This window comes from Lepagella muris, assembly GCF_004793975.1.
Lineage (GTDB): Bacteria > Bacteroidota > Bacteroidia > Bacteroidales > Muribaculaceae > Lepagella > Lepagella muris.
This window is the reverse complement of sequence record NZ_SRYB01000014.1, coordinates 57672-111621: the sequence shown is the minus strand read 5'-3', so window position 1 is coordinate 111621 and position 53950 is coordinate 57672. Positions and strand designations below refer to the sequence as shown.

The following is a 53950-nucleotide window of genomic DNA, read 5'->3' as shown; positions in this document are numbered from 1 at the left end:
ACCATACTGCAAAAACCGTGCCAACATATGTACATTAATTTTTAGAAACTACTTATTATATAAAAAAACAGGATTCCTGTTAATTTTGATATATGTGTCAACATAAATTATATTTATAAAAATAAAAGCTTGTTAATTTTGCGGCAGAAACATTAACCAAAACTAACATAACATGAAAAAAGGAATCCTTACAGCGATCATGTTCTTCCTTACGGCGGTCATGATTCACGCACAGGAAATCAATGTGCAAGGGACAGTAATTTCACGTGTTGATGATGAGCCGCTGATTGGGGCTACCGTCATTTGTGAAGTCAACAAAAAAGGTGTTGCCACAGATATAGAGGGCAAGTTCAGTATGAGCGTTCCGAAAGGATCGGTATTGAAAGTCTCATACGTGGGTTATCAGACAGTAGAGGTCAAGGCAGAGCCGGAACTGACAATCTATCTTGATGAAGATTCCGGGCTTCTTGATGAATTGGTGGTGGTAGGCTACCAGACGGTGCGCAAGGCAGATCTTACCGGAGCCGTATCGGTGATGGATATGAAAGATCCATTAAGTGAAAATTCCGGCAATATCATGAGCTCCATGGCAGGCAAGTTGCCCGGTGTAAATGTAGTTCCGGATGCGGCTCCGGGTGGCACAGGCTCAATCCGCGTGCGCGGTATGTCTACTGCCAACTCAAGCAACGATCCTCTCTACGTGATAGACGGAGTACCGACCGACAATCTCAACTGCATTAACCCTAACGATATTGAGACAATGCAGGTGCTTAAAGATGCCGCCTCTGCCTCTATATATGGTTCGCGTGCGGCGAATGGCGTAGTCATCATCACAACGAAACATGGCAAAGGTGATCGTCTGTCGGTTAACGTCAGCTATGCACTGAGTGCGCAGACAATAGCCAAACGATATGATATGATGAATGCCGACCAGTGGGGACAGGCTTACTGGATTGCTTCACGCAATGCAGGGATGACACCCTCGATACCTCTTTATGGTAGTGGTGAGACTCCTAAACTGGTGGAATTTATCAACGGAGATAAAAACTATCCGACCACCAACACCGACTGGCAGGATCAGGTCTATCAGACGGCATGGACAAACAATCTGACGGCATCAGTATCCAACAATACGGAGAAATCGTCAGTGCTCTTCTCAATGAACTACATCAACCAGACAGGTAACATCGTCTCTTCATTCTATCGTCGTTACTCCGCACGTCTCAACACACGGTTCGATTTCGGCAAATACGTGTCTGTAGGAGAGAATGTGGTTATAGCCAACTGGAAAAACCGTGGTGTAGATGTGGCAGGCGACCGCGGCATACCCTTCACCGCAATGAGCCAGCATCCCGCACTCCCGGTAAGAGGACTTAACGGAGATTGGGCACGTCCGATGGAGTTGATAGGGTCAGACCTTGCCAACCCGGTGCAGCTGATCAATAATGCAGAAGACAATGACCTTCAGAGCTGGCGAATACTCGGCAACGCATTTATCGAGGTGAAACCGATTGAAGGACTCGTATTGAAATCAAATATCGGTATCGAGCATAGCCAATATTTCAACAATACTCTCGGACGTCGTGTGAATCCGGGTGATGTCAACAGTATGAGTTCTGTATATGGTCAGGGCGACACTTGGACATGGACCAACACTGCAAACTATAACAAGACTTTTGGAGAGAATCATCATCTGACAGCTCTCATCGGTAGCGAGGCTATCGGCTACACATTTAAGGATCTCTCCGCTTCACGTGAGGATTACATGTTTGAGGATTCTGATTTCATGCAGATAGGTTCCGGCTCCGGCACACGTAACAATGGCGGCGGTAAGACCCAGTGGAGTGTATTCTCATTATTCGGAAAGATTGACTACAATTATGCTGACCGTTATCTGGCATCGTTCACAATCCGTCGTGACGAGAACTCCCGATTTGCAAAGGGTCATCGTTCAGGCGTGTTCCCCGCAGCGTCACTTGCATGGCGTCCGACGGCAGAATCATTCTGGCCTGCCAACACAGTATTGACCGATCTTAAGATCCGTTATTCTTGGGGTCAGAACGGTAATGCCAATATCCCGCCGCTCTATCCGACATATTCCACATATATCTATAATACCGGCAACGGTGCGTATGATATAACCGGCACCAACTCACAGACCCGTCCCGGCATCACCCTTGCCGCCTCCGGCAATCCGGATCTGAAATGGGAAACTACAACGCAGAACAACATCGGTGTGGACCTTCAATTTCTCAGCGGAGCAATCAATCTTACGGCTGATTACTATATAAAGAAGACCACCGACATGCTTACCATTCCGCCGGCACTTGACGTGGCAGGAGAGAATGCGGCTATATGGCTCAATACAGGCGACATGAAGAATACCGGTTGGGAAGTTTCTCTCGGATATACCAGTCCATCTTACGGCGATTTCTCATGGAATGGATCTCTCAATATCTCGCAATACAAGAATAAGCTTGTCAATCTGAACTCGGTTCAGAAATTTATAGGTGGTGACGTTCGTCTTATCCCCGGTCAGGCAATGGGTGTCTACTATGGTTATGTGTGCGACGGAATCTTCCAGAATACAGCAGAAGTGGCAAACCATGCGACACAGAACGGTGCTGCTCCAGGTCGTTTGATCTACCGAGACCTTGACGGCAACGGAGTGATAGACGACAACGACCGTTGCATCATAGGCAACCCGAACCCGGAGATCTCACTCGGTCTTAATCTCGGATTCCGCTACAAGTCATTGTCATTGGATATGTTCTTTGCAGGCGACTTCGGACAGGATATCATCAACCACATGAAACGCCAGCTCTACTTCATGAACTATGGCAACCTCACTACTAACCGCAGCGTTGACGTTCTCAATGCATGGACTCCCCAGAACACCGGCAGCGACATCCCGGCACTCTCTCTTACGGATGACAACAATGAGTCACGTTTCTCAACGTATTTCATCGAGAATGGCTCTTATATGAAGATGAAATATCTGAAACTGTCATACTCTTTGCCGGAGTCAGTCTACAAGGTTATCGGTAGCCAAGGCATCGACATCTACGGACAGGTAGAGAATGTGTTCACACTTACCAAATACAAAGGACTGGATCCGGAGATTCTCCCCGGCACTTATGGCTCACTGACCGACAACGGTAGCTATCCACGTCCACGCACATACACAATCGGTGTAAACGTACAGTTCTAACTTTAAATTGACATCAACATGAAAACAATAAAGAAAATACTCAAAACGACAGCATATAGCGTGGCTGCCATCACAATGGGTATCGGTGCGACATCATGCGACAGCATGCTTGACACAAAGCCACAGGGTTCGTTCACATCCTCACAGATAGGGGAGGATGAGGCTATCGACATGATGACTTCGGCGTATGCCACATTATTGTGCCACTATTTCGGAAACAATGAGTCGTTTGCCGGTCCGATCAACAACTGGGTCATCGACCTCCGTTCGGATGATGCGCTAAAAGGTGGCGACGGTGTTACAATGGAAGGCTACATGCATCAGCTTGAAATCGGCAATGTGCAGAGCGACAACGATGTCATCAATTTCAAATGGCGCAACAATTATTTCTCCATTTCCCGTTGCAACACTGCGATCAAGGCTATATTGTCAGCCGGGAATCTTGCAGATGATGTGAAGACAGCTTACGTGGCAGAAATGAAGACTTTACGTGCTTATTACTATTTCGACATGTATCGTCTCTTTGCGAAATTCCCGTATTTTGATGAGACAGTGGCTAATCCGTCGGAATGTCGTGCCGATGAGTACACACGAGAGGAGATTGTAGGCTTTATAAAGGAAGACTTGCGACAGGCTTACCATAATCTCCCGGAAAAGCAGGAAGAGGTGGGACGTTTCAACAGGAATGTAGCGGCTGCCATACTTGCGAGAGTGGATCTCTTCACATCCGATTGGGCAGAGGCAGAGGAATATTCAAACTATGTGATTACTTCGGGTCAATATCAGTTGTATACCAACTTCCTCGATATGTCGAAACCTGAGTTCAACAACAGTTTTGAATCAGTTATGGCGGTGCAGTTCTCGTCGGCAAATTCTCCTGACCAGTTCAACTTCAATAACTGTCTTAACTGCACATGGTCGGAAGGAAATCTCTATGGAAATGGCGACGACTTCTATCTTGCATCACAGGATCTTGTCAACGCATTCCGCACAGATGAGAACGGTCTCCCTTATCTTGACGGCACACAGAACTCAGAGAGCGTGACTACCGCCGACTATGCCGGCAATGTTGACCCTCGCCTTGATTTCACACTCGGACGTATAGGTATGCCATGGCGTTCTTACCAATATAATGAGAAATGGTGCCGCAATCTTGACCTCTACGGTCAGTATTCAGGCAAGAAGCCTTATCCCTCTCCTGATTCACCCTACGTGAAACCGGGTATCGTGCCTTGGGGTGCGTCATCACTCAACTACATCATCATACGCTATGCCGATGTGCTTCTGATGAAGGCAGAGTCTTTGATTGAGCAGAATAAGAATCTTGATGAAGCCCGCGATCTCATCAATCAGGTGCGTGCTAAGGCAGCCCGTTCGGTTGATGCTTCCTACACTCCGATTGACTGCAACCCGATGATAGCGAATTATGCTGTCGGTCAATATTCCGCTACTGCATGGAATCAGGATTATGCACGCAAGGCGGTTCGCCACGAACGCCGTGTGGAGCTTGCGATGGAAGGCTTACGTTGGTTTGACCTTTTGCGTTGGGGTAATGTCGTGGATGTCGTCAACAAATATTATCAGTTTGAGACTGCGTTCCAGCCGTATTATTCAACTGCAAACTTATCGGAGGATGAACTTTATTTCCCGATACCGTTGAATCAGAAGGACAATGCAGGCGATCTCTATAATTGATAACCGTAATCTAAACTAAGGAAACAGAAATGGCAACAAAAATAATATATGGTCTCAGTGTGATGACCTTAGCAATGGGAATGACATTTACCTCTTGTGGTGATTTTGAGCCGACAGGGTATGAGGCAACTCCCGATCTTCCCACTGTTAGGGATATGAAGGCAACCGTCAGCGGACACACGGTGAACGTGAGCTGGCAACTCCCTTCCGATAAGAATATCACAGGCGTGCAGTTCATCAAGAATGCCGACACCCGAAACCCGATAATGCTTGAGGCAAACGCCACATCATACGATGTAAAGGGTCAGCCTCTCGGAGTGGAGGGCTACTTTACAGTAAAGCTATGCTACGGAGATAAATACGTATCCGAGGGTGTGACAGTGACTGCAACATTGCCGGAAGAGCAGCTTGCAGGCGTGACTTCGCTCACTAATACAATTTCAGGCAGAACGGTCACACTTTCATGGGCACTTCCCTCAGCTTCTGGAATTACCGGAGTGCGTATATATCGCGATGGCGACGTTAGTGCCGCTGTGGTTCTCCCGGCGAATGCCACCTCTTATGAGATGAAGGCACAGCCGATGGACGTGGAGATGACTTATACGGTAGAACTGATATATGATGAATATTATCCTTCGGTGCCCTCTACCGTGAAGGCGACAGTTCCGTATATCGCGCCTAAGATGGCATACCTTCTTACCACGAATACATGGCAAGATCTTCCCGATGATGACGAGCGTGCTGCTGCATCATGGTTCGCTTCACAGGATAATGCAGAGTTTATCCAACCGTCGCAGATCGCAACCCTTGAACCGGACCTTTATCCGGTAATCTGGATTGAGATCGACCGCGTGGGTCTTCCTTTGGGATGGCAGAATCTTCCGGAAAATATAGTGTCGGATGAGGTTATCGCAGCATTGCGTGAATATTCTGCAAACGGCGGTAGTCTGTATCTTTCCAATATGGCGACTCAGTTGACAGTGCCGTTGGGAATCGTGCCCGATAATATGGCTCCGACAGTTTATGGCAATGGCGACGGCGGTTCCGGCGACGATGTGTGGGTCATCAACCCTTATCTCGGATGGGATTTCCGCAACGGTTCAGACCAAGGCTTCTATGATCGTACTGCACACGCTATCTATGATGGCTTGACCCTTGAGGATCCTAACGGCTACGGCTATGAGAATCTGCCACTTATCGGTCCCGGTCAACGCGAAGACCACAACTGCCTGTGGGATTGCAATATCTATGGACGCGGAAGCTATCCTGACGTAATCGCCAATTTTGAGGCAACTACCGGTTCGCTTGTGCTTGCAACTTGGGGTCATGTACGCGACCACTGTGTCGCCGGTCTGGTGGAATTCTATTCAAATGCCAACCACGGCAGATGTATCGCCAATGGTTTTGCGGCTTATGAATGGAATCAGAATTCCGGAACCAATCCTTATCAGCATAATGTGGAGAAACTCACTTCAAATATCTTGAACTACCTGAAATAATCAGGAATAAAACATCGTTATAGACATAAATTTGCAACCTCGGAAGCAAATCATCCGTATCGGATGGATGGCGTGGCTTCCGGGGTTATTTAAAATAAAGGAATCATATTATGAAAATAAGACAGATCATATTGCCGTCGTTGCTATTGTCAGGGGTTACTGTATCTGCTGATATAGTGGCACATTTCCCTATGGACGTGAAAGACGGCGAGATTACTGATGTCGTCAGCGGACAGAAATCTACAGTTGAAGGGAATTTCGTGCCGGAGAATCTTCCTGGTGCGGTAGGGGAGGCATTACGTTTCGATGGCTACACTTCAAAGGTGACAGCGGTTCTTGGAGAATTATTCCCTGCGGGAAGCACACAACTCACCATGTCGGCGTGGGTGGCACTCCCATGTTATCCGATAATCCAGATTGACACCGACACAAAAGAACAGACGGCAATAGTCAGCTGTCTTGATGAGGAGAATAAGACCGGCTTCGGATTCTATGTGGGGTTTGATGGGAAATACTCCTTCCGTTCCTACATAGGTGGATGGCCTGTGGATATACAGGTGGATAGTCCGTTGCCGGTGTATCAGTGGAATCATCTTGTAGCAGTCGTGGACTGTGCTGCAAAGAAAGCTGTGTTGTATAATAACGGTGAGGAGGTCGGTTCCTCAAAATGTACAGGTTCGTTCGGCTTCGCTGGTGGCAATCTCTATATGGGGCAATCAAAAGCCAGCCGGAAGAGTGGTCCGTTTGAACTGATGTCGTTCAATGGCTTGATAGATGATGTCAAGATATGGAACGAGGCATTGCCTGTGGAGTCATTTGCTTCCGAACGTCCGGAGAATCTTGCCAATCTTGATATCCCTGCATCCCGCTTTTCAGAAGACTTGTTGCGTCCTCATTTCCATGGGATGCCGGCAGCGGGATGGACCAACGAGTGTCATGGCATGTGGTATTCCGATGGCAAGTATCATCTTTTCTTCCAGAAGAATGCGGATGGTCCGTATATGGCACGTCTGCATTGGGGGCATATCACAAGCGAAAATCTATGTGAATGGCAGGAAGAACCTATTGCTATCGCGCCGGGAGAGAGCTACGATATAAAGGGATGTTGGAGCGGATGTGTGTTTGCAGATGATGAGATTACCGGAGGAGAACCTAACATACTCTATACGGCAGTGGATTATGCCAAGGCTACTATTGCTCAGGCTGCTCCCAAGTCGGAAGATTTAATAGAATGGACGAAGTCACCGCGCAATCCGATAATAAGCGGGCGTCCGCAAGGATTGTCGGATGATTTCCGCGATCCGTATTTCTTCAGAAACGGTGATAACGCATATATTATCGTAGGATCATCAAAGAATGGGGTCGGAACCACGACTCTTCATAAATATCAGGGAGGTAATTGGTCGAATACAGGAGACCTATTCTTCACCGGTACATCCGTAGGTCAGGATGGCAAATTCTGGGAGATGCCGAATATTACGGAGATGTCTGATGGCAATTGGCTGTTTACAGCAACACCGCTTGAAACCTTGACCGGAGTACATACCCTATATTGGACAGGCTCGATAGACGGGGAGGGTCATTTTGTGCCGTCATCAAATTCTGCCACTCCGAAGAATGTTGAGTTGATTTCCAAGGATGGTTTCGGATTGCTTTCACCCACCATATATAAGCATGACGAAAAGGTGATAGCTCTGGGAATTGTGCCGGATAAATTGCCGTCGTCTACTAATTGGAAACTTGGATGGGCACACTGCTATTCGTTGCCACGCGAGTGGAGCCTTAATTCGGAAGGAGTGCTTGTGCAGAAACCATACGAAGGCTTGAAAGATATGCGTTCGGATGCAAATGTTTCATTTAAGGATTGTAAGATTTCGGATGTCATGCCACTTGATGGTGTATCAGGCAGACGGGTGGAGATGCTCGGACAGTTTCAGGTAGGAGCTTCTGCTTTTGGATTTAAATTCTTCAAGGGGGCTACCGGAGAAGCAACAATAAAATATGTGCCGTCAAGCAATGAACTTGTGATTGACTTCACTCAATTGCGTCGCCTTGTCAATGACAATGGGGTGTATGACGGAATCTACAGGGCAGTGCTTCCGGAGCGACTTGCGGAAGGGTCAGAGATGAAGATGAATGTATTTATTGATGGATCCATTGTTGACGTCTTCATTAATGACCGTTGGGCAACATCCGTCAGGGTATTCCCGACTGAAGCTGATGCTGATGGTGTTGAGGTTTTCTCTGAGGGTGGAGAGGTGCATGCCTCCTCCATCGATGCGTGGGTATTGAAATCCGGCAGTATTCATGGAGGCGTGTCGCTACCAGATGCAGACTCCTATAATCCGTCAAAAATTGTGGATGTGTATTCAATATCCGGACAATTAATAAGGAAAGGTGTGTTGCACTCAAATGCGATTGATGGTCTGGAGAATGGGATATATTTGGTAGATAATAGAAAAGTGTTGGTTCGTTGAGCATTTAATCTTATGCTCGACCCTATAAGTGTGTGACAAAAGGACAATAAAACTTTTGTCATACACTTATTTTTTTTTATGAGAGAAAGCCAAATTTTTTCATAGTTGAAAAAATAATGTTTAAATTTGCATTTCAAATGTGAAAAGATAATAACAAACCATCATGAAACTCTTTTATAACGTAAAGAAAGCAATTGCTGCGGCAGGGGTTATTTTGCTGACAGCCTCGGCAAGCTATGCGGCGGATTTGAAGTATATATTCTATTTCATTGGAGATGGAATGGGTGTAGCTGAGGTCACTAACGCACAGTGGTTTAATAAGGATGTGCTTAAGAGCGAGACACCGCTTCTGATGACCACTTTCCCTGTGGTGTCGATGATCACCACCCACTCGGCAAGCTCCGGCGTGACAGACTCTGCAGCGGCAGGCACAGCGTTGTCTACCGGTCATAAGACAAAGAACGGCATGCTCGGCATGAACGCCGATACAGTAGCCGTCACTTCCATAGCCAAGACACTCTTTGACAACGGCTATGGTGTCGGTCTCGTGACAACAGTGGCTATTGACGACGCCACTCCGGCAGCATTCTATACCCACGTGCCCAATCGCGGCATGTTTTATGAGATCGGAAAGGATCTTGCAGCCTCCGGCTACCAGTTTGCAGCCGGTGCATCCTTGCGTGGCAGACGTGATAAGAATGGTAAGGAGAACGACCTTATGGATCATTTCAAGAAGAATAACGTGGCAGTGAGCTACGGTATGGATGGCATTGACAAGAACGCTAAACGTCAGCTTGTGTTGAGTCCGTTCCATGAGAAGATGAATAATGAGATAGGCATGGCGATAGACTCCCTTGAAAATGCCTTGACCCTTCCTGAATTGACTCAGGCATGTCTTAACCATCTGATGCGCACGAATCCCAACCGTTTCTTCATGATGGTTGAGGGTGGAAGCATCGACCACAACGGTCATAGCAACGATGGCGGCTCTTCAGTTAGAGAGGTGAAGAACTTTGACAATGCATTAAAGATTGCATACGATTTCTATAAGAAGCATCCCAAGGAGACTCTTATAATTGTCACAGCAGACCATGAGACGGGTGGCATGTCGGTTGGATGTCAGTCCACAGGCTACAGTGTACGTCCGGAGATGGCACGCGGTCAGAAGATCTCGAAGGAGAAATTCGTGGAATACTGCGAGGAGATCATCGCATCCGGCAACATACCGGCATGGGATAACATGTATGAATATCTGAAAGATAAATTCGGATTCGACACAGTTATCAAATTGAGCGACAAGGAGATTCAGGCGTTGAAGGAGGAATATGCCATATCAATGATGAACAAGGATGCTTGGAGGTTTGGCGCGGCAGTGTGCGGGGTGATCAACACGAAGAGCGGTTTCGGTTGGACCACAGGCAGCCACACAGGTCATCCCGTGCCTCTCTACGTTATCGGCTACGGTGCGAACAACTTCTCCAACTTCAACGACAACACCGATCTGCCGAAGAAGATATTGAAACTGACAGGTAAAAAAGCAAAATAATTCTAAGTCCTTATTTACGAAATGTATATTATCCGACGTGTCCACAATCTGTGGGCACGTTTTTTTGACTGTTTTTGTCAAAAAGTAAATAACTAATTACTTTAAATAATATAAAATCATTATCTTTGTGGCATTGGAGATCAACAATAAATCGTATCATGTATAACTTATTGAAAGAAATCTTAATTCAGCGAAAATTGTATCTTGTATTTTTGATTCTATTCTTATTCCTCACAGGTTGTGGAAAGAAGAGTGAGGCAGAGTATAAGATAGGCGTGTCGCAATGCAGCAACGATGACTGGCGTATGAAGATGAACGGCGAACTACGTCGGGAGGCATTGATGTATGATGATGTGGAGATGGAGATTCTTTCGGCAGATGACAGTCCGCAAAAACAGGTGGCGGATTTGAGATACTTCATTGATAATGATTTTGATATAATACTGGTTTCTCCTACTGAGGGTGATTCAATAGCCCCGATAGTGAAGGAGGCTATGCAGCGGGGAATCCCGGTTGTGACGTATGACCGTGGTATTGACAATCTGGATGTAACGGCCCACATGGAGGTAGACAATTATGTGCTGGGGAAATCAGCAGCGGAATATGCCCGGTCTATTCTGAAAGATAATATCAACGTGATAGAGATAGAGGGGGTCAGAACGATGACACCTACAAAGAAGCGTCACGAAGGATTTCAGCAGACTCTCTCATCTTATCCCAACGTAAAGGTATTGACGTCGATATCAGGCAACTGGAAAGAATCGGAGGCTGCCCATATTGTGGATTCCCTGCTGAGAATCTATCCGCATACCAATCTTATATATGCCCACAACGACCGTATGGCTATAGGAGCTTCCAAGAGTGCTGTCTCAATGGGTAGATTGTAGAAAAGAAATCAATAACTCCTTTTGGAAAATTAATTGCCAAATTGGGATGTGACAATGCTGTAGCATGGGGACTGATTGTTGAAAATTTGGTATATTCAGCTCAGTTTAATTGGTGGGTTAAATCTGTATCTTTTGATATAGACTATACTCCAGAAATGATTAAGAGTATGCTTGAAAATGAAACAAAAAATGTACAAACCCATGTAGTATCTGCATTTAAAAATATTTTCATTTCAAACAAAATTTTAGGGAAAGAATTAGGACTCGGTCTATGTGATTGGAATCTAAAAAATGACAAGAGACATCTGAATTCAATACGACGAATAGCTTGGAATGATCCTGATTCTAGGGTTATTCTGTATGGATTATACAAATTTGCTGAAGCGTGTGATAGATATTATCAGTTTACTTTAACTGATTTGCTTAATGACTCAATAGATAGAGATGGTATTAGTCCAACAAGAATTTTTGGACTAAAAAGAGATGAAATGATAAATATTTTGAATGGACTCTCAATCAATTATTCCGAATTTATTTCTGTATCTTTTACACTTGATCTTGATAATATCAATCTTCGTGAAGATAAGTCGTCAGATGATATTCTTAATCTATTTTAATCATGAATAAATATAGTGAATATTTTGATATTGACCCAGATTATTTTCCTGCGGTTAATAGTGATATAATTAAAAAAGAACCAGATTTGTGGAAAAAATTCTTTCCGCATGATTCTTTTGTGAAGCTAATAACAAATGTAGTAAATGTCTTAAACCGTTCAAGTAAATTAAATATTTGGGTTGAGGGGTCTTATGGGACAGGTAAGTCACATGCAGTAATTACTCTAAAGAAACTATTGGAAGCGAATTTAGAGGAAACAGAAGCATATTTTGACGAATATGCCACACTGAATTCTGATTTGAAAAAGAAATTTATTCTTGCAAAGCAGAATGGAAAAATTATTGTTGTCCATAGATATGGTTCTTCGTCTATAAATAGTGACAATGACTTAATCTTAGCTATCCAAGAAAGTATTGAATCTGCATTGAAAGATGAAGGTATAAATAATGTAGGTATAGATGCATTAAAAACATCTGTTATAAGATACCTTTCTGATCCAGAAAATAAAGCAAGTTTTGAAATTTATGTCAAAGGAAGTTATGCAGACCTTTTTGGTTGTGATGTGGATGCCATAATAAATAATCTTCAAGATTTTGAGGGAATTGCACTACAGGAACTAATGAGGAAAATTTTCAAGGTTGCAAATGAAAAACAGATTAGGGCATTTTCTCTTGATCCCAAAGGTCTCTGTAATTGGATTCATCATGTTATTGAAGAAAATAACTTGTCCGGATTAATTTTTATTTGGGATGAATTTACTGAGTATTTGATTAACAATCGCAATAGACTTACGGGATTCCAAGAAATAATAGAATTAAGTCAAACTGATAAATTTTGTTTTATTCCAGTCACTCATAAAAGTGAAGGTCTGCTTGAAGAGTCTATACGAAATAAAACAATGGGTAGGTTCATTAAGCCTACGAATCAGATTGAATTGCCGGAAAATACAGCATTTCAACTGATGGGTGCTGCACTTAAGAAAAAAGAGATATTGGAAGATGAATGGAATGAAATAGTAGAAGATTTACAATTTCGTACATGCGATTCAAGAAGAAAAATAAAGAATAAAGTGGGAATTAAGGATAATGAATTGAGGGGAATATTACCAATACATCCTTATTCTGCATATATCCTTAAGCATATATCGGCATCTTTTAATTCTAATCAAAGAAGTATGTTTAATTTTATTAAAAATAGAATTGAAGATTCTGATATTAAGACATTTCAATGGTTTATTGATAATGTTGGACCAGAATCAGAAAATCCATTTCTTTCAGTGGATTTTTTGTGGAGTTATTTTTATGAAAGTGATAGGGATGCTTTGACTCCTAATATTAGATTAATCTTGGATAATTATTCAAGATTGGCTGGCACTCTTGATAATACCGAAAAAAGGATTCTTAAAGCTGTATTGTTATTGCAAGCATTAGCGGTTAAGACAAATTATGCAGTTGAGATTCTATTGCCTAATGAAGAAAATATCAATATGGTATTTGAAGGATCTGATCTTGAAAATGGAGAGGCTGCCCGTTGTGCTGAAAAACTTGTGAGGGATAGGGTATTATTTAAGAAGAAAATTGGACGTGATAATGAAATATTTGCTGTCCTAAATGGCGAATTTGATTCTTCTCAGATTGATGAAAAGAAGAAGTTGTTTTTGAATAAACGAACAACTGATATTATTGAATTAGAACAATTTAATGATGTTCTGGAAATTCCAAATATGCTGAAATTACGTTATCGTATTGATAATGCAACCGCATTTAATTTGGATTTAAAATTTAATCAAATTCAGTCGAAGGCAGAATCTGATAATAGGCATATTTATGCAATTGCGACATTTGCTAAAAATCCTAGTGAGGCTACCACAATATCTCGAAAAATTATAGATTTGTATAATCGTAACATTGATTCAAATGTTATAGTGATTGATTGTAGTCGAACTTTATTTTCCGATAATAAATTTGATGAATGGGTAGATAATTCTGCTCAAGCTGCATATTATCAGGGAAAAGATAAAAGCATGGCAACTACATATCAAAATTATGCTAATAAGATTATTTCTGATTGGAAGACAAATATAGGAAAAGGCAGAATTGTTATTTGCGATGTAGAGAATCCAAATGGTGCAACTTTAGCTAATCTGGATTCCTTAATAGAGGAATTACGTCATATTTGTCTTAAGCGATATCGTTTGGGTTTGGAACACATGAATGTGACTTCAAGTTTGTGGTTGTCGACTTCGTTAAAACTTGGTGTTGAATGTGGTGTTAATGAAAAAACAAGAAATCTGTATAATTCCCCAAGTAATAACACTAAACTTGAAGTGGCTTTAGCAGGTGCGTGGAAAAATGAGAATTATTGGATAAAAAATCCAAGCACACTTATTTCTCAAATAAAAATAGAAGTAAAAGAGTTAATTGAGAGAACGTTGAATGAAGATGGTAGAATATCAATTATGCGTATTTATGAATTGTTACAGGCTTCTCCATTTGCGTTTTTACCATGTAACTTAACTGCATTTATAATGGGGTTTATCCTCAAAGAGTATGTGAATGGAAAATATAGTTGGAGTGATAGCTTAAATAGAGATGAGCTAAGTGTCTCTAAAATGCAAGAGATGATTGAGGAGGTGATAAAAAATGATATTACTCCAATTCCAAGGTATAGGGATAAATATATTGTTACGATGAGCAAGGAAGAGAAGGCATTTGTTGATGCCACATCTTCAGCTTTCCATATCCCAAAATCAATGTGTTCTACAATTGAACAAGCACGTGATAACATAAGATCTAAAATGAAACACTTGATTTTTCCAATATGGACATTAGATAGGATTTTGGATTCTGTTAATATAAATACAGAAGAAGATTTTGTTTCACATGTAATAAAATTATATTGTGACCTTGCTAATAATATAAATTCTGTTAAGTCAGATAATGAAATAGCTATTGAAATAGGTAGATTATGTATGGAAAAACCGAAACTTCATTCAGACCTTGCAATATTATTTTCAATTGATAATTGCAAAAAAGGAATGATTGAATATTTATCAGTTTTTGCACAAGGTCGTCTTCCTGAGTTAGCTGAAAAAATAGAAGACGGTGGTCAATATATTAATGTTGTTCGCCAGAAATTTGATGCGGATGCCGCTGCTTGGGTTTGGAAAAAAGAAACTGTTGATTCTAAAATTACGGAAGTGATATTGGAATATGAAGTGATTCTTGCTTCAACTCCTTATATCGGTAAAACAAAAAAATTATCAGAAACTTTTGAACATTGGATTGAAAAATGTAAAAGACTTCGCTTTCCATTTGCAGCTGTCAAAAATGAAGTGGGAGAATTGCAGCAGTTCCTGTCCATGTTGCTTGATTTGATGAATAATGGTAGTTTGCATACAGATAAACTTCAATTATTTCTTTCGTATATTAAAAAGTATGGAGATAGTTTTATTGCTTTTTGTGACAATCAACGTAAATTTTTTAGAGAAATATATGCAATTGAATTATCAGATTTCTCTGATATAGAAGTTGATGAGATTTTCTCTAAGTTGCCAATAGGAAGTTTTAAACTTGATAAAATTTTGTATCTAAATCAGTTGTTTTCTATAATTGAGGATTTGAAAAAGCAACTTGGATCACAAAAGTTGAGACAATTATGGCAAGATAAAACTGGCACAGATTCTCCTAAAGATTGGTCAGAAAGGTATAGTATGCCAATCTTATGTATGCTGTCTGAATCACAATTGAGAGAATATATTAAAGTATTTGCCACGGTGAACCGTCCAACAGATATGAGATCGGTTGAAGAAGCTATAACTAAGTTGGAAAATGCGACATTTTTTAATATACTTGCAGATTCCAATGAGCGTAATAATGCTTTCCGAGTACATATTATTGGACAATTGGTTACTATACTTTCTAATATTGAAGAAGTGAAGACATATTTAAGAAAATATATATCTGCTTCTCCTTATGATTGGATGACAAGTATTACGATTATTAAGCAAAAACTTAATAGCTTGGCAGAGAAAAAATACTCTGAAGGAGGTTATCAAAAGGCTTTCTCTAAAATTGACGAAATGAATGCAGATGAAGTTAAATCATATTTGAAAGATATGATTAAAAATAATATGACTGTAGGAATTGAAATAATCAACAGCTGATTGTTAGTGATAGTGAAATTTTTAGTTTTATTATCAGCAAAATAAATTGTTGATGTTTATCATATATCTATAATGAATGATTTTGGAGTTAGGAAAAGGAAGTGTACTTGTTATACTGCTAATTCCTTGCTCCAAAAGCATTAAAATATACAGAGGAAAACGTTGTTTGATAAACTTTAACAAGTCGTTTTTGAATGTTTTGCAGATGTCAATTGAGGTATTAAAATTTAGATAATTGCAAAATTCTCAAAAAAATGAAATTTTAATACATGAAATAGGGTTAGGTAATTCATATTTATATAAATTGGTTATGACTTTAGAACAAGTTAAAATAAAGATTGAAAAATATCTTAATTCTACAGATATTATGCCGCGTATTGTTAATGTTTCAAAGGCAGACGATCTTGTTGAACTTAAAAATTATTTTGAAATTGGGAATATAAAATTTATTGATATGGGAGATTTTGCGTCAGTGGATTCTATGCCATTATTTGATAAATTACTTAATTCAATTTCCAAAAATAAAGATATTACTTTTTTATATGGAATATCTACGTTTCTGAAATTATTAGGAAGTGACATTATGAATTTGATGTTGCGAAATATATTGGAAATCGTACCACAAAATAAAGTAATAATTATTTTGGTTGCATGTGATCAATATATTAAGTTGCAAGATCCTCGGATTGTTGATCGGGGAGCTTATATTGCGATGTGTGATGATTGCAAACCGATAAAATTGACATTAATTAATAAGTCTTTAGCTAAGTTTTATGAAACTAATACTTATGGAATAAATCAAATATCTAAATTGATTGAACTGATTGGATTAAATGAAATTTTAATTGAAACAAAACACAAGCGACATGAATTTCCTGATAGTATTTTTGAAATTCATGAACGAAATTCTGCTTATGAAGGAGTTGTAAAATTAGATTCACGTTTTGCGACATTACGGATTGATGAAGAAAATGATGCATTTTGGGGAAATATTCTTGAAGATATTTCAGAAAGAGGATGGGATGATATTATTAATATGAAATTTGGAGGTAAACAGAATTTACACCTGTGGGTTAGAGATTTTGCAAATGCTGAAAAATATGAGAAATGGGTATTTTTTCTAGCGATAAAAACTTTTGGTATTTCGTCCAATGATTATTTATCATATGTTGTGGAGAAGTCCAAAAGTGTAGAGGATTTTACAAAGTTAATATTTAATGCTATTCTTGATTTTGATATTAAGGATAGAATGTTATTTAATAATTTGTATTGTCAACGTAAGTCCATATTGAAGAATTTTTCTAATTATACAGAGGAAATTGTGGATTTTTGTAAAAGATTATATTCTAAAAAGGATAATGCATTATTCTATCTTACGGATAATAGCATGATTGAAAAGGAATATATATTTGAGCATATTGCCATAAACTCAAGAGTCTTATCAAGAGAAAGATTGATTGATATTTTAAATTTGATTTATCCGGATTTAAAAGCATATATGCAGAAATATAATTTTAATAATTGTTTGTTAGATGAATATTTTTTAAATTATAAGTATTTGAAAATAATTAATTTGATTAGTGAATCTCATAAGAATATCGTTGACAAACAAGCAATTGAACGAGATTATAATGCTTGCTTGAACCCACGTTCTTTTTTTGTTAATTCATTAAATTTTTCAAAAGCAATTACTTTTTTTGTTGATGCAATGGGTGTAGAATACTTGAGTTTTATTCAAGTAAAATGCGCACAATTGGGATTAAATTTAAAAATTAATGTTGCAAGATGCGAACTGCCTTCATTGACATGTTTCAATAAAGATTTTAAAGAAATTTTTAAGCAACATGGTGTTGATGTATTGGATATTAAGGATCTCGATGAACTAAAACATGGAGGTGTTAATAGATTTGATTATACAAAAAATAAACTTCCAATACATTTGATATCTGAATTGGATTTAATTGAAAATATGCTTAAACAAGTTGTTGTTTATCTGAGTAATCCGAATATTGAAAGAGTGTTTTTAATTTCGGATCATGGTTCTAGTCGGCTTGCTGTAATAAATGAGAGTGAAAATACAATTGAAATGGTAGAAAAAGGAATACATTCGGGTAGATGTTGTTTAATGACAGATTCAGATGAAATCCCTAAATTTGCAACATCCGAAAATGGTTATTGGTGTCTTGCTAATTATGACAGATTTAAAGGAGGTAGGAAAGCTTGTGTAGAAGTTCATGGAGGTGCCACATTAGAAGAAGTGGCAATTCCAATAATAGAAGTAACTAAGAAAAATAAAAAAATTGAATGTAATATACTGGATGGCTATGAGACTATATTTATTAGTTTTAAGAAAAAAGCAGAGATAAAACTTTTTATTTCTACTTTGTCTGAACAGTATCGTATTTTAATCAATGGTAAATTTTATTCTGCAAAATTATCTGATGTGAAATATCATTATGATTTTGTAATCCCAGATATAAAAAAATCAGGGAATTATCTTTTTGATCTATATGATGGCGATAATATTGTAGTTTGCGGATTATCGTTTATAGTAAAAAAAGAGGGTTCTAATGAAAGAAATTTATTCGCTTAATTTGAATTAAAATAGTATGGAATCTAAAATTAGAGAATATTTTGATGATATGGTAGTCTATAAAGATTTACAGAAATGTAATTTCTTTAAAGATTTAAGTTTGCCATCATTCCTTCGTGATTGGCTCCTTAAAATGTTTGAGGACGAGGATGGTAATTTTGATATGGATGAGCTAACTCAGTTTATTCATGAGTATATACCTTCAAAGAATGAGTGGATTAATATAAAAAACAGAATTATTCTTGAAGGAGAAAAAGTTAAATTGCTAACAAGAATATCAATAGATATTAGTATAAAAAATCAAGAAGTAAACTTTGCATTGCCAGATTTTGGCATTACAACAAAAGATACATTGATAGAAGATTTTATCTGGAATCGATACAAAGATGATTTAGTAAAAGCCAAAGAATCTTGGGGTGTCGTGGAATTGGGTTATAGATATCCGGAAGATAAAATACCAGGAAAAATTAAGCTTGTTAGTTTTAAAAATTTTTGTCCGTATGATATTGACTTGGAATTTTTCAAGGATGTTCGTAATGAATTTAATGTTCATGAATGGATTGATTTATTATTGGGTGCAATTGATTATAATGCTAAAGGTTATGACAATGAAGAGCAAAAATTAGCAATGATAAAACGTCTTCTTACATTTGTTGAAAAAAGATTGAATCTTATAGAACTGGCACCTAAAGGTACAGGAAAGTCTTATCTATTTGGAAATCTAAGTAGATATGGGTATTTATCAGCAGGTAAAACAACAAGAGCAAAGTTATTTTATGACATTGCTCGAAGGGAAGAAGGTCTGGTGTTTTATCATGATTTTATTGCCTTTGACGAAGTGCAGAAAATAGAATTTGATAATCCAAAAGAAATGACTTTAACTTTACAAGGGTATATGGAGCAAGGAACCATTAAAATTGGGGATAAAAATGATGTTGCTGATGCTGGTTTTATTATGCTTGGTAATATACCTCAAGAAAATATGGATGAATATTCCTGTATGTTTGAATCTCTTCCTGAAGTATTTAGAGAAAGTGCATTGATTGATCGTATTCATGGTTTTATTAAGGGTTGGGAAATACCAAGAATGAACGAAGGTCTTAAAATATGTGGGTGGGCATTAAATTCAGAATATTTCACTACAATTATGCATTTGCTTAGAAATGATACCTCTTATAGGGTTATTGTGGATGAGTTATTGGAATATGAAATGAATGGTGCTGATACTAGGGATACTGAGGCAATAAAAAGAATAACAACGGCTTATATGAAACTTCTATTCCCAAATGTAAGAAGCGTAAGAGATATTAGTCATCGAGATTTTATGAAATATTGTCTGAGACCAGCAGTGAAAATGAGAGAGATTATTGTTAAACAATTAGGTATGATTGATTCGCAATATAAGGGAAAGAGTTTGCCGAAATTTTTAATTAGAAATGACTATGAGTAGAAAGGTTAACTGCATAATGTGCGGAAAGAAGTCTTTGGATAAAGATACTATTGGAATAAATAAAAAGTTGTTAGGTGAAAATATTGATACATTCTTTTGTTTGGAATGTTTGGCTATTTATCTTGAATGCTCCATATCTGATATTCAGGATAAAATAGAAGAGTTTAAGGAGTCCGGTTGTAAATTTTTTTCGTGATGGTAAAAAAATATATATATGCTGATAATGCTGCAACTTCAAAATTAAGTGAGGCAGCATTGGATGCTATGCTTCCTTTCTATAAAGATATATATGCAAATCCATCTCAATTATATTCTTTTTCAAGAGAAGCAAAAAAAGCAGTTAATGTATCAAGGGAAATTATTGCAGAATGTATTGGAGCAAAGACGGAGGAAATTATTTTTACTTCTGGTGGAACAGAAAGTGATAATTTTGTAATTAAAAATGCAATATTTCAAAATTGGGATGTAGTTACTTCAATGATTGAGCATAATGCAATTTTAAAGCCATGTGAACAAGTTAAATCTTTAGGTGGGAGTGTACATTTCCTTAATGTTGATAAAAATGGAATTGTTGATGTTTCAAATATTTTGAATAAAATTCAAAATATGCATGGGATAATGTCAATTATGATGGTTAATAATGAAATTGGTACTTTACAACCAATTGAAAGTTTAATAAAATTTGCACACGATAATAACTTGATATTTCATACTGATGCAGTTCAAGCTGTAGGGCATACTCATATTGATGTTAAAACTTTGGATATAGATTTATTATCAGCATCTGCTCACAAATTTAATGGACCAAAAGGAGTTGGTTTTTTATATAAGAAAAGATCAGTAAGTCTTTATCCTCTATTAAATGGAGGAGGTCAAGAATTAGGAAATAGAGCCGGGACAGAAAATGTTCCTGCTGTTGTTGGGATGGCTATTGCATTGAAAGAAAATGTTGACAATCTTTTGAATACACAGATAAAATTAAAAAAAATAGAGTGTATTTTATTGGATAGCCTTTTAAAAAAAGGTGTTAATTTTATAAGAAATGGAATTAATCATTTGCCTGGATTTCTCAGCTTGTCATTTCCTGGATTTAGTGGTGAACAGATTCTTCACCGATTAGATTTAAAGAAAATAATTGTTTCTACGGGATCTGCTTGTGATAGTAATAATACTCAGATTTCTCATGTATTAAAGGCTATTGGTTTAGATGATGATGTTGCAAAAGGAACAATTAGAATTACTTTAGGAAGGGAAAACTCTGAACAGGACGCAATTGAAATTGCAAATTCAATTTCATCGATATTAAAAAATATGAGTATAGAGAAATATAACAATAGAAGTTAATTTCTCTTGATAAGAAATAAGCATTAACAAAAGTTCTTTTTATAGGTTGAAGATTGTTGTAATATTAGACTATAACAAATTATTCCAAACGACAACTTATAAAATGCCTACTTTTGTTAATGCTTAATTTTAAAGATTTAGGGAAGGGTTATCGGCTGAAGAGGGAGGAGGGGAGCGGACGGCAATTGTAGCCGGATGCCATTATCTCGCCGTATGCACCTGCCGAACGTAGGGCTATGAGGTCGCCACGATGGGTGGTGGGGAGGAGTTCGTCTGTACCGAACGTGTCGGATGACTCGCATATCGGACCAACCACGTCGTAGCGTTCCATCTCCGGAGACGTTGAGGTGATGTTTTCGATCTTGTGGTGTGCCTGATAGAGTGCGGGACGTATGAGTGCCGTCATGCCGCCGTCAACAATCACGAATTTCTTGCCGACACCCTCCTTGACGTATGTCACGCGGGTAATGAGTGAGCCACATTGAGCCACCACGGATCTTCCCAACTCGAAATGCACCTGTTGCCCCGGACGGAGTTTCAGATTCTCGTGGAAAATGTCGAAATATTGCTTGAAATCCGGAATCGGGTTCCCATCCGGATCATCATAATCGATACCTAATCCGCCCCCCACGTTGATTGTGGGTATCACTACGTCGGCATATTCATCCTGTAGGGCGTTTATCCTCTCGCAAAGAATCTTGAACGGGGTGAGATCGGTGATTTGTGAACCGATATGGAAATGCAATCCCTTGAAATCTATATATTCCGAATTGATGCAACGCTCTATAAGTCTGCCCAACATCGAGAGAGCTATACCGAATTTGTTTTCAGCAAGCCCAGTAGTGATGTAGTGATGGGTATGCGCGTCGATTTCCGGGTTCACGCGCAACGCCACGGGTGCGATTCTCCCTTGCGATTTGGCGATCTCCTCAATAGCATCGATTTCCGGTTCGGATTCGGCATTGAAGCAACCGATGCCATATTCAAGAGAGATGGCAATCTCCTCATCGGTCTTGCCCACTCCGGCGAACACGATTTTGGGAGCCGGGAATCCGGCATCGATAGCAGCCTTTATCTCGCCGATGCTCACAGTATCGGCACCCATGCCGGCAGCGGCGATTCGTTTCAGTATTTCCGGATTTGCGTTAGCCTTCACGGCATAATGCACGTAGAAACCGGGATATGCAGCCGATTTCTTGATGCAGTTGATTGTCTCATCAAGAAGTTGCATATCATAGTAATAAAATGGCGTGGACTCGGCGCGAAGCCTGTCCAATGGGAAGTATGTCTTCAAAATATTAATAGTTATAATCAGAATAGGTTCTCGCTGAGCAGTTTGAGGGCATTGATCTTATCCTCTTTCCTGATCAGCAGAGAGATATTGTAGTTGCTACCGCCGTAGGATATCATTCTGACGGGTATGTCTTTAAGGGCATTGACCACAGCAGCCTCAAAACCACGGTTCTGCCATTCGAGGTCGCCCACGACGCAGACGATCACCATGTCATGATCTACAGTGACGTCGCCAAACATGGCAAGTTCTTTCTCGATCTCCTTGATGTAGCGTTCGTTGTCGATAGTGACGGAGACGCCTACCTCTGAAGTGGTGATCATGTCGATCGGAGTGTGATACTTCTCGAAAATCTCAAACACCTTACAGAGGAATCCGTAGGCGAGAAGCATGTGGCTACTCTTGATTTTGATTGCAGTGATGTTATCTTTAGCCGCCACAGCCTTTATGGTGTGGGTCGGGGCAGCATTATATATGGTTGTTCCGGGAGCTTCCGGCTCCATGGTGTTGAGCAGTCTTACCGGAATATTTGCAAATTTGGCAGGTTGCACACATGTAGGGTGAAGGATTTTCGCACCGAAATATGCCAGCTCGGCAGCCTCCTCGAAATGAAGCTCACTTACAGGGCTTGTGCCCTCTACGAAACGGGGGTCGTTGTTGTGCATTCCGTCTATGTCGGTCCAGATCTGTATCTCCTCTGCATTGAGAGCCGCACCGAGCAAGGATGCGGAGTAGTCGCTTCCGCCACGCTGGAGGTTGTCGATCTCGCCATCCATATTGCGGCAGATAAATCCTTGTGTCAGATAGATTTTATGGTCGGGATCGGCTGCAATGACAGCGTTAGCCTTCTCCTTGATGTAAGCCTGATCCGGCTCGCCGTCACGGTCAATACGTATGAATTCAGTGGCATCGAGTAGCACGGAGTCAAGACCCTGCTGCTTCATGTAGAGCGCGACAAGATTAGTGGAGAGCTTCTCGCCGAATGCAACCACCTCTTTCTCCTCCTTGATAGAGAACGGACGGTCTACGTAGGAGCGAAGGTCAGAGAATACCTTGTTGATGTAAGCATCCGCCTTGCCGAGAAGTTCCGGATCCGACAATAGTTCAGCTGCGGTGTTCTTATATTTTGTCTCAAGGTCATCGATCTGTTTTCGGGCATTGCCAAACTCTGAATCGTGGATGCTTTGTGATATACTTATAAGGCTATTGGTCGTGCCTGACATTGCGCTGAGCACCACCAATACATTCCCTTCTGCGGCGACGAGAGCCACCATGTTCTTCATTCTTTGTGCGCTTCCTACTGAAGTGCCACCAAATTTCATTACCTTCATAATAAAGATCGAATAAACGGACGTATCTAAAGTGTCGGATAAGACACTGTTGAAAATACCTGTAGAAAATTTTTTGCAAAATTAATAAAAATCATTTATAAACCATTATAATTGATGAAGAAAACGGAAAATATGCGTTAAAAGTGGCGGAAATACATAAAATATGCGTTAATCTATGTGGTAAAGAGTTATTTTGAACGACAAATTGCTCACTAAACAAAGAGTCTCCCGCCCTGTTGGACGGAAGACTCCACGTTATGACCTGAAATTATTCTAAGAAATTTTTTTCGGTGTCATTTTTTCGGTGTCATGCCGATATTGTTGAATATGAAGGAATACACGTCGGTATATTCGTCGATCACTTTTGACATCGGTTTTCCACCGCCGTGACCCGCCTTGCTGTCGATGCGGATGAGTTTAGGGGCATCCCCGGTGTCGGAAGCCTGAAGGGTGGCTGCATACTTGAATGAGTGAGCCGGAACCACACGGTCGTCATGGTCAGCGGTAGTCACGAGTATGGCGGGGTAGGGTGTGCCATCGTTCTTTATAGTGTGCAGCGGGGAGTAGGAGAGAAGATAATCCGCCATCTCCTTGGAGTCAGCACTCGTGCCGTAGTCGGAAGCCCAGTTCCAACCGATCGTGAAGAGATGATAGCGCATCATATCCATAACGCCCACTTCCGGAATTGCCACCTTGAAGAGATCGGGACGCAGGTTGACTGTAGCACCTACGAGCAGACCGCCGTTGCTGCCGCCGACAATGGCTATATCCTCCGGAGAGGTCCAGCCTTCTTGGATGAGATATTCAGCCGCACCGATGAAGTCGTTGAATACGTTCATCTTGTTCATCTTTGTGCCGGCAAGGTGCCATTCCTCACCATATTCAGAACCGCCACGTAGGTTTGCCTGTGCGTAGATACCGCCGTTTTCAAGCCAAAGCAGTCGGTTGGCGGAGAATCCGGGGGTAAGCGATACGTTGAAGCCGCCATATCCATAGAGATATACCGGGTTCTTGCCGTTCTTCTCCAGACCTTTCTTATATGTGAGGAACATAGGTATCTTTGTGCCGTCTGCCGACGGGTAGAACACCTGTTCGGTCACGTAATCATCCATATTGAAATCCTTTATCTCCGGAGCACCGATGAATTTACTTTCCCCCGTGGTCATATCGTAGGAATAGCGGGATGACGGGTAGGCGAAAGAGGTGAGTGCGTAGTACACCTCATTGTGATCCTTGTCGGAGGAAATACCCACGGTGCCGAAGGTCGGGAACTGCATCTCCCTGATGAGTTCGCCCGACGGCTTATATATATAGGCGTGTTCCGCAGCATCCTCCTCCATAGTTAAGATCATCTTGTCGCCGGCAAACTGCATACCTTTCATCACTCCCTTCTGTTCCGGAATGATCTCCTTCCAGTTCTCCTTAGCCGGATTGTTGAGGTCAGCAAGCATGAGACGGTTCTTCGGGGCATTCCAGTTGGTCAGTATATAGGCATTATCGCCCATCACGTCCATCACGGTCATCTCATAATCCTGCGAAGGCTCCATCACTTTCCAGTCGCCACCTTTCTTCAGATTCTTCACTTTCAGCGCGTTGCCGAGACCTTGACCGGATGCGGTCAGGAACATCCAGTTCTCATCCTCCGGCACGTAGACGGAATGGAAATACAGTGGATTAGCCTTGTCTTCATACACAAGACGATCCTCACTCTGCGGCGTGCCTATTTTATGGTAATACACCTGATGGTTCTCATTGGCATTGGAGAACTCCTTGCCTTTTTCCGGACGCGGGTAGGAGCTGTAGTAGAATCCGTCGCCGTCCCATGAGGCATCGGTGAATTTTGCCCATTCGATATGGTCGTTGAGAGGCTGGAGAGTCTTTGCGTCCATCACGAAAATCTCATTCCAGTCTGATCCACTTCGGGAGATTATGTAGGCGGCATATTTTCCGTCGTTTGAGAAACTCAGACCTTGAAGTGCGACAGTGCCATCTTCCGACAGGGTGTTTGGATCGAGAAATACCTCCGGTTTTCCGTTAAGGGAATCGGTGCGATACAGCACGCTTTGGTTCTGCAATCCGTCGTTCTCATAGAAGTAGTATTTCCCATCCTTATGTTTGGAGGGGAGACCGGTCTTCTTGTAGTTGTTGAGTTCCGAGAGACGTGCGCGTATTTGCTCGCGATAAGGTATCTTTGAGAGATAAGACTCTGTAAGAGCGTTCTCAGCTTTCACCCATTCAAGAGTGGCGGGCGCTGTGTCATTTTCAAGGGGGCGGTAGGGATCGTTGACAGTGGTTCCGAAATAATTGTCGGATACGGTCTTGTCGGTCGGAGCCTCCGGATACTCCAGTTTCGCGTTGCTGGAGCAAGAAGCCACCACCATTCCGGTCATTGCAGACATGAGTGCTGTTTTTAGAATTCGGTTCATAAATAGAAGGTTTTGGGTAATTAGGAGGCTTTCATGGAAGTTTCTCCGGCTTCATGATGTAAGCCTTCTGACGATTACAAAGTTAGATAAAAATATGATACATCACAATATTTCCACTACCATTTTTATGAGAAGAAGTCTTATTATAAGGCGTAGTTATGGTATGTCGTCTTGGTGTAGGCTGATGGTGATATGTGTGAATTTTTTACGGTGGAGTGTATGATTATTTGACATTGAGAAATGTGTGGTGTGATTGTTGATGTTGATATACAGATGATTGCGAAGTTGGCACGTCAATTGTGAAACATTTGTGTGAAAACAACTCTTATCGTAATAAATGTGCGGATGTATCCTCCTCATGGATTCGGAGAGAGACGTATTCATGAGGAGGGCATCGCCTGCCTACGGTAGTTTGACAGAAAATAGAAACGAATAACGAAAATAAAGACATTATGAATCCATTCCGAAATCTGTTCCGTAAGGGACGAAGCAATCTGCTGAAGATAATATGCCTCGCATTCGGCATCACTGCGGGCTTGATGCTGATAGCGAAAGTGCATTTTGAATCATCGTATGATACCTACTTCCCGGATAATGAACGCGTCTACCAGTTGCGCACCTACGTGACGCGCACTACCGACGGAGAGGATAAGGAGTATGGTCAGATAAGTGGCGGTGTCGCCCCCGGCATGATGGCTGAGATTCCTGAAGTGGAGGCAGCTACGCGCATGACGCTGATGTTTGATCCGGAGACGAAATTTAAGATTGGAGATGAGGATAAAATCAAAATGAATCTCATTCTTGCCGATTCACTCTGGTTTGACGTGTTCAGTACGAAAGTGCTTATTGGCGATCCGCGTCAGGTGCTTGGTAAGCCATTGGGATTGATGGTATCGCGCTCGGTAGCGGAGAAACTCGGAGGCGTGGAGTCTGCCATAGGTAAGACAATAGTGCCTGAAGGGTATGATGATTGGAAACTTACGGTGGAGGGTGTGTATGAGGATTGTCCGGAGAACAGCACATTGCGTTATGATGCTCTGACGTCTATCTATGCTTTCCCGAAATGGTCGTTGGAAAACTGGCTTGGCAATGACCGCTACATGGGTTTCGTGAAACTGCGTGAGAATGTCGTCCCGTCAGAGGTGGTGCCGAAGATGCGCAAGGTGCAGGAGAAACATGTGGATTTGAGTCAGCTTGAGGAATCGGGGTTAGATCTCAGCTACGGTCTTATGCGTATGGCTGAACTCCACCGTGAGGATGCCAAGGTGAGAAACCTTAACAATATGATGCTTCTTGTGGCAGCGGTCATGATTGTGATTGCCGTGCTCAACTATATATTGATAGTGCTCTCATCATTGGGAGTGAGAGTCAAGGAGATAGCGGTGCGCAAATGCTATGGCATATCCGGACGTGGGATAGTAGGCATAGTGGCGGAGGAATCTCTTGTGAACCTCATTCTCGCGCTTCTGCTCGGAGTCGTCATGGCGTTCGCGTTTAAGGATATGGTGGAGGGGATTTTAGAGGTGAGCTATGAGGCTCTATTCACCCCCGCTTCGCTCGCTATACTTCTGGGAATCATCGGCGTGATACTGTTGATTACGGTATGCGTCCCCTCCTTCTTCTTCATGCGTATTCCTGTGACCGGGGCATTCCGCAGGTTGAGGTCATCGCGTGGCATCTGGAAGAAGAGCCTTCTGTTTGTGGAATTTGCCGGAGCTGCCTACGTGGCGGTGATGCTCATGAATATCACCCGTCAGTATAACTACATGATGGATTATGACCTCGGATATGAGGTGGATAATCTACTTTATGCCAATCTTTCCACGCTTGAAAAGAGTCAGCGTGAGGCGATAGTCTCGGAGATCTCGCGTCTGCCGCAGGTGGAGGGGGTAGCAATGGCGTGCAGTCTACCGATAAGTATGCAATCTGGCAATAATGTTTCCCTCCCCGGAGATTATAAGGAACTGTTTAATTATACGGATCTATATTTCGTGACCGACGGATGGTTTGAGACGATGGGAGTGCCGGTGATAGAGGGTAACGGCTTCCATCCCGGAGAATCAAATGAACGCAACGTAATGGTGAGTAGGTCGTTTGTGGATAAGATGAGAGCTGTTGCATCGCTTGAGGATTCGCCGATAGGCTGGGAATTTATTTTCAGCGAACATAGCAAAAACGAGAGCGATCGATTCAAGGTGGTAGGCGTCTTTGAAGATATGAAGGTTGGTACGGCTCAGGGATTTGATGAGCGTCCGCAGGTGATATTCCATGACAATCCCAATAATGAGTTATGGCTGCCGGGTAATGTTGTTGTCAGGCTTGGTGAAATTTCATCTGAAAATATAGCAGCAGTCAATCAGGCGATACGTAAGGTGGTGCCTGATGCAGAGTTGATGGCGGAATCATACCGTCTTCTCGTCAACCAGTCATACACAAGCGACCGCAACCTGCGGGATTCTCTCGTGGCATGTTGCATCATCGCGCTCGTCATCACGCTTGCCGGATTGATAGGCTACGTAAGCGACATGCTCAACAGCCGCCGTCGTGAGATAGCGATACGCAAGGTCAACGGTGCCGACACAAGCGACATAATGAAGATGCTAATCAGGAAGATAACAATGATAGCATTACCCTCGATGTCATGTGGGGCTATTCTTGGCTGGATCAGCACTGAAAGTTGGCTCTCCAACTATCCGCAGCACATATCGCAGAGCGTGCCGCTGACAATCCTCAGCATGTTGGTGATCTACCTCATAGTTTTCATCTGCGTCATCATCCGCGCCCACCGTTCCGCCTCCGAAAACCCCATCAAAGCCCTCTACCAAAACTGACCTTATCCCCACCAACCCTCCTCGCCACCATCCGACCCAATATCCGTTGTATCGCTTGTATCACTTGTATCGGTTGTATCGGTTGTTTCGGGGTGAAACAACCGATACAAACTCCTTTCGTATACAATCGGTGTGTTATGTTGAAAAAAAGTGTAGTTAGCCGAATAGGTCAGAATGAGAGCCAAGTCTTACCAAATCAATTTCGTCTGTATCCGGATCAAACCATATAAGTAGGAAGTCTCCATCAATATGACATTCCATGTGTCTGGCATAATTCACTGTGAGCATGTGTGGATTGTACTCTTGTGGAATTGGTATCTCATTTTGAAGCATAGAAAGCACTTTAAACAATTTCTGCACCTTCTTGGGATTGTTTCGAAAGCGTTTATAGTCCTTTTTGTATTCGTGGAGGGTTTTAATTTTTCATAGACCCATGGATTTCTCCATTGCCTCTATGGATGAGAGATCAAGGGGGGGGTCATGTCGGAGTGCTCCGCTTTCAGCTTCTTTCATTGCCTCAATTGTCTCGGCATTTGGTTCAAGATATGCAGCATCAAGCAATAGTGTCTCCACATAGTTGTTAAGGCTACGGTTCTGTCGTTTTGCTAATAGTTTCAGTCTTTCAATCAGGTCCACCGGCAGACGAAAACTTTGATTTCGTTTTAATGCTATATCCATATTCTAATCTTTTATAGTGCAAATATACATCAAATATATTACAATAACAATGTGAAGTGGTCTTATTTATTTCAAAGATGGGAATTTTAGAGTTTTCAGAGGATTTTGAAGTCTTTGAAAGTGTGATGTGGCTCTTTTCGGATTTATATTTCGTGATCAACGACCGAAGCTTCTGTATCCCACTCCCGGATACAGAAGCATCGGCTCCCAAATACGAACGATTCAAAAGAAAGACAGGTATTGCAAATTATATAACCTATTTACCAAGAGATTTAAACATTTTGGAGATACATCGTTTCTTCTGTTCCATATTGGGGTGAACGTAGAGGTTGAGCGTGGTGGATATGTCGGAGTGACCGAGAAGAACACTGACAGTCTTGTAGTCGCAGTTGCTCTCGATGCAGCGGGTAGCGAAAGAGTGACGGAGGCCGTGGAACTTGATCGCCGGAATGTCGAGCGATTTCATCAACCTTTTGTAGTAGCTGCGATAAGTGCGAGGCTCTATCGGCTTGGCGTCATTGGATATGACATAAAAGCCGGTGTTTACTATCTTCATCAACGGCTTGATGAGCGAAAGAGCTTCTGCACTCAGTGGTATCTCTCGGATGGAGTTGGGTGTCTTGGGGTCGTTGATTACGACTTCTGTATGCTTCTTATCACCTTCGATAATGTAGATGCGCTCGATAGTGCGTTTCACTTGGAGTGTCCCGGTCTGTGTGTTGATGTCCTCCCAGCGCAAGGCGCATATCTCACCTATTCGCAGTCCAGTGGTTAGGCAAAGATATATGCCCAGAGCCTTGAATGAGAAGTTGGCCTTGATATGGTCAAGAATCTTCTTGTGGTTGGCAACGGTCAACACTTCTATGTCGGTCGGGTTTGCCGTTGTGGGATATTTGATGTCCCATTCAGCGTGTTCCATCCACTTGTTTTTTACACCGTGCTTCATAATCATCTTCAGCACGATGAGGATGTCCTTGATGGTCTTGATGCTCAACCCGCCATTGAGCTTCCCAAGCACGAAGGATTGTACAGTTTGTTCACTCAGGTCAGTCATGTCACCGAAGTATGGCAACAGATGGTTTTCAAGCGTCAGCATATAAGCTGCAAAAGTGGACTGCTTGACGTAAGGACGCTTCTCATTTTTCCAAGCGTCCGCGATTTCTCTGATAGTCAGATGTGTCATAATGTTAATATTATTGGTTGTTCTGAAAATTAGAGAAAAATAATGATGCAATTAAAAAATCAATGGGAATAAATGCCTATCTTAAACAATTTCAATTATATAAGATATTGATGTGCCCCCTTTGCGCTTCCCCGGCTTCTCCGTTGAGTGGGAAAGAGTTAAAGTCTCAGACTTATTGGATTTCTTCTCAACTAATTCCCTTTCATGGGATATGCTAAATTATGAGAATGGGAAGATTCTGAATCTACACTATGGACTTATTCACAAAGATCTTCCAACTATTGTTAATATGAAGGACGCGAATCTGCCCTTCATAAACAACGATAAGATTCCTAAGAATTATACCATTTGTGAAAGTGGAGATGTTGCATTTGCTGATGCGTCTGAAGATACGAATGATGTTGGAAAAGCAATTGAATTTATAAATATTGATAGGGATATAGTTTGTGGTCTCCATACTATTCACGGGCGTGATAAGACAGATATTACTGTTGATGGATTTAAGGGTTATCTCTTTAGTTCAAAGGCATATCACAATCAGATTCGACGAATTGCCCAAGGTACAAAGATATATTCTATCAGTTCAAAGAACATGGATGAGATATATTTGGGCATACCATCAAAACGAGAACAAGAAAAGATATTCGCCTTGCTATATGCAATAGACAGACGCATCGCGACTCAAAACAAAATAATTGAGGACTTGAAAAAATTAAAGTCCGCAATTATTGAAACAGAGATATTGCATAATACAGAAGCAGACATAATACAGTTGTCTAATATATGTAATGAAGCAAAACAAATTAAAGAGGAAAAACCAACATACGAGAGAATAATAACAGTTAGGCTACATGCTAAAGGGGTATGTAGGAGTACAGCTGAAAATTTAGAATTGGGTGCAACACAATATTATATTAGGAATAGCGGTCAATTAATTTATGGCAAACAGAATTTCCATAATGGTGCTATTGGTCTAATTCCTGATACTTTAGACAAGGGACTAACTTCTAAAGACATCCCTTCATTTGATATAAATTCAAATATTTGTAATCCAACATATTTACTATATCAATTACAACATCCTTCATTCTATGAACCAGTTGAGGCATTCACAACAGGATCTGGTTCAAAAAGATTAAAAGAAAAGGATTTTTTAAGTTTACAAATTAAATTACCAAGCAAAGACAAACAAGACAAAATCGCATATTCCATAACAAAAATTTCTGATAAAATAGAGTTTGAAAATCAGATTTTGACTTTATTTCAAAAACAATGTCAATATTTACTTTCGCAGATGTTTATATGAACATCTGCGAAAGCAAATACTGTTTTTGCTTTATATAATTTGAATGCAGGTTGATTGAACACTTTATAAGCATATCAATCTTTGAAAGGAAAGCGCATAGGTATTCAGCATTGTTAACTAATGGTATAGCGAATTTTTTTACATCATCACCATTGATAGAAGTGAATGTGCTTCCTTGCTCAATCTGTTTCCATTTGTAACTGAAATAGTCTAAAGCATAGTAAATATACATTGTAGGTATTGTAGATTTATTTCTGAGTGCACATACTCCTCGTCCAATACATACTTTCATTTTATTCTCTGCAACAATTCCAACAGGTGCCCTGACAGTGAGAATTAAATCATTTGGCAAAGAAATTTTAATTGGTTCATTTGTATATATACGCGAAATCGTTGCCCCATCAAATATATCCAAATTACCTTGAATCAGAGGAAGCCCATCATTATTATTATTGTAACTTGAGGATGCCGGAGATTGTCCCATTATAACCTCACAAAGATTTTGAATCTTAATCAAAGTTGCTTTACAAAAAATGATTCGACCAATTGCGGACAATATGGATTCAAAATCCTTAATATCAGAATCAACCTTTGAATGGTATTCGGAATTTTTTATCGGCAAGTTTTAATAATTTTTCTCTACAAATACAGCAAAACTTGCCGATATCGGCAAGTTTTGAATAAAATTAAACATTCCCTCTCCTTAATCAAGGGACTTATACAAAAGCTGACTAAAGAAGGTATTTCAAATAGTTCTTGGCATAAGGTTATTCTATCTAATATTCTTATTGAAAGATGTGAGCAGAATAAAGAATCCTATCCGGTACATTCTGTATCTGTAACGGCTGGAGTCATCAATCAAGTAGAATATTTGGGACGCTCATTTGCTGCCAATGATACATCTCGCTATCATGTCGTTAGGTATGGAGATATTATTTACACAAAATCGCCAACTGGAAATCAACCTTATGGTATAGTTAAGCAAAGTCATTGTCAAGAACCGGTAGCAGTGTCTCCTCTATATGGAGTATATAAACCATTATCGTTTGAAATTGGCAACTATCTCCACTATTATTTTTTAAATCCATTAAATACAAATAACTATCTTTCGCCACTCATCCAGAAAGGCGCAAAAAATACTATCAATATTTCAAATCAACGATTTCTTGGAAATAAGATTCCAATCCCTGTTGATATCAAAGAAATACGCACAATATCCAATACACTTTCAGCAATAAACCAGAAAATTCAAACAGAAAAATCAATTCACACGTCTTTAGTAATGCAAAAGAAATTCTTGTTACAAAAGCTGTTCATATAAACAACTTTTGTAAAAGAAATTGCTTCTGCCTGACATATAACTCTTTAAGATTACACTCAATTATTAGATTCTTATTGTTTGTATCAAGAGTATTGGCAATTCTTTTCTGTTCTGTTAAGTTTGTGATTGGTACTTTAATCCGTTCCAAAGGAGTCCTTACGATTTGAGGTTGCCCAGATCCTGTTATTATGGAATTAAAATTGTAATTTTTAAGAAAATGGAATAAGTATATCTGATTTATTTCAACTTTATTTTCAATATTAACAACCATAGCATTTCCTGTTATCCATGAGAATGGAGATGTAAGTGATACTTGCCCACAAGTATTACCTCTACAAGTGATGCATATCTGAGGGCGTGCATGGTTATATGAATGATAATGTCCTATAATTCCGTTTGCACCATATACAATATAGCCTTCTGATTGTAATTCAGACGTAGATATTGTCTGTGGTTGATATAGTTTAGCAATTTCTCCAAGTTTGGCATAAGATTCAAATAAACCGGAAAAGATAAAGGTTCTGAGTCCCTTGATTAAGGATTGCAATTTCTCAATTATTTTGTTCTGAGTAGAAATTCGTTTATCTATGAGTGAAAGTAATTTTACAATTCTATTTTGTTCTTTCAATGATGGTGTACTTACTTTGACAGATTTTAAATGGTCAGGATAGAGATGTACTACTGAAACACCCTGTGTAACTCTTGCTATATCATATTTCCGTTTCCCATTTAATTGGTAACTCATAAAAGCTCCATTTTGCCCATTAAAACGGATAATATTTAAGTCTCCACCTAATAATATTCCATCCCTTGTAACACATCTGGCAGTTGCAATATCTTCAGCACTTTCTCCTGAACATGGGATGATAACATCATTGTGTTGACTGCGAGTTAGTTTTGTTGAGTTAATATCGGTTTTGCTAAAAACTTCATCTATAATCTCAGATTTATATTTGGTATATAGTTCTCCATAAAGTATGCACTCTTCTCCCTCTTTGGAAAGTTGTTCTTTGGAAATACCACTTCCTTTAACAATATTTGAAATTTCATTAATAGAATAGGTTTCCCATTCATCGGAGAAGCCGGGGAAGCGCAAAGGGGGCACATTGGGTTTGGTATGTTGGTTATTGTTTGCCATAATTATTTCTGATTTTTAAGTTATGTGATTAGAGATTGATAGAAGGCAAAAAATTATTCAACTATGCCAAGTTCGCGGAGGTAGCCCTCAATCTCTTTGTCAAGTTCTGCGCGTTTGGCTTCCAACTCCTTGATTTCTGCCATTACTGCCTTTATGTCGATTGGCTCCTCTTCCTCAAAAGTGTCAACATAACGGGGTATGTTGAGATTATAGTCATTGTCGGCAATCTCCTGAAGAGTAGCACAATGACTGTATTTCTCAATCTCCTTGCGGTCGCGGTATGTCTCTACAATCTTGCGGATATGTTCTTCACGGAGTTTGTTTTGGGTCTTGACCTTCTCAAACTCCTTACTTGCGTCGATGAAAAGGATATTGTCATCATCTTTGCGGCATTTCTTCATCACCATGATGCAAGTTGGGATAGATGTGCCATAGAAGATATTGGCAGGCAGTCCGATGATTGCATCTATATAGTTCTTGTTCTCTATAAGATAGCGACGTATTGCACCCTCGGCATTACCTCTGAACAGCACTCCATGAGGAGCTACACATGCCATTGTGCCTCCGTCATTGAGATGATATATCATGTGAAGGATAAAGGCATAGTCCGCAGTCTTCCGAGGTGCAAGGCGACCGGCTTTGCTGAAGCGGTCATCATTATTGAATTTCTCGGCAGCACTCCATTCGGCAGAGAAGGGAGGGTTTGCTACCACTGCATCAAACTGACGTTCACCGAAAGCGTCAGCTTCAAGAGTGTCGCCATTCTCTATTTTGAAATTGCTGAACTTTATACCGTGTAGCAGCATGTTCATGCGGGCGAGATTGTATGTTGTCGGGTTCTTCTCCTGACCGAAAATTTCAACAGCATGACCTATTTTTGCAGCACGTATCAACAGGGATCCGGAACCGCAAGTTGGGTCATATACGTTGCGCAGACGAGGATGTCCGAGAGTTACAATTTCAGCCAATATCCGGCTGACCTCCTGTGGGGTATAAAATTCACCGGCTTTCTTACCTGCTCCGGCAGCGAATTGTGAAATCATATATTCGTAGGCATCCCCAAGAATGTCAATCTGGGTAGCCTCATCAGCTCCGAAATCAATACCATTAAGGGCGATAAGCACGCTGCTGATAAGATTGTTCTTATCATCGGAAGTCTTACCAAGTTTGGGAGATGCAAGGTCAATGTCAGAGAAAAGTCCACCAAAATCCTCTTCACTCTCCTGTCCGAGAGTGGAATCCTCAATTCGTTTCAGCGAACGTTCCAACTGCGGAAGAATATTCTCCTTACGGTTTATCCTTTCAATAATTGAAGAGAATAGGAATTGAGGCTCAACGAAATAACCGATATCTTCAAGACATTGGTTCTTTACCTCATTCTGAAGTTCAATAGTCTCTTCCTCTTGGCTATCCCATAGCTGCTTGAAAGTGATTCCGTCATTTTCAAGTGCTTGGTCTACATATTTTTCAATTTTTTCGGAGAGATATTTATAGAAAATGAAGCCAAGCGAGAAATACATGAATTCGTTGGCTGACATATTACCACGCAAGTTATTTGCAACTGCCCAAAGCTGAGCGCGAAGTTTTTGTTGAATTTCCATATTAGTTCCAGCTAAAAGTTTTTATAATGTTGCGGAGTCGGTCAACTATTCTTTTGAGGGTGCGACGGCGTTCTATTAATCCGAGTTTTTTCCCTTTCAAAGCATCCTGAATAATTTCGGTCTGTTCCTTATTCACATAGTCGTATTCCGACACATACTTTTTGATAATCTCAAGAGGTATTTCCTCTTCCATTGCGATACTCTCAATGGCGCGTCCTTTCTCCTGACGAATGTATTGGTTAAGACGTTCTTCGAGATCGTTGCTGCCATCTGCTTTCTTATTGATGAAACCCTCCTTGTCATTGTCAACGGTCTGGAGAATAAAGCCGTCGATAAGTTGGGCTTTACTACGTAATTCTGCATCCTTAATCATAGTGTTAAGGATTTCCTGTCGTTTCTCCGGATAGTCTTCGGCATTTGGATTAAGATTGGCAATCAGACTCAGGATGTAGGCAACATTAATAATGTCGCTATGGAGCAATTCAAGACAGAAATCAATATCGTCAAGAGTTGTCTCGGCGCTATTGTCATCCGATGGCGTTGAGTCCTTTACTGTCTTTGAATCCATGAATGTATCATGAATGTCAAGATATTTGCTTCGGAAATCCATGTAAAGCTGTTCGTCCATTGGGAAATCGCAGTCATCCTCATTGAAATCCTCGTATATCTGAATCTCTGCATGTTTGCGGATGATGTCGCGGAACGCCAGAATGAAATTACGTTTATCCTCCTCACTTTGTAGATAATCCACTACTCGCGAATCCGGATAATGGGTCAGGAACTCTTTGGTCAGATCAATGTAATCTTTCTTTACATTTTCAAATGGCTCATGTAGCACATTTTCGTCGCCACCTTCGCTGAATAGTTTTATTGCAGCATCGACATTTGACTTCAGGTCGCGGAAGCACACGATTTTACCAAAACGTTTGCGCTCGTTGAGCACACGGTTTGTGCGGCTGAAGGCCTGCAACAAACCATGGTATTCCATATTTTTATCAAGATATAGGGTGTTGAGTTTCTTTGAGTCGAAGCCAGTTAGGAACATTCCGACAACAAGACACAGGTCAAGTGACTCCATATCCGGCTTTTTCTTTTTCAATCGCAGGTTTACGTCATCATAATATGCCCGGAAGTTCTGCAACGAAAAGGATGTGCCATACATCTTGTTATAGTCGTTGATAATCTCTTCCATATCGTCTGCTCCGTCTACTCGGTCGCTTACAAACGAGCCGCTCGACATTCCGGTGGTTGCGTCATCCTGACTTTCATTTGAGGCGTAAGTGAAAATAGCTCCGATACGTATTTTGGGATTCAGTTCCTTGAATATCTTGTAATATTGAATGAGCATCGGAACGGATTGTACGGCAAATAACGCATCAAACTCACCATCGTATGTGGATTTATTAAAATTGTTGAGAATGAACTGGGCAATCTCGCGCATACGGTTCTCGTTGCTATTGTTCACATCTGTGTTGCCGTGATAGTATTCCACAAGGAATCCAAGCACATTTTCGTCGGCAATGGCATCCTTGATAAGATACTTATGCAGACACTCTCCAAAGATTTCCTTGGTGGTATGTTTATCAGAGGAATTTTCGGCAAATATCGGAGTCCCGGTGAATCCGAAAATTTGAAGATTATTGAAGAAATTGACGATATTTCGGTGACTGTCGCCAAAGTGACTGCGATGACATTCGTCAAATATCATCACCACACGGCTATCCTTAAGTTTTTGAATCTTACTGTTGTACCATGGTCGGGATACGGCAGCGTTGAGCTTTTGTATAGTGGTAATGATGATTTTTGAATCGCTTTGGAGACGGTGTATGAGTTCTCTTGTATCAGAAGTGCTGTCAACTGCCCCCGGTTCAAAGGCATCGTATTCAGATTGTGTCTGCGTGTCGAGATCGTGGCGGTCAACTACGAACATAACCTTGTCAATTCCGTCAAGTTCCTCAACGAGTTGCGCGGTCTTGAAAGAGGTCAGGGTCTTTCCGGCACCTGTGGTATGCCAGATATAACCGTTGCGGTTGGTGTTCTGTACCTTGTCGATAATCTCTTCTACGGCATAATATTGATATGGACGAAGCACCATGAGCGACTTGTCGCCTTCGTGCATCACAACGTATTTACTGATCATCTTTCCAAGAGTGCACTTGTCAAGAAAGTCAGTGGCAAATAGACTCAATTCATTGAACGGATTATTGGATTTATCTGTCCAATTGAATGTGAATTTGAAACCTTGATTGGGGTTGTTGGCGAAGTAACGAGTGTTAACACCGTTGGAAATCACAAATATCTGGATGTAGTCGAATAGACCATGAAATGATGTCTTATGATACCGTTGAATCTGATTGTAAGCCTGTTTCAGTTCAACACCACGACGTTTCAACTCAATCTGTACCAATGGCAGACCATTTATTAGGATTGTCACATCATAGCGGTTTTTCCGTTTGTCTTCAACCGTAATTTGATTAGATACTTGGAATTCATTTTGACACCAATTCTTCTTATTAAGGAATTGGAGCCACACACGCTGTCCATCATCTGTTTCCAGATGGAAGATGTCGCGCAGTCTCTTTGCTTTCTCAAAACGTGTACCACCTTCAAGGTAAATCAAGACTTTCTCAAATTCACTGTCAGTAAGATGTTCACGTCCGATTTCAGCAAGAACTTTCTTATTATGTATTTCAAGCTGCTTCTTGAAATTAGATTTAAGGTCGTTCTCTCCTTTAATCTGAACATACTCATAGTTCATCTTCTGGAGAGTCTCAATAAGCCCTTTTTCCAATGCAGCCTCACTTTGAATGGCCATAATTGTTGTATTATATGTGCAAAATTAGGAATTTTTTCATCATTAATTGCAATTATTACGGATAAAAAAATCCTTAATAAGAAGAATTAGTTGCTCTCCATTATCATAAATGATGATATAGGTTGAGCTTGTCTCGTATGTGTATATACATGCGATGATATGTTGATGCTACATTGTATTGCGGATAACGTCGCAAATTTTGCGACGTTATCCGCTTATTATCGTCGCATATCCAAGAAAAAGTGTAGAATTAGCGATAATATTAAGTATTGTGGATAGGAATTATGAGTGGTTTGAGACAAACTTTGCTGATAAAAATATATGGAAGGGTAATTTTTTATATAAAAAATTGGTGCGATTTGTTTGCTAGTAGCGAATAAAAATGGTGCGATTTGTTTGCTAGTAGCGAATAAAAATGGTGCGATTTGTTTGCTAGTAGCGAATAAAAATGGTGCGATTTGTTTGCTAGTAGCGAATAAAAATGATGTGATTTGTTTGCTGATGGCGAATAAATGATTATAATTTTGCGATGTTAACATAAATGTCAGAAACCATGTCGGCAAGTAAGGAGTTGTTTTGTATTCTCATAAAGGAGGGTCAGGAAATCATAGAAGGGGTAGAGATGTATGACCGTCCGTTTGATTTTGAACCAAAAGGTAGATATGTGCTTGTCGGAGTCCGTCAGGCAGGTAAGTCTTATATGCTGTATAAGAGAGTCGATTGCTGTGTCAACTGTGAGCGAATACGTAAGATATGCTCAGGATGCTTGTGCAATGTTCTCATTAGATAATTTCGCATCTAAATTTTCAGAGAGGGAAACGATTAAAAAGCATTATTTTATAGATAATGGATTTTTGAGTATATTTGAAAATAAGGGACGTGGTGCGTTGTTGGAAAATCTATGTGCTATTTATTTGTATAGGATTTACCGTAATAGGTTGTTCTATTACAATAAGAATATAGAAGTGGATTTCATTATACCGGAGGAGGGATATGCCGTGCAAGTGGCATATTCCGTACAGGGGGATTTGAATACCTTTGACAGGGAGACGAAAGTTCTTGTAAAGTTGGCGGAGCGTGTTCCGGTGCGCCGTATGGTGATAGTCACTCATGATGAGGAGCAAACCGTTGCGTTTGAGTCTGGAAAGGTAATTGAGATATTGCCGGCATGGAAATGGATGCTTGAAAATGAGATTTAGATAATTTCAATAATTCAGAGGCATTTTAGTTTGATATTTTTTAATATTTCATAACTTCCATTATTTTTCCTAATTTTGTAGAGTATTTGTAAATTTTTGATAATTAAGTTGTCTAAACTTATTTCATGAGGATTATTTTCTGTATAGTGATATTGTGGATAGGGATGGTTCTGTCTATTCCGATCGGGGGGAAGCCGGCTTTGCGGCGGTCGGTTGTCGTGTCGCAGCCGGACGGGAGCACGTTGTGCGTTGTGCGTACAGGCAACGCGCATTGTAATGACGTGTTTACCGAGGATGGCTACCTGCTTCAATATGACGAGACATTGGGGTACGTATATGCCGAAGTGGATAGGGATGCTTCTCTGACCGCTTCCGGAGTCGTGGCGCATGATGCGCATTGTCGGAAAGTAGATGAGATGGAATACCTGAAAGGGTATGACGCGGATGCAATATCGGAGGCATTGGCGTATAAATATCAGGAATATGAGAGGGGACTGACGGTAAGTGGTGCTACCCGTGGCATGGGACTCTATTCCGATGCGTTTCCAAGAAAGGGGGAACAGAAAGGGCTTGTGATACTTGCGGAGTTTCAGGATGTGAAGTTCAATTCAAAAACCCGTGAAGATTCCAAAGTCGATACATATTCATATTTCCACGATATGCTCAATAAGCCTGGCTTCGATATGTTTGGCTCCAACGGCTCGGCACGTGACTGGTTCGTGGAAAATTCCGGAGGTATATTTATCCCCACGTTTGACGTTTTCGGACCGATAGAACTTTCCAATACGATGGAATATTATGGAAGCAACAACGCCGCCGGAATGGATAGGCGTGGTGCCGACATGGTCATAGAGGCGTGCAAGAAGCTTGACGCAGAGATAGATTTCTCTGAATATGACAGGGATGGCGATGGGTACGTTGATAACGTCTATATCTTCTATGCCGGTCTCGGAGAGGCGGATTCAAATGAAAGCGACAGCCTATGGCCTTGCAACTGGACTCTTACACAGGCAGGTAAGCGACCCTTTACGCTTGATGGAGTCCGTATTGACCGTTTTGCATATTCTAATGAGACGTATGACGATCTGCGGCGTCCGGATGGAATAGGCACATTTGTGCATGAGTTCAGTCATGTGCTCGGACTACCCGACCTTTATCCGACTGCAACATACTCATCAAAGAGGGATACGCCATTGACTCCGTGGGAATACTCCGTGATGGATTACGGATCATATAACGACAACGGATTGACCCCTCCGAATTATTCCGCCTACGAACGCTACGCGCTCGATTGGCTTGTGCCTTCCGAGATTGAAGAGGGTGAGAATGAGATTGAGAATATTGAAGAGAGCAACAGAGCGATAATACTCCGCACATCAAAGGATTCGGAATATTATCTTCTGGAGAACCGTCAGCTAAAAGGGTGGGATAAGGCTCTTCCGGCTGCCGGAATGCTTGCGTGGCACGTGGATTATGTCCCGTTGGTATTTTCCGGCAATAAGGTAAACAACGACAAGCAGCATCAGCACGTGGAGCTTGTCAAGGCAAATGGCGCGACAGATGGACGCCACAATACGCTGCAATACCTGAAAGGTTTCCCCTTCCCCGGTTCAAGTAATACCGTCAGCTTCGGCTATGCCACAATCCCGTCATTACGTCAGTGGGACGGAGCATCGCTCGGAGTCGAGCTTTCCGGAATCCGGATAGAGGATGGTATCGTGCGCTTCAGCGCAGAAATATCGGAATCATCAGGAATAACGTCAATTGATGCTGATGACCATGATATGGAGACGGGTACGGCTGAGGTTGAGGTCTACGACCTTTCCGGCAGACGATGGCAGATGAAGGATATATCATCCGTTCCCGGTCTGTATATAATAAGAGAGGGGAGCAGCGTCAGGAAAATAGTCATAAAATGAGAAGGTCCATACTTTTTTCATAGACGTTACACTCCAAATAAACCAACTGATAAATGTCAACCATGAAGTAATAAGTTTAACCATGAAACGAATAATTTTATCTGCATTGCTCATGTTGCTGGTCATGCCGGTATTTGCCAATCCGGTGGATCAGCTGTTGGAGCGAATCGACAAGGGTGCATCAAAAAAGTTTAAGACCGAACTGGTGAAGTCTGACAAGGATTTCTTTGAGCTTGACAGCCGCAACGGAAAGGTGATTGTCAGGGGCAACAGTTGGGTTAATATCGCGGTGGGTGTCAACTGGTATCTGAAACATCATGCCGGCGTACATCTGTCGTGGAACGGAATGTCGGCTCGTTTGCCGGAGAAACTTCCGCAGCTCGCGTTACCCGAACGACGTGAGACTGATCTTACGCAAAGATATGACTTCAACTATTGCACGTTCTCCTATTCAATGCCGTTCTGGGATTGGGAGCAGTGGGAGCGTGAAATCGACTGGATGGCACTGCATGGCGTCAACATGCCGTTGGCGATAGTGGGAATGGAGAGCGTATGGCGCAACATGCTTCTGAAGTTGGGATATACCGACAAGGAGATAGGTGAGTTTATTTCCGGTCCGGCATTCGTGGCATGGTGGGCTATGAATAACCTTGAAGGGTGGGGTGGTCCTATGCCCCTCTCATGGTATGAGGCACAGGAGAAACTTCAGCGCAAGATCCTTTCGAGAATGAAGGAGCTTGGCATGACGCCTGTCTTGCCCGGATACTGCGGTATGATGCCGCATGATGCCTCTTCGCGTCTCGGTCTTGACGTGACCGACGGCGGGAAATGGAACGGTTATCAGCGCCCGTCCAACCTGTCGGCTACCGATCCGAGGTTTGATGAGATTGCCGACCTGTATTATAAGGAATTGACCCGACTTTACGGTAAGTCAAAATATTATTCGCTTGATCCCTTCCATGAGAGCAAGGATGATGCCGGCATAGATTATGCTGAGTCAGGACGTAGGCTCATGGCTGCTATGAAGAGGGAGAATCCGGAAGCCGTATGGGTGGTGCAGGGTTGGACCGAGAACCCGCGTCCGGAGATGCTTGCCGCATTGCGTCCCGGCGACCTGCTTATACTTGATCTCTTCTCAGAATGTCGTCCGATGTGGGGCATACCATCCGTATGGAAAAGGGAGAATGGCTATGGCGACCATGACTGGGTGTTCTGTATGCTGGAGAATTTCGGGGCGAATGTCGGTCTTCACGGACGCATGGATCAGCTTATAGATAATTTCTATCAGACAAAGGGGAATCCCCTTGCACGCAATCTGAAGGGCTTCGGCTTCACAATGGAGGGATCGGGCAATAATCCGATTATGTTTGAGCTGATGAGTGAGCTTCCGTGGCGCAATGAGCGTATCACGAAGGAGGACTGGCTGAAGGATTACGTGAAGGCACGCTACGGCACGTCAGATCCGGTGCTGATAGATGTGTGGCAACTTCTCGGTAGCACCATATATAATTGTCCAGCCGGCAACAATCAGCAGGGACCTCACGAGAGCATATTCTGCGGTCGTCCGTCGCTCAACAACTTTCAGGTGAAGAGCTGGTCGAAGATGCGCAATTATTATGACCCGGCGTCTACTTTGGAGGCTGCGGTGAAGATGGTGTCGGTTGCCGACAAATATCGCGGTAACAATAATTTTGAGTATGATCTTGTCGATATCGTGCGTCAGGCACTCGCCGATCAGGGACGCCGCCAATATCTTGCCACGATAGCCGACTATAATTCATTCTCAAAAAATGATTTCCGGAAGAATGCCGACAGATTTCTTGAGATGCTGCTCCTGCAAGACAGAGTATTGGGAAGCCGTAAGGAATTCCGGCTCGGCAATTGGACCGAACAGGCACGTTCGAGAGGTGAGAGCGAGGAGGAGAAGGATCTGTATGAATGGAATGCGCGGGTGCAGGTCACCACGTGGGGCAATCGGGAATGTGCGGATGCCGGTGGTCTGAGAGATTATGCCAATAAGGAATGGAACGGGCTCCTGCGTGACTTCTATTATCCCCGATGGGAGCATTATTTCAATGCGCTTGCGGAGCAGATGGAGCGCAACTCCCGTCCGGATGCCTCCGGACTCGGTGAGGGTCCGAACAGCAACAAGACCTCGACGGAATTGTTTGCGATGGCTCTCCCCACGGGTCCGCAGATTGATTGGTATGCCATGGAGGAGCCGTGGACCTTACGCAAGAATGAATACAGCGCGTCGCCGGAAGGGGATGCGATAGAGATCTCAAAAGAAGTGATAGACTATTTAATTAAATCGAAATGAAAACAGCAAGACTACAATCCCTTGATATTGTCAGAGGGTTGACCGTGGCAGGCATGATATTGGTCAACAACGGTTATGGCGGATCATTCCCAATGTTGCAGCATGCTTCATGGAACGGCTTGTCGGTAAGCGATTTTGTATTTCCCTTTTTCCTCTTCATAATGGGCGTGTCGCTCTATCTCTCCTTGGGGAAAAGAGGTTTTAAGTTCACTGGGCAGACATTCGGCAAGATTGTCAAGAGGTCGGTTATTCTGCTTCTGATCGGCGTTGCGATCAACTGGTTTGATATGGCAATCTGGGGGGATGGGCTGTCGATATGGGAATTACGTTTCTGGGCGGTATTGCAAAGAATCGCGTTATGCTATTTCCTCGTAGCTCTCTTCTCCCTTTGCGGACGTCCCGGACTTACGTTGCCACTCTCGGTATTGCTGCTTGTAATCTATACCGTCATATTGGTGTTGGGCAACGGATATAGCGAAGTGTCGTCTGACAATATCCTGTATCGAGTGGATGAGTCGCTTTTTGGAGATGCACATCTGTATCATAAGTCGGCGGTGGACCCCGAAGGATTACTGAGCACCATAAGCGCACTTGTCAACACGTTGTTAGGTTTCTATTGTGCCAAATTATTCAGTAGAGAGAAAGAATTATCCGATAAGATCGTATCCGTGTTCACATTAGGCAGTCTGCTTATTGTCTGTGGTTTCCTTCTGAATTTCTTCCACCCATACAACAAGCATATCTGGAGCCCCAGTTTCGCATTGGTTACGTCGGGCAGTTGTGCACTCCTTCTCGCACTGACAATGAAATTTGTGGATAAAGACCATTACGACGGAGTGTTCAGCCGTATATTCAAGGTGTTCGGTAGCAATGCATTGCTGTTGTATGTCAGCAGCGAATTGATGGCGATAATCTTCGGACGAATAGGATTGAGCGAATTTTTCTACAACACCATCAGCTCCATCATCCCGATGAAAGAGTTCGTCTCATTATGCTATGCGTTGCTCTATGTGGCAATGAACTTCCTTATCGGCTATCCGTTGTGGAAAAAGCGGGTTTATGTGAAATTGTGATGTGGGAAAATGGTATGGGTAGGTATAAAAAAATAATTGATTGTCTCACGACAACCAATCTTCAGTTAACCTTAAAATCTAATACCATGAAAAACTCACTGCAAAATTATAAAATATTTTTCAAAACAATGCTATATAACATAAAAATATTTTAAATTTTAACATAATTTTAAGTTAATGGGGTTGTATTGGATTAAAATTTACAAAATTTAAGAAATAACTATGAAAAAAGTAGGATTTTGGGCTTTTATTCTTCTTATGATTGGAGGATGCTCCCATAAAAATATAAAAAAAGATGGAGGAGATATGTCGTCGGCAAGTGTTGATACCATAGAGAAAACCGTTAAGGTAAAAGGTGGAGGCACACAGGCGTTCGTTCTAAAGGCTACGGCATTCAAGATGAGTGGCGACTATAGCAATAATGTTGCCGTAAGGGTTGGCAAGGATGGCAGGCTGTCATATTATCCCGCCCCGGGGGATATAAGCCTGAGTTCCGCACCGGTCCCGCTTGTAGACGGATGGTGGCTCGATCGTCAGGGAATAGGGAAGGGCTACCAATTTACGCGCTACACCTTTGAGGAATATTCACAGTTGAAGGAGACTCCATCAGCGGAGACGTTGCTTGAATCTGTCATCCCCGGAGCTGTCGTCACGTCTACGCGCCAATTATCGGTGCCCGCATCGGAAGCAATGGATCGTCTTGATGAGATCAAGCGCGAACTGTCGGAATAATCACATACATCAAGCACATCAAGCCTTGACATCATGCACATCAATTATATTGTGCATAATGTCAAAGCATGATGTGCATGATGTCTATTAATGGTAAAGAGAGGGATAATGCACAAGCATTATCCCTCTCTTCTTGCGAACCGATAAAATTCAGTTGGTCTGAATTACGAGAAAGTTGGTTAGGCTCCAGAATTGCTCCGGATTAGTGATATGAAGTAGTCTTTTGCGGTTCGCGTTGGTTAACACATAGGAATTTTTTGGATGTTTTGTAAGGATTTTGACATCATGGTCTTTAAGGTCAATCCAGGTTAGAGTTCTTTTGTCAGCACTCGTGAAAAAAGATATGTCAAAATCATTTTCAAGCACTTTTGTTTTTCTGAGAAATGACGATTCTATAATTTTATGCTTTTTCAGATCTTTCTTGTCGGCAATTACGAAATGACAGGTGTTGAATCTGTCGGCAAAATTCAATGAAGAAGAGGAAGCTATTTGCAATTGTCTGTGAGCCTCGTTTATTTCCGAGTTTAGAGAATCCACTATCTTATTCAGAGAGTCGATCGAGGCTTTATCCAAAGCAATATTTTTCTTTAGTTTTGCCACGGTGGTTGATTGCGAGTCCAATCTCCAGCGCAAAGCCTTCACTACATTCTTCAAGCTGTCGAACTTCGATATGGAAATCTCAATATTCCTCTCCAAAGAGGAAATATTGCTTCTTCGCTGGGCAAGAGTCTTTTGGATAGCGTTCAGGTCAAGTATTATCCCATCCTTGCTATCTTTTTGATTATAAATGCTATTGCTGAATGGATATATACTCTCATTTGCCTTTACGTCCTCAATGTTTTCAGAAATCTCCTTTACGAGCACAATAAGGCGGTCTCTTTCCTCAATGGCATCCGCAAGCTCTTGTTTTGAGGCTTCCATAAGAGACGTTTCCATATTACTCTCTTCTTTGCGACAGGAAAGTAGCAAAGTAAGAATAAATATGATTATGATTGTAATGAGCCTCATAATAAATAGAAATTTGCGAACGCAAAATTAACAATAATTCAAGATATAGTTGGAATGTGTTAATAGAAAGCTCAAATTTGTCAATAAACGTGAAACCGATACATCATGCACACGTAGCTTTGACATCAAGCACAGACATCAAGCAGATACATCATGCACATCATGCTTTGACATCATGCACAAAATAAATAGTGTGCATGATGTTATCCCATAATGTGCATAATGTTAGCCCATGTTGTGCATGATGTGTGCATGATGTTGTAGTAAAGTGTGCATGATGTTGTAAAAAAGAGATATCTGTATTAATTTTGCAAAATGGAATCAATAGAGAGTAAGACATCGGTAATAATCGACATATTCTTCTGTGTCGTATTCATGCCGTTATTGGTGTTTCTGGGACCTTCCCACACATGGATGTCGCAATGGCCGATATTCTTCTCACTGGTATGCCTTTTTCTATATATCAGCTATTTTTTCTTATTGTGGATCAATATACCGGTTCAGATCCTCCGGAAGCGATGGGGAGTCATAGCCCTGTCATTGTCGTGTATGGTGGGTTGCAACTACCTGTTGTCGCTATACCCGTTACCGGAGATGGATTTCGTTACGCCGGTGCTGAGCCGTTATCAGACGGAGTTGCGTGATTTCGGAGTGTCGGTCACGTTATGGCTTATGTTCTCGCTGGTGCTTGGATACACGCTGAGTGTATCGTTTATCAAGACCCTGTACGAACAGATGCTTATGAAGAAGCGGATAGAGGCTGAACGGGATAAGGCAGAGCTTGCTGTGTTTAAAGCACAGATAAGTCCGCATTTCCTATTCAATACATTGAATTCCCTTTACAGTCTTGTGATAGGCACATCGGATAAGGCTGAGGATGCCTTCATAAAATTCACGGAGATATTGAAATATACCTACGTGGCGATTGAGAAGGAGACAGTCCCGATACGTTCGGAGATAGAGAACATCCGCAATTACATTGATCTTCAGCTGATCCGGCTCAACAGTCATACGAAGGTGGAATGGCAATGTGATGTTGACGACGGTCTTTTGCCGGTGCCTCCGATGCTGATGGTCACATTTGTGGAGAATGCCTTCAAATACGGGTCATCCACGAGCAAGGACTGCGTGATAAGCATAAGGCTTCACTTGCGCAATGGCAGGCTTGAGTTTGCCACGAGCAACAAGATAATGCGTCAGGCAGATAAATTCCGCAGTGACGTGCCTATAGGCATAGAGAATTGCCGGGGGCGTCTGAGCGTGCTTTATCCGCGCAACCATTTGCTTGAAGTGAAGGAGGAGGATGGGATCTACAGTCTGAGGATGGTTTTAGGATTGAAACGAGATAGAATAGTTAATCAATGATAATACAACTTACCCGAAATTTACAATTTGAATACTACAGGAGTGATGGAGAGGACAATAAGATGTGTCGCTATTGATGATGAACCATTGGCACTTGAGGTAATAGAGAAGTTTTGTGCCCGCATCGGAGGCATTGAGATAAAGATGTTTGCCGACTCGGAGAAAGGGCTTGCATGCGTGCTGGAGGAGGAACCGGACATCGTGTTTCTTGACATAGAGATGGAAAATATGTCAGGACTGGAGATTGCCGTGCGTCTTCCGGAATCGACGTGCTTCATATTCACGACTGCATATCTGAATTATGCTATGGAAGGATTTGAGCTTGATGCCGTCGACTATCTGCACAAACCGTTTGCCTTTTCCCGTTTCCGCACCGCGTTCAGCAAGGCACTGCGTCGGCTCGGGATGACGGAGAATCATAAGATTTCATCCGGACATATAGTCGTGAAGCAGGAATACAACAATGTCAGCATCCCTTTGCAAGAGATCATCTATGTGGAGGCGATGGAGGGATACGTGAAGATATTCCGCGAGGGTGGTGTCTGCACGGTGTCTCGGATGATATTAAAAAATATAGGAACTCAGTTGCCGGAGAAGGATTTCATCCGCATACATCGTTCCTATATAATAAGCCGGTCGAAGGTCCGCAGTTTCAACAAGCGTGAAGTGGAATTGAAAAACGGTCAGATACTGCCCATCGGTCGCCAATACTCCGGAGAGGTTGCCGACCTGTTATCATCGGGCAATTGCTGATATTGATTTATGGTTTATGGTTTATCATCAACTATCAACCATCAACCATTAACTATCAACCATCAACAATTCAAGATAATGGTGTCAGTGCGCCGGTGGTGGAGTCCATTATGTAGCCTTTCACCACAATGTCCTTTGCCATTAGAGGGTGGTTCCTTACGAGGTCTACAGTCTCCTTGATGGCATCCTCCGTGCTGTCAAACCCATGGAGCCAGTTATCGAGGTCAATGCCGCAATGCTTCATCAAGTTGATGTTGCTTTCCGGAATACCGCGTTCCTTCATGATGTGTAGCATCTCACGGCTGTCCATGCCTTGCACACCGCATGATGTGTGCCCGATGATCATTATTTCAGTGACACCGAGTTCGTAGACTGCCACCAGAAGACTTCTCATTGTGCTGTCGAAGGGATTTGTGATTGTGCCTCCGGCATTCTTGATGATCTTGACGTCGCCATTCTTAAAGCCGAGGGCGGCGGGTAGAAGTTCCACCAGGCGGGTATCCATGCAAGTGACAATCGCTATCTTCTTATTCGGATATTTGTCGGTGAGGAATTTTTCATAACCTTTGTTTTCTATAAATTCGCGGTTATGGGCGAGGATATCGTTTATCATAATTTATGGTAAATTTATTGTATGGTAAGGTTGTGATACTTCAGTTGCTGTTTCATTCACTAAGGTCGGGCATATAGAGATATTTCATCAGCGGCGCTACCATTAGCGATTGTTTCAGCAGATCCTTCCGCAGCATATCCTCCACCTCTTTACGGGTCATGATCCTGACGGCTACATCTTCCGTGGAGTCAAGATGCTGGGTGGATATTCTCGACACGCCTTCAGCCACATAGCAGTAAGTGAGATTGTTTGTGGTGGAAGGGTTGCCCGACAACACTGTCAGCAGCTTCCATTCGCCGCCACCGAAACCGCTCTCCTCCATCAATTCGCGTTTTGCGGCATCGAGATGATGTTCGCCCGCCTCGACGACTCCGGCGCAGAGTTCCGTCTGTATCTCGCCGAGTCCGTGGCGGTATTGCTCCACCATTACGAAATCGCCGTCGGTGGTGACAGCAATCACGTTGACCCAATCCGGATATTCAAGCACATAAAACTCATCGTTTATTCTGCCGTCGGGCAATCTCACACAATCGCGTCTTGCAGTAAGCCATGGTCGTCGGATGAGATATTCCGACTTAATGATGTCCCATTTCTTTATTTCTGACATATAGCAAGTAAGTTGAATTATTTAAGTTTCGCAAGTTTTCCAACTTGCTTCACTTAAATGGTTTAAGGTTTAATGTTTATGGTTTATGATCATTAAATTTTGTATAATGAAAAGATTCGTGGATTTTCGTGAATCTTAAACTTTAAACTATAAACTTTAAACCACTGAAGTGCAGCTTGCGAAACTTCAGTTGAATTATAATTGACCTGAATTATAATGAAGTAATCTGACCGTCATTGCGATGGTCAGATTACTTCTATGCAAAATTAGTAAAATTGTGTGTAATCTCAAGATTCAATAAAAAAAAAATTCCTTCTAATCCCCAACTCTCAACCATAACCCCTCAACCATAAACTATCAACTATCAACTATAACCCATAAACTCTCCCTCTCATCCTTCAACTCTCCATGCAAAACTTTGTTTATACGTATAAATGGTTTATTTTTGCATTGGAGTATTGAAGTTGCCTAAACATTGGATTGCCTCAATACCCTTTGATATGATTACTCATTAAAATTATAGATATATGGATACTAATTATCTTGATAAGTTTGAAAATCAGCTGCATGATCTTGTAGCAGTCTATCTGCTTCAGAAAGATGGAGTTGACAATGTCCTTCCTGAGACTCATGATATGGAGGAGAAATGGGAGAAGATATGCATGTCGTATCTTCCCGACGGGGTCAGGGAGTTTGCAGATTACCCTACGGTATCACTCGGATGGATGATGTTCATAGGTATGGCGGTTGCAAAATTCTGGGATGAGGATTGGGAGATGTATTCGAAGTTTGAAGACCTCTATGCGTCAGTCCTTGCCAAAGGTAGCGGTTATGACAATATGGATGAGTATATCTGCCGCGACATATTGAAACTGAATCCGGAGGAAGAGGAGAAGGTGTCGAAACTTGTAGCGGATACAGCCACACTCGTGCATAAAGCGTTGATAAAAGAGAATTTCGAACCCGCCACTCCGGAGGCATTCAATGCGTATGTACGTTCGCTCCACCAGCTCTACTATTTCGGTGTGGCAGTTGAACTGAAACGTCTCGGCTACCACATGACGCCGATAGGCTAATGGTTTATAGTTTAAGGTTTAGGGTGTTTAAAATAAAGTTTGGATAACTTTATTTTGAAGAATGGAAAAGTAGATTTTAAGGGATTTAATCCCTTAAACGATGCGATTTTAATGACGAGAGCTCGGAATAAGTAGTATCCCGAACTCTCGTTATTAATTCTATTTTGTAGTTATTAAGAGCAAAACCCTTAATATCAGGAATTTTTTTGTAAATTTGCAGCCTAAACATCAAGAAAAATGGACAGGAAACCTTATATCACTCGCTCTCATGATGTGCATCTTGACGGCGAATATAACCAATGGCTGACAGAATTGATTAGTCGCTATAGTAATGCACAGATTAAGGCCGCTGTAAAAGTTAATTCTGAAAAACTTTTGTGGAATTGGCAGACAGGGAGAGACCTTGTGCGACGTAAAGCCGAGGAAAAATGGGGTTCCGGCATAGTGGAGCAGTTGAGCCTTGATTTGCAAGCAGCCTTCCCTAACGAGACAGGCTTCGGCACAAGCAATCTCTGGTATATGAAGAAATGGTATATCTTCTATGCCGAAAAACTCCAACGGATTGTTGGAGAATATGGCAGATACTCCGATAAATTTCTCCACCAAGTCAGTGGAGAAATAGAATGCGCTGATAGTGCATCAGTTACAAAACTCCACCATGTAGGTGGAGAATTCATAGGAGAGGAAGACGCGAATTTTCCACAACTATTTGCGTGTGTGCCGTGGAAGCATCATGTGGAGATAATCACCAAATGTAAAACAATTGATGAGGCATTGTTTTATCTCAATCTTACTGTTCAGGAGTCATTGTCAAAACAGGGTCTATTGAATTGCATGAAAGCCAATTGGTATGCTGTGAAAGGTGGCGCATTGACCAACTATATGGACAAGCTGCCCTTTCCTCAATCAAAGTTGGCGCAAGAAATAACACGTGGCAATTATGATTTCAGCTTTGTTCATGTTCCCCAAGAATATAGCGAGCGTGATTTGGAAGATGCCCTATGCAATCAAATGACACGTTTCCTTTTGGAACTCGGTAATGGGTTCGCCTTTATGGGACGGCAGAAAGAATTGGTTGTGAGCGGTGTGAGCAGACGTATCGATTTGCTGTTCTACCATATCCGGCTTAGATCATATATTGTATTGGAAATCAAGGTTAAGCCATTTGATCCAAGTTTTGCCGGGCAGATTAACTTTTACGTTAATGCGGTAGATGAGATTCTCAAAACACCGGAAGATAATCCTACTATTGGACTTCTTATTTGCAGTGATATGAGAGAAACAGATGTTCAACTGTCATTCAAAGGCATAACCACTCCATTGGGTGTGGCTACATACAATAATGTTCAATTAGAAGAAATCAAGAGACAATTGCCAACATACGATCAATTGGTGGAGCGTGTCAAACTATTGGAACAAGAAATCTCGGCACCCAAAGAGTGAAATACCTGCATTTTCTGCGTTATCTACATATTTACTTTTGCATGAGCTAGAGTTTTATTGCTTGTCAACTTTGATTTTGCGACAGCATATAGATGTTGAGAAATATAACGTATGATAAATCCCAACATGAAAATTATTATTCCTATCCAAAATAGATTATCCATGATACCACATCTAATTAGTTAAGCCGATGCTAATCCCTGTTGCTAATAATATGGCTCCAATAACGAAGAACAGCAAGGCTGGTTTAGTGTACTTTTGCAGTTTCTTTTTGATTAATGGATTCGGTTTTGTTATTAATTCTATTTTGTAGTTATTGAGAGCAAAACCCTTTATGGCAGCTATTAAGCCTAATATAGAGCCTAATAACAAACAACCTAATCCGCTATAAATTAATAAATTTATCATATTTGTTTAAGATTTATGAATATGGTTG

General features: G+C 41.5%; 39 protein-coding genes and 1 pseudogene. 26 read left to right on the top strand and 14 right to left on the bottom strand.

What is annotated here, in order from left to right:
- Positions 1-172 precede the first annotated feature (172 nt).
- The 12 genes from E5331_RS10890 (at position 173) to E5331_RS10835 (ending at position 21485) form a co-directional block, all read left to right on the top strand.
- On the top strand, positions 173-3211 hold the full coding sequence (locus E5331_RS10890) for a SusC/RagA family TonB-linked outer membrane protein (protein WP_123481441.1): 3039 nt from the start codon (positions 173-175) through the stop codon (positions 3209-3211).
- An 18-nt stretch (positions 3212-3229) separates the two neighbouring features.
- Positions 3230-4906 carry a RagB/SusD family nutrient uptake outer membrane protein gene (locus E5331_RS10885; protein WP_123481440.1) on the top strand — a complete coding sequence of 559 codons (1677 nt, stop codon included), beginning with the start codon at positions 3230-3232 and terminating at the stop codon, positions 4904-4906.
- Positions 4907-4935: 29 nt separating this feature from the next.
- Complete coding sequence (locus E5331_RS10880; protein WP_123481439.1) at positions 4936-6405, top strand: DUF4960 domain-containing protein; 1470 nt, start codon at positions 4936-4938, stop codon at positions 6403-6405.
- Positions 6406-6515: 110 nt separating this feature from the next.
- The gene (locus E5331_RS10875; protein ID WP_123481438.1) at positions 6516-8882 is read left to right on the top strand and encodes a LamG-like jellyroll fold domain-containing protein; all 2367 of its coding nucleotides are present in this window, start codon (positions 6516-6518) and stop codon (positions 8880-8882) included.
- A gap of 163 nt (positions 8883-9045) precedes the next feature.
- The gene (locus E5331_RS10870; RefSeq protein WP_123481437.1) at positions 9046-10428 is read left to right on the top strand and encodes an alkaline phosphatase; all 1383 of its coding nucleotides are present in this window, start codon (positions 9046-9048) and stop codon (positions 10426-10428) included.
- 212 nt (positions 10429-10640) lie between these two features.
- Positions 10641-11315, top strand: a complete 675-nt coding sequence (locus E5331_RS10865; protein ID WP_168355209.1) for a substrate-binding domain-containing protein — start codon at positions 10641-10643, stop codon at positions 11313-11315.
- 41 nt (positions 11316-11356) lie between these two features.
- Positions 11357-11932, top strand: coding sequence for a hypothetical protein (locus tag E5331_RS10860; protein ID WP_135984881.1), 576 nt, complete (start codon positions 11357-11359; stop codon positions 11930-11932).
- A gap of 2 nt (positions 11933-11934) precedes the next feature.
- Positions 11935-16098 carry a hypothetical protein gene (locus E5331_RS10855; RefSeq protein ID WP_123481433.1) on the top strand — a complete coding sequence of 1388 codons (4164 nt, stop codon included), beginning with the start codon at positions 11935-11937 and terminating at the stop codon, positions 16096-16098.
- 310 nt (positions 16099-16408) lie between these two features.
- The gene (gene pglZ / locus E5331_RS10850; protein ID WP_135984883.1) at positions 16409-18691 is read left to right on the top strand and encodes a BREX-4 system phosphatase PglZ; all 2283 of its coding nucleotides are present in this window, start codon (positions 16409-16411) and stop codon (positions 18689-18691) included.
- A gap of 16 nt (positions 18692-18707) precedes the next feature.
- Positions 18708-20141: a BREX system Lon protease-like protein BrxL gene (brxL, locus tag E5331_RS10845; protein WP_123481431.1), complete on the top strand. Its 1434-nt coding sequence runs from the start codon at positions 18708-18710 to the stop codon at positions 20139-20141.
- Entirely contained in the window at positions 20134-20337 is a 204-nt protein-coding gene (locus E5331_RS10840; RefSeq protein ID WP_123481430.1) for a hypothetical protein, read from the top strand. The genes brxL and E5331_RS10840 overlap by 8 nt, the downstream gene beginning before the upstream one ends.
- A complete protein-coding gene (locus E5331_RS10835; RefSeq protein WP_123481429.1) occupies positions 20337-21485 on the top strand; it encodes a cysteine desulfurase family protein in 1149 nt (382 codons plus the stop codon). Before E5331_RS10840 ends, E5331_RS10835 begins: the two co-directional genes overlap by 1 nt.
- A gap of 148 nt (positions 21486-21633) precedes the next feature.
- Here the strand turns inward: E5331_RS10835 and lysA are convergent, their stop codons facing one another.
- The 3 genes from lysA to E5331_RS10820 form a co-directional block, all read right to left on the bottom strand.
- The gene (gene lysA, locus E5331_RS10830) at positions 21634-22782 is read right to left on the bottom strand and encodes a diaminopimelate decarboxylase (RefSeq protein WP_275441176.1); all 1149 of its coding nucleotides are present in this window, start codon (positions 22780-22782) and stop codon (positions 21634-21636) included.
- A gap of 14 nt (positions 22783-22796) precedes the next feature.
- Positions 22797-24107: an aspartate kinase gene (locus E5331_RS10825; protein ID WP_135984887.1), complete on the bottom strand. Its 1311-nt coding sequence runs from the start codon at positions 24105-24107 to the stop codon at positions 22797-22799.
- A 293-nt stretch (positions 24108-24400) separates the two neighbouring features.
- Entirely contained in the window at positions 24401-26533 is a 2133-nt protein-coding gene (locus tag E5331_RS10820; protein ID WP_275441173.1) for a prolyl oligopeptidase family serine peptidase, read from the bottom strand.
- A gap of 452 nt (positions 26534-26985) precedes the next feature.
- On the opposite strand from E5331_RS10820, the gene E5331_RS10815 reads away from it, so the two are divergent.
- On the top strand, positions 26986-29364 hold the full coding sequence (locus E5331_RS10815) for an ABC transporter permease (RefSeq protein WP_135984889.1): 2379 nt from the start codon (positions 26986-26988) through the stop codon (positions 29362-29364).
- 156 nt (positions 29365-29520) lie between these two features.
- Here the strand turns inward: E5331_RS10815 and E5331_RS10810 are convergent, their stop codons facing one another.
- The 3 genes from E5331_RS10810 to E5331_RS10800 all read right to left on the bottom strand — a co-directional run bounded on the left by E5331_RS10810 (position 29521) and on the right by E5331_RS10800 (position 31225).
- A complete protein-coding gene (locus E5331_RS10810) occupies positions 29521-29784 on the bottom strand; it encodes a type II toxin-antitoxin system YafQ family toxin (protein WP_275441175.1) in 264 nt (87 codons plus the stop codon).
- Between the two features lie 3 nt (positions 29785-29787).
- Positions 29788-30042 (bottom strand): toxin-antitoxin system protein, encoded by a 255-nt coding sequence (locus tag E5331_RS10805; protein WP_136503252.1) that lies wholly within the window; start codon positions 30040-30042, stop codon positions 29788-29790.
- Between the two features lie 256 nt (positions 30043-30298).
- Positions 30299-31225 carry a tyrosine-type recombinase/integrase gene (locus E5331_RS10800; RefSeq protein ID WP_136013254.1) on the bottom strand — a complete coding sequence of 309 codons (927 nt, stop codon included), beginning with the start codon at positions 31223-31225 and terminating at the stop codon, positions 30299-30301.
- A 121-nt stretch (positions 31226-31346) separates the two neighbouring features.
- Here E5331_RS10800 and E5331_RS10795 point away from each other — a divergent pair, with 121 nt between their 5' ends.
- A complete protein-coding gene (locus E5331_RS10795) occupies positions 31347-32531 on the top strand; it encodes a restriction endonuclease subunit S (RefSeq protein ID WP_420813774.1) in 1185 nt (394 codons plus the stop codon).
- Here the strand turns inward: E5331_RS10795 and E5331_RS10790 are convergent.
- A complete protein-coding gene (locus E5331_RS10790; RefSeq protein ID WP_275441174.1) occupies positions 32524-33048 on the bottom strand; it encodes a restriction endonuclease subunit S in 525 nt (174 codons plus the stop codon). The genes E5331_RS10795 and E5331_RS10790 overlap by 8 nt on opposite strands.
- Positions 33049-33126: 78 nt before the next feature.
- Between E5331_RS10790 and E5331_RS10785 the strand changes: the two genes are divergently transcribed.
- Complete coding sequence (locus E5331_RS10785) at positions 33127-33852, top strand: restriction endonuclease subunit S domain-containing protein (protein ID WP_135984895.1); 726 nt, start codon at positions 33127-33129, stop codon at positions 33850-33852.
- Here the strand turns inward: E5331_RS10785 and E5331_RS20705 are convergent.
- The 3 genes from E5331_RS20705 to E5331_RS10765 are packed head-to-tail and all read right to left on the bottom strand — an operon-like array spanning position 33845 to position 39406.
- A complete protein-coding gene (locus tag E5331_RS20705; protein WP_275441171.1) occupies positions 33845-34990 on the bottom strand; it encodes a restriction endonuclease subunit S in 1146 nt (381 codons plus the stop codon). The two genes, E5331_RS10785 and E5331_RS20705, sit on opposite strands and share 8 nt — an antisense overlap.
- 53 nt (positions 34991-35043) lie before the next feature.
- The gene (locus E5331_RS10770; protein WP_123481421.1) at positions 35044-36591 is read right to left on the bottom strand and encodes a type I restriction-modification system subunit M; all 1548 of its coding nucleotides are present in this window, start codon (positions 36589-36591) and stop codon (positions 35044-35046) included.
- A gap of 1 nt (position 36592) precedes the next feature.
- Positions 36593-39406, bottom strand: a complete 2814-nt coding sequence (locus E5331_RS10765) for a type I restriction endonuclease subunit R (RefSeq protein ID WP_135984897.1) — start codon at positions 39404-39406, stop codon at positions 36593-36595.
- 553 nt (positions 39407-39959) lie between these two features.
- On the opposite strand from E5331_RS10765, the gene E5331_RS10760 reads away from it, so the two are divergent.
- The 7 genes and pseudogenes from E5331_RS10760 (at position 39960) to E5331_RS10735 (ending at position 46649) form a co-directional block, all read left to right on the top strand.
- Positions 39960-40196 (top strand): hypothetical protein, encoded by a 237-nt coding sequence (locus E5331_RS10760; protein ID WP_123481418.1) that lies wholly within the window; start codon positions 39960-39962, stop codon positions 40194-40196.
- Positions 40180-40353, top strand: a pseudogene (locus tag E5331_RS20970) (ATP-binding protein); the annotation flags it as partial. The gene E5331_RS10760 and the pseudogene E5331_RS20970, both read left to right, overlap by 17 nt.
- 18 nt (positions 40354-40371) lie before the next feature.
- A complete protein-coding gene (locus E5331_RS10755; RefSeq protein ID WP_135984899.1) occupies positions 40372-40605 on the top strand; it encodes a hypothetical protein in 234 nt (77 codons plus the stop codon).
- Between the two features lie 125 nt (positions 40606-40730).
- Positions 40731-42524: a M6 family metalloprotease domain-containing protein gene (locus tag E5331_RS10750; RefSeq protein ID WP_135984901.1), complete on the top strand. Its 1794-nt coding sequence runs from the start codon at positions 40731-40733 to the stop codon at positions 42522-42524.
- Between the two features lie 82 nt (positions 42525-42606).
- Positions 42607-44844, top strand: a complete 2238-nt coding sequence (locus tag E5331_RS10745; RefSeq protein WP_135984903.1) for an alpha-N-acetylglucosaminidase — start codon at positions 42607-42609, stop codon at positions 44842-44844.
- On the top strand, positions 44841-45917 hold the full coding sequence (locus E5331_RS10740) for an acyltransferase family protein (RefSeq protein ID WP_123481414.1): 1077 nt from the start codon (positions 44841-44843) through the stop codon (positions 45915-45917). Before E5331_RS10745 ends, E5331_RS10740 begins: the two co-directional genes overlap by 4 nt.
- A 222-nt stretch (positions 45918-46139) precedes the next feature.
- Complete coding sequence (locus E5331_RS10735) at positions 46140-46649, top strand: hypothetical protein (RefSeq protein ID WP_123481413.1); 510 nt, start codon at positions 46140-46142, stop codon at positions 46647-46649.
- Positions 46650-46799: 150 nt separating this feature from the next.
- Here the strand turns inward: E5331_RS10735 and E5331_RS10730 are convergent, their stop codons facing one another.
- Positions 46800-47657 carry a Cbp1 family collagen-binding glycoprotein adhesin gene (locus E5331_RS10730; protein ID WP_123481412.1) on the bottom strand — a complete coding sequence of 286 codons (858 nt, stop codon included), beginning with the start codon at positions 47655-47657 and terminating at the stop codon, positions 46800-46802.
- 315 nt (positions 47658-47972) lie between these two features.
- On the opposite strand from E5331_RS10730, the gene E5331_RS10725 reads away from it, so the two are divergent.
- Both E5331_RS10725 and E5331_RS10720 read left to right on the top strand, forming a co-directional pair.
- A complete protein-coding gene (locus E5331_RS10725; RefSeq protein WP_123481411.1) occupies positions 47973-49022 on the top strand; it encodes a sensor histidine kinase in 1050 nt (349 codons plus the stop codon).
- Positions 49023-49067: 45 nt separating this feature from the next.
- The gene (locus tag E5331_RS10720; RefSeq protein ID WP_123481410.1) at positions 49068-49775 is read left to right on the top strand and encodes a LytR/AlgR family response regulator transcription factor; all 708 of its coding nucleotides are present in this window, start codon (positions 49068-49070) and stop codon (positions 49773-49775) included.
- Between the two features lie 70 nt (positions 49776-49845).
- On the opposite strand, the gene E5331_RS10715 is transcribed toward E5331_RS10720, so the two are convergent.
- Together E5331_RS10715 and E5331_RS10710 are read right to left on the bottom strand one after the other, a co-directional pair.
- Positions 49846-50388, bottom strand: coding sequence for a beta-class carbonic anhydrase (locus tag E5331_RS10715; protein ID WP_123481409.1), 543 nt, complete (start codon positions 50386-50388; stop codon positions 49846-49848).
- A gap of 52 nt (positions 50389-50440) precedes the next feature.
- Entirely contained in the window at positions 50441-50995 is a 555-nt protein-coding gene (locus E5331_RS10710) for an NUDIX hydrolase (RefSeq protein WP_123481408.1), read from the bottom strand.
- 527 nt (positions 50996-51522) lie between these two features.
- Between E5331_RS10710 and E5331_RS10705 the strand changes: the two genes are divergently transcribed.
- Together E5331_RS10705 and E5331_RS10700 are read left to right on the top strand one after the other, a co-directional pair.
- The gene (locus tag E5331_RS10705) at positions 51523-52071 is read left to right on the top strand and encodes a hypothetical protein (protein ID WP_123481407.1); all 549 of its coding nucleotides are present in this window, start codon (positions 51523-51525) and stop codon (positions 52069-52071) included.
- 237 nt (positions 52072-52308) lie between these two features.
- Positions 52309-53514 carry a PDDEXK nuclease domain-containing protein gene (locus tag E5331_RS10700; RefSeq protein ID WP_135984907.1) on the top strand — a complete coding sequence of 402 codons (1206 nt, stop codon included), beginning with the start codon at positions 52309-52311 and terminating at the stop codon, positions 53512-53514.
- A gap of 174 nt (positions 53515-53688) precedes the next feature.
- On the opposite strand, the gene E5331_RS10695 is transcribed toward E5331_RS10700, so the two are convergent.
- On the bottom strand, positions 53689-53922 hold the full coding sequence (locus E5331_RS10695) for a hypothetical protein (RefSeq protein ID WP_135984909.1): 234 nt from the start codon (positions 53920-53922) through the stop codon (positions 53689-53691).
- Positions 53923-53950: the final 28 nt, after the last annotated feature.

Coding starts and splice junctions, on each gene's coding strand:
- E5331_RS10700 (WP_135984907.1), top strand. CDS start 52,309: ATGGACAGGAAACCTTATATCACTCGCTCTCATGATGTGCATCTTGAC.
- E5331_RS10735 (WP_123481413.1), top strand. CDS start 46,140: ATGAAAAAAGTAGGATTTTGGGCTTTTATTCTTCTTATGATTGGAGGA.
- E5331_RS10715 (WP_123481409.1), bottom strand. CDS start 50,388: ATGATAAACGATATCCTCGCCCATAACCGCGAATTTATAGAAAACAAA.
- E5331_RS10805 (WP_136503252.1), bottom strand. CDS start 30,042: ATGGATATAGCATTAAAACGAAATCAAAGTTTTCGTCTGCCGGTGGAC.
- E5331_RS10815 (WP_135984889.1), top strand. CDS start 26,986: ATGAATCCATTCCGAAATCTGTTCCGTAAGGGACGAAGCAATCTGCTG.
- E5331_RS10770 (WP_123481421.1), bottom strand. CDS start 36,591: ATGGAAATTCAACAAAAACTTCGCGCTCAGCTTTGGGCAGTTGCAAAT.
- E5331_RS10785 (WP_135984895.1), top strand. CDS start 33,127: ATGGTATTCGGAATTTTTTATCGGCAAGTTTTAATAATTTTTCTCTAC.
- E5331_RS10825 (WP_135984887.1), bottom strand. CDS start 24,107: ATGAAGGTAATGAAATTTGGTGGCACTTCAGTAGGAAGCGCACAAAGA.
- E5331_RS10720 (WP_123481410.1), top strand. CDS start 49,068: ATGGAGAGGACAATAAGATGTGTCGCTATTGATGATGAACCATTGGCA.
- E5331_RS10820 (WP_275441173.1), bottom strand. CDS start 26,533: ATGAACCGAATTCTAAAAACAGCACTCATGTCTGCAATGACCGGAATG.
- brxL (WP_123481431.1), top strand. CDS start 18,708: ATGGAATCTAAAATTAGAGAATATTTTGATGATATGGTAGTCTATAAA.
- E5331_RS10695 (WP_135984909.1), bottom strand. CDS start 53,922: ATGATAAATTTATTAATTTATAGCGGATTAGGTTGTTTGTTATTAGGC.
- E5331_RS10725 (WP_123481411.1), top strand. CDS start 47,973: ATGGAATCAATAGAGAGTAAGACATCGGTAATAATCGACATATTCTTC.
- E5331_RS10840 (WP_123481430.1), top strand. CDS start 20,134: ATGAGTAGAAAGGTTAACTGCATAATGTGCGGAAAGAAGTCTTTGGAT.
- E5331_RS10855 (WP_123481433.1), top strand. CDS start 11,935: ATGAATAAATATAGTGAATATTTTGATATTGACCCAGATTATTTTCCT.
- E5331_RS10870 (WP_123481437.1), top strand. CDS start 9,046: ATGAAACTCTTTTATAACGTAAAGAAAGCAATTGCTGCGGCAGGGGTT.
- E5331_RS10835 (WP_123481429.1), top strand. CDS start 20,337: ATGGTAAAAAAATATATATATGCTGATAATGCTGCAACTTCAAAATTA.
- E5331_RS10880 (WP_123481439.1), top strand. CDS start 4,936: ATGGCAACAAAAATAATATATGGTCTCAGTGTGATGACCTTAGCAATG.
- E5331_RS10890 (WP_123481441.1), top strand. CDS start 173: ATGAAAAAAGGAATCCTTACAGCGATCATGTTCTTCCTTACGGCGGTC.
- E5331_RS10750 (WP_135984901.1), top strand. CDS start 40,731: ATGAGGATTATTTTCTGTATAGTGATATTGTGGATAGGGATGGTTCTG.
- E5331_RS10760 (WP_123481418.1), top strand. CDS start 39,960: ATGTCGGCAAGTAAGGAGTTGTTTTGTATTCTCATAAAGGAGGGTCAG.
- E5331_RS10885 (WP_123481440.1), top strand. CDS start 3,230: ATGAAAACAATAAAGAAAATACTCAAAACGACAGCATATAGCGTGGCT.
- E5331_RS20705 (WP_275441171.1), bottom strand. CDS start 34,990: ATGGCAAACAATAACCAACATACCAAACCCAATGTGCCCCCTTTGCGC.
- E5331_RS10740 (WP_123481414.1), top strand. CDS start 44,841: ATGAAAACAGCAAGACTACAATCCCTTGATATTGTCAGAGGGTTGACC.
- E5331_RS10875 (WP_123481438.1), top strand. CDS start 6,516: ATGAAAATAAGACAGATCATATTGCCGTCGTTGCTATTGTCAGGGGTT.
- E5331_RS10705 (WP_123481407.1), top strand. CDS start 51,523: ATGGATACTAATTATCTTGATAAGTTTGAAAATCAGCTGCATGATCTT.
- E5331_RS10710 (WP_123481408.1), bottom strand. CDS start 50,995: ATGTCAGAAATAAAGAAATGGGACATCATTAAGTCGGAATATCTCATC.
- pglZ (WP_135984883.1), top strand. CDS start 16,409: ATGACTTTAGAACAAGTTAAAATAAAGATTGAAAAATATCTTAATTCT.
- E5331_RS10800 (WP_136013254.1), bottom strand. CDS start 31,225: ATGACACATCTGACTATCAGAGAAATCGCGGACGCTTGGAAAAATGAG.
- E5331_RS10745 (WP_135984903.1), top strand. CDS start 42,607: ATGAAACGAATAATTTTATCTGCATTGCTCATGTTGCTGGTCATGCCG.
- E5331_RS10730 (WP_123481412.1), bottom strand. CDS start 47,657: ATGAGGCTCATTACAATCATAATCATATTTATTCTTACTTTGCTACTT.
- E5331_RS10765 (WP_135984897.1), bottom strand. CDS start 39,406: ATGGCCATTCAAAGTGAGGCTGCATTGGAAAAAGGGCTTATTGAGACT.